The following is a 54,267-nucleotide window of genomic DNA, read 5'->3' as shown; positions in this document are numbered from 1 at the left end:
GACGTACCGTGAATATATGGGACACTGCGCTTTTGTCGCTTACAAGTAAAACGGCGATTGTCCTCCTGTTTTCGTCCAACCTTTTTACCGCACTCTATCATAAGCTGACATAGAAAGATAGGTTGGATAGGAGGAGAAAAGATGCAAAACTATTATCATCTTTGCCGGCAGCACCAGGGAAAAGTAGCAAGAATTACAGAACGAAACGGCAGAGTCCACGTCGGAAGAATCGTACGGGTGACTAACAGCAAAGTGTATATCGCCCCTGTCGGCGGCCGTCACAGAGGATACGGGTTCGGCTATTGGGGAGGCTGGGGAGGCTGGGGAGCAGCCTACGGTATCGGCCTTGGTTTGATTACCGGATTTGCGCTTGGAGGTTTACTCTTCTGGTAATAAAGAAAGCCCGCTTTCTATTTTTCAAGCGGGCTTCTTCTTATTACACTTTCTTTACTTCATTAAAATATTCTTCAAGCGTTAATTGATGGTCATGGATGGCTTTTGCCGCTTTTTTGCCTACATAGCGTAAATGCCATGGTTCATACTCATACTTTGTGACATTTTCTTTGCCTTTAGGATAGCGGATGATAAAGCCGTATTCATACGCATGGTCTTTCACCCATTTGCCGTCTGCCGTGTTTCCGAACGCTTCATTCAGCTCATATCCGTTGCTTTTGCTGGAAATGTCCATGGCCAGCCCCGTCTGGTGTTCGCTTTGCCCTGGATATGCGACGGCTTCTTTCGCCTTTTTTTCACCTTTCAGACTGACTTCATTATCGAAAATAACTTTCTGTCTGTCATAAGAGCGGTATCCTGAAACGGCAACCAGGTCATAACCTTCTTTTTTCCCGGCGCTGAATAGTTCCGCCAAAGCATCGGCGGCAGGTTTGCGGATATATCGTTTCTCGATTTTCTCAGTAAAAGAAAATTCGACTTTCGGGATCACGAGATCATTCGGTTTATAATCTCCCGGCAGCGTGTATGTCTTATTCACGAGCGCAAGTGTATTTGTCGGGTTTTGAATGGTCTCAAGCCCGTTCACTTCTTTAATATCATTAAAATATTTGCTCTCCAATACAAAATCGCTGTTTTCTGCCTTCGTTGTTTTTTTGCTTGATGTGTCATCTGATTGTTTTGTTTCAGCTGCTGTTTTTGTGTCCTTGTGGCTGTCGCCGCCTGAAATGCTGCAGCCGGTTCCCACGATTGCGGTTACGCTGAGAGCGGCAGCGAGCGAAAACCATTTAGTGGATTTCTTCATTTTACACTTACCTTTCTTTTTTTGAATCAGGGCGATGCATAAAGAAGAGGGCTGCTTTAATCAGCATAACCCTCATCTCAAGTTTACGATACAGTATGCAACGCCAGTTTAATCATATCATGAAAAGTCGTTTGACGCTCTTCTGCCGTTGTTTCTTCTCCCGTTAACACGTGATCGCTTACAGTCAGGATAGACAGCGCTTTTTTGCCGTATTTAGCGGCAAGCGTATATAAAGCAGTCGTTTCCATCTCTACGCCGAGAACGCCGTATCTGGCAAGCTTTTCGATTTGGGAGTCTTCATTGTAAAACTGATCGGCGGTGAATACGCTTCCGACCGCTACAGGAAGATTGTTTTTTTGCGCTTCCTGGTACGCTTTATGAAGCAGTTCGAAGTCTGCGCAAGGAGCATAATCTACACTGCCGAAGGCGACACGGTTCATCTGTGAATCCGTTGAAGACGTCATAGCCAAAATCACGTCACGCACCTTCACGTCATTACGGATGGCTCCGCATGAGCCGACTCTGATTAAGTTTTGAACATCATAGCTTTGAATCAGTTCATTCACATAAATAGAGATAGACGGAACACCCATGCCTGTGCCTTGGACTGATACTTTTTTGCCGTTATATGTACCCGTAAATCCGTACATTCCTCTGACTTCATTATAGCATTCCACATTTTCAAGATAAGTTTCCGCAATAAATTTCGCTCGGAGCGGGTCTCCCGGCAAAAGCACTGTATCCGCAATTTGGCCTTTTTCTGCGTTTATATGTACACTCATTTCCTTTTCCTCCTGCCTATTCAAACTCCCACCCATTGTACACTGAATAACGGTAAGAGACAATCATCAGCATGATCAGGGCGATCTTGGGCAGAATATGCGGGATGACAAGCCTAAAGAAAAAGGAGTGAACATAATGGGCAAAAAACAGCGCAACCGGGTGACCGGCCAGAAAAAGAACAATCACGTGCCCGTTTCAGACGTCATTGCAGCTGATGAAGCGCATGGAAAAGAGCATTCCGCCGCTAAACGGAAGCCTTAACACTGTCTTTCCCAGACAATACGGAAGCCGGCTGAAGATTCAGCCGGCCCCGTCTTACCTCGGCTGGACGAGCAGCCGGTTAATTTTGCTCCATCCCGCAGGGTTAAGCCTGTAATAGGTCTTCCCTTTTCTTCCTTCGTCTATGAGTATGACATCTCCGGTCGCTATGAATCTGGCTTGATAGTCGTTTGGGACCGTATCAGGCACATTAAAAACAGAAAATGCCCTTTCCAGTGCGTCTTGATGATTGTCAGCGGCCAGCTCTGTCCGATAGACGACCCTGTATCCCTTTTTCTCGCCGTAGCGGGGTGTTTGAAAAATCGTCACATCATAGGCACAAGTCTTTTTTTTAAACACGGGCAGCGATAACAGCATCAAGATCCCTCCCTCTTATTTCTTAATAGTATTAGCGTTTTTTCTCATTTCTCCTGTCTCTATTTTTGTCGAAACAGATGATACTTTTCGTCAAAGAGCGCAAAAAGCGAAACGAGGCAAAGTCCGGGACTGAATCCGGCAAGGACATCCGTCGGAAAATGCGCGCCCAAATAAATTCTGCTGAATCCGATCAGAATGACGAGAACTCCGGTAAAGACGGTGACGGTCCGCTTTCTTTTCGTGAAAAACGGAACATGCTTGATCAAAAAGTAAGCGATGACGGGATACACCACTGCCGAATTCATGGAGTGGCCGCTCGGAAAACTGTATGAGGTTTCATGGACGAGCGGTTCAAAAGCGGGTCTGGCTCTTTCAATCAATTCTTTTATTTTTATGTTTGCAATCCGTTCAATGAGAAAGAGAAGCGGCAAAAAAACAACATCCGGCGTTTTTTTGTACATATACAGAGCCGCGCCTGTCAAAAGAAGAAGCGGCAAAAGCACCGCGGTCGTGCCGAGCTCCGTTATCCATAACATCAATTCATTCAGCCAGGCAGCCCTGATCCTGACAGCCGCTTCTATCACACGCTCATCAAAAACCCGGACGGCTTCTATCCGGATCGCTGCTGCGAGCAGAATAAACAATGCGAAAAGACTTGCTGGCTTGTACAACGTTTTCCCCCCATGTTTCATTCTCCCGAGCTGATTGAAAAAACCGAAGCTTTTTCACTTCGGTTCCGCAGTTTCAGTCTTCATCAAGCTCTTCGTCTATCATACATTTTTCTAATAAATAATCAAAGGTGATGTCGGCTATTTCGAAGATTTCCTCTTCACTCGGTATGTACCCGCGCATAGCAAGCTGACTGTAAAAATAATCAGCTATTTCTTCTGTGTCAATCACAAGATCTATTTCTTTCATGCAAACACCGCCTCCTTTTTTATGTTTTATGAAAAAACCGTTCAAATTATACCCGAAAGTTCTAAACGTTTTGTCCGCTCATATACTTTTAAAAAACAAGCCCCGGAGGGAGAAAAGATGATGACGAAAATGATGGCTTTATTGGACGGAGATGGATTTGATATCGTATTGGAAAAAGTGCTGAAAGGAATGTCGTTTGTAATCTTTGCCGGCTGTCTGCCCTGGTTTTTATATGTCACCGTCCGTTTTTTTGCCGGCTAGCTGAAATGCTCCCGCAGGCTTTCCAGCACAAAATTCATCATATCTTTATATTCTTCGTCACCGAACAAATGATAAAGAATCTTATAATCGTTATAAATATCAAGCAGCTCATCTACAATCGATACCGCCAGCACATGCAGGGCATCGGGATCATCAGCATCGCCTTCAAACTGAAGAAGAGCAGACGCGACGGTATCCTCGCCGATCTCATGAGATGCTTCCCCAACATAGTGGACAAACAGCAGCTGATGCACAAACTGATCCATTTCATATTTTCTCAGAACCAGCGTGAGATCCTCTTCCTCCGTTTCAAGCCACTCTCCGTCTTTCAGCCGAGTCAGCTCATAAATAATATCCTCCCAGCCATCCTCTAAATATCTCCATATTTCAGTTCTGTGACCGATGACACGGAATAATTCCTTTCCGTAGTCCTTTACATATACGACGTCGCCGATCAGAAATTCATATTCAATATCCAATTTCTCCATATCGACGATCACGCCCTCATAATCTTTATAAAGCTGGATGGACGATTCAAAATAAAGCACTTCATTATGATTGACTTCGTAAAGATAATGTTTATCAATTTGATGAACCTTCGTAATGGTGCCGACGGTTCCGTACATCACGACGACCACGATGTCTCCCACTTGAAATTTCGGTTTATCTGGCTTCATGCTGTCTCCCCCTTGCCGCGGACTGTCATACGCTATCGTATGCCGGCCGCCATAATTTCGCATGGGCATGAAAACCACAGGAAATATCTATTTCTGCACCTGTTCAAAATGTCAAAAACCGCAATATGCTTGTGCGTTTTTTCACTTACCGTAACAGAAGCGTCCGATGACATTCCGCTCTCGATCGACTGAGCAGTAACAATGCTGAAACAAAAAGCTTCTATTTTTTATGAGTTTTTGTTTTTTCTCTATGACGCAAAGGAAAATACCCGGCCCGAAGGCATGTTGACAATATCACCGCCGTAATGTTCAAGATTTGCTTCGGCTTTCAATGAAGCCACAACTTCAATCCGCTTCAACCTTGTCACATAAAATCCCCTTTCCCGTCCAAACGTCAGTGCCTCATCAGTCTTACCTAATGGATCATTTGATTCCCCTCACTTCATTTAAAAGTTTGATTATTTCTCCGTGAAAAAGAGGATCCTTACACGGGGCCCCGCCGGCAGCAGGCCTGATCCGGTGAACTCTGCAGCTATACATTCTACTGCCTTATGATACGTGCCGTCAGGAAGATTTGTTTACGTGCTGATCAAAACGGACGCGTTGCGGAATTTGCTCATACGGCACCTCATAAGCGAGTGATTTCAACAGAAAAAAACCGCACAATGTGCGGTTTTTCGTCAGGCGTGATGCACCTCGGTCTCATATTTTTCCCAAGCTTCATCAAATGTCGCCATCGTTTCTAAATAGTCGGCGCTCAGTTCTAAATAAGAACTGAGCTCGTGATAATCGCTTGACGTTTTCGGAAAGCCGTGATCTTCGTATGCCTGATTCGCAAACTGGCTGATTGCGTCCTGCGGCTTGGGATGCCTGTATTTCATCAAATAGTGATAAAAGGATTTCATGGGTTTCCCCTCCTGATGACTGTCTTTTGTTGTACTATTATACAATTCAAGTGTGAAATTACAACAAAAGAAGACTAGGAGAAGTCAAAATAATTTCGTTTCAAGATCCGTTCTGTCTCCATCAGCTCTTGATATGTGAGTGTTTCCGGTAATTTTTTTGCATCGACTAAAAAAAGCTGATTTTCGATTTCCGCTATGACCGCTTCCTCCTGATAAGTCATGCCGCAGGAGGAACAGGCGAATGCGGGTGTTTCTGTAATTTCTATGGCCCTCGTACCGTCAGGAAGCTCCCAGTACACAGCCGCCTGACTAGCTGACGCCTTCTGATTGCCGCACCACTCGCATGGCTTCACGGCGACTCACCTCCGACTTCCGATCCTGCTTTTTGCTCTTTCTTTTGCTGTGCAATAAATTTCTTTTCTTTCAATTCATCTCTCTTTTCCCTGCGGTCTTTCAGCGTTTCATGATCAGGGTTTGATGTAAACGTTTTCCTCCTGTCGATCCTCGATACATTTTCCGGTGTGAACGAAACCTCTTTGTCCGCGAAAATGGCGCTCAGTCCGACCGGCTCGTGTTTGGCCATCGTTCCCGGAAAAACAGATTCAAAATAGTCGTCGGCTTGATTCGGGATATAGTTTTCCGGCTCGGGATAAGATGTAATCACCCCTTCGAAGTTTCTGATCACAACTTTCTCCGGACTTTGGGAGAGCAAGTAGTTCGGCTGCAGGGCGATTTTACCGCCTCCGCCCGGGGCGTCGACGACAAAGGTCGGCACGGCAAAGCCCGTTGTGTGGCCCCTCAGTCCTTCAATGATTTCCAGCCCTTTTGACACAGGCGCTCTGAAATGGCCGATTCCCTCTGACAAATCACATTGATAAATATAATACGGACGCACGCGGATTTTCACTAAATCATGCATGAGTTTTTTCATAATCGGCACCGAATCGTTAATGCCTGCTAAAATAACGGCTTGGTTACCGACCGGAACACCTGCGTTAACGAGCTTTTCACACGCCGCTACCGATTCTTCCGTCAGTTCGATGCTCGTATTAAAATGAGTGTTCAGCCAGACCGGATGATATTTTTTCAAAATCTCACAAAGATTATCCGTTATCCGCTGCGGAAATACGACGGGCGCTCTCGTTCCGATCCGGATAATTTCAAGGTGGGGAATGTCACGCAGGTTTTTCAAAATATATTCCAGAATCTGATCGTTAATTAAAAGCCCGTCTCCGCCGGAAATCAGGCAGTCACGGATTTCCGGCGTTTCCCGGATGTAAGCGATGGCCGCATCAAGCTGTTTTTTCGGCACCCCCATTCCGATCTGTCCGGAAAAACGCCTTCTGGTGCAATATCGGCAATACATCGAGCATTGATTTGTCACCAGAAAAAGAACGCGGTCGGGATAGCGGTGCGTAAGACCGGGAACCGGTGAATCTTCATCTTCAAACAGCGGATCTTCAAGGTCATATTTCGTTTTGTGCATTTCTTCTGACAGCGGCACGGACTGCATGCGGATCGGACATCTCGGGTTATCGGGATCCATTAAAGAAGCATAATAAGGCGTAATGTTCAGGGGAATGGTTTTTACAGACATCCTGACGCCTTCTTCTTCCTCTTCGGTCAAATGAATGACTTTTTTCAGGTCATCGACGGTTCTTACAGTATGGGTGAGCTGCCACAGCCAATCATTCCACTTGTCTTCCGGCACATCTTTCCACAATTCAATCTCCTTCCAATGACGCTTCGGCTGAAACCATTTGTTTGTCAAACGAATTCCTCCTTATGAATGGCCAAACGTAAAGTCTTACACCATATATTCATATTTTCGAGCCCTTCTGAAATGCGGCAGTTGTTCACAAGCCTGCCTCTGTAGCCGTATCCCGCATGGTACAAAACGGCATTCATCCCGTAAGACGCTGCACGGGCTAAGGAAAAAAGATGGATGATTCCCCGGCCAGCGAGTTCCTGCTCCAACGCTTTAAACAAGTGTGCCGTTACGGAGTTCCCCCTGTAATCTGACAGAACCGCGCAATCGGTCATTTCAGCGTGCCCCAATACCGGATTGATATCTGCGCTTGCCGCCCCAATGAGACGATCCTGATCGAATGCGGCATAATAGACGGTGTTTTCTCTCATTGTTTTTTTAATATAAAGGGGATTAAAGACAGGAGTCGGATAGGTAAGAAAAACATGTTTATATAAGTGCGTTAAACGGTCTGCATCATCTTCGTCCGCTTTTCTGAACATCAGCGTGCTTTCTGTCTGAGTCAGTCCCCGCCGCGGTGTCTCATATAAACGGTCAACAGTCGAATCTTCTGATACATATGAATCTGACCGTCTCCGTTCCTCTGCTAAATATCGCACCATCACAACAGCCTCATCCCCGTTGTAATACCCGTCTATGACACCCTCAACAATAAAAAGATGCTTGACAAATTCCGGCTCATCGCCGCGCTTGGCAAAGAAAATTACCTTTTGAGCTCCTTTTTGCTTTGCTTCTGCCAAAACGGCCGGAATAAGCGCCGTGATCTGTCCGTCATAACGAATGACTCTGAGCCGCTCATTGAAACGGTCTGCATCAATCTCGGCCGCTCCCTTTTCAGCCCTCAGTTCCTTTATCAGCTCCGTCACCCCCATCTGCCACCCCGCACCATTCCATGATAAAAAGAGAAATGATTTTGACGGCATCGATTAACGCCCGGATTTCAATGTATTCATTCGCCTGATGCGCCGCCTTGACTTCTCCAGGACCGAAGACGATGACCGGCGTCTGTCCCGCGTGCTGCAAAAGCCCTCCGTCCGTTCCCCACGGGGACGCTTCACGAACCGGTTTTGCCCCTTTCATTTTCTCAAAAGAAGATTCCAGAGCGGAAATCAGCGGATGCTCATCCGGGAGATCATTCGGAAGCCACTGAGCCCCAAACCATTCTATTTCCGCGGGGTGGTGTTTAAACCATTCATCCCGATACTCCAAATCTTTCAGCCAGCTTGCGAGCTCTTCTTTTACTGCTTCGGGCGTTTCATCCGGCGCTATTCCGCACCTGCCTTCTATCACCACACGGTCAGCTACCGATGATGGCCACGTTCCCCCTTGGACGATGCCAATATTAATGGGAACCGGAATCGGAACGTCCCGATAAAGCGGGTCTGTGATACGGGCGTTGCGGACGTGTTCAAGCTCTTTAAGGGCTGTGATGACATGCAGGCTTTTTTCAATGGCGCTCACCCCTTCATAGCGGGTGCCGCCGTGTGCGGACAATCCCCTTACCGTAATGCGGAACCACATAGACCCTTGCTGCTTAACAAACAGCTTTAAATTAGTCGGTTCGGGAATAAGCGCCCCGTCAGCCTTGTAGCCCCTCATAACAGCCGCCAGTGTTCCCGCGCCGCCGCACTCTTCATCTACGACACTTTGAAACAGAACATCTCCTTTTAACGTAATCCCGCAGGCTTCAAGCGCTTCTAACGCAAACAAGAGGGCTGTATTGCCGCCTTTCATATCCGTTGAACCGCGGCCGTAAACTTTGCCGTCCTTTTCAACAGCGTTAAACGGTTCATACGTCCATGCGGCGGGATTTCCTTCCGGGACAACATCAATATGTCCGTTCAGTATCAGTGATCTTCCGCCCCCGGCCCCTTTCTTTACGGCTGTGATATTCGGGCTTTCATGGAAGTCTTCGCGTTCCGATACAAAATAAGCATGCTCTTTCAAATGTTTGACACTCGGCTCCCACACATCAATATCCATGTCGAACTGTCTCAGTTTTTCTAAAACGACTGCCTGTGCGTTAAATTCATGGCCGAACGTGCTTTTTTCCCCGATCAGCCGTTTCAGCAGGCTTACCGCTTTTGCTGTGTTTTCTTCCGCCCACTCAGTGACTTTCTTTTCTAATTGATCCATGGACAGACCCCCTTTTAAGAAAACATTCTCCCAATCTGATTTCGGCATCCGTTGTTTGAATGACATCGTCTATGGTCGTGCCATTCAGCAGTTCCTCAAGAACAAAAGCCCCATCATCTATGCTGATGACGGCTTTCTCTGTAATGATGAGATCTGCACAGCCCGCTGCTGTAAGCGGCAATGAACAGCTTTCGACCAGCTTCGGCCGGCCTTTCTGATCGGTGTGGCTCATGACGACAACCACTTTTTTCGCGCCTTGGGCAAGCTCCATCGCCCCGCCCATTCCGGGCACTTTTTTCCCCGGCACGAGCCAATTGGCGAGATCACCTGTCCTGCTGACTTGGAGCGCGCCTAAAATGGTAATATCTATCAGCCCTTTTCTGATCATGGCAAAAGACAGAGCTGAATCAAAATAGGAAGCACCCTTAACTGTACTGACAGGAAACCCGGCCGCATTGCATAAAAGCTCATCCTCCTCTCCGCGCTCCGGACTGCCGCCGATCCCAAGGACGCCGTTTTCCGCCTGCAGCATTACCTCCATGCCGGCCGGCAGAAAGTTCGGCACTAAAGAAGGAATGCCGATCCCCAGGTTGACAATCATACCTGAGGTAATTTCACTGGCGGCCCGCCTCGCGATACTCTCTCTTTCCGCTATTCCCAAGCCCATCTCCACTTCACTCCTTCACTTTGCACGACACCCTCCACGAAAACGCCCGGCGTTACAATATGCTCGCTGTCAAGTTCGCCGGCAGGCACAATCTCTGCCGCCTCAGCAAATGTTCTTTCGGCCGCCGCAGCCATCAGAGGGTTCATGTTGCGCGCCGTTTTGTCAAACGTCAGATTCCCGAATTCATCAGCAGTATGTGCGGACACAAAAGCGAAATCAGCCGTCAGCGCTTTTTCAACTAAATAGGACTTTCCGTCAATCGTTACGGTTTCTTTGTTTTCACAAACGGTTGCGTTATCAATGCCGATATCAGTTAAAATACCGCCTAGCCCCGCTCCGCCTGCGCGAATCCGTTCAGCAAGCGTCCCTTGCGGCGAAAATTCCACCTCAAGCGCTCCGTCAGTCATTTGTCTGCCCGCGACAGGATTTGAGCCGATATGGGAAGCGATCAGCCTTTTTACCCGCTTATGAACGATAAGCGGCCCGATGCCGATTTCCGGAAATCCGGCATCATTGCAGATGACGGTCAGCTCTTTAACGCCGCTCTCCAAAATCGCTTCGATTAATGACGGAGGTGAACCCACTCCCCCAAAACCGCCGAACATAATGACAGATTCGTCCTTGACATCGGCAATTGCTTCATGAATATCGATTTTTTTATGAAAAATAGACATATCAGCTCAATCCTTCTTCATCATTTTTTCAACTTCTTCTGCGGCCTGGGAAAATAGATCTGACAGCTCATCCAGCTCGGCATATGAAATCGTGAACGGCGGGGCGATGATGACGGCGTCTCCTTCTCCGCTGTCAATGCCGGGCTTTGCAGGGTAGATAAGCAGGCCCCGTTTTTTTGCCGCTTTAATGATTTTTTCGGTGAAGGCCTGTTTTTTCGAAAAAACGTCCTTCGTCGTTTTATCCTTAACGAATTCAACTCCGATCAGGAGACCTTTACCGCGGACATCCCCGATCACCCCGCTGCGCTCTTTGATTTCTTCTAATTTCCGCTTCAGCATTACGCCTTTTTCCTCTGACTGCCGGAGCAGCTCGTGTTTCTTAACATAGCGAAGCACTTCAAGCGCCGCTCTTGCACAGTATGGGTTGGCACTGTACGTATGTCCGCTCATAATGACCCCGGAGCCCCGCTTGATCGTTTCAATGATGTCATCAGACGCAACGGCTGCCGCTATCGGAGCGTAACCGGCGCCTAACCCTTTTCCGAGCACCGCGATATCAGGTGCGATCCCCCAATGCTCAGAAGCAAGCATCCGCCCTGTTCTCCCGAGCCCCGTCATGACTTCATCCGCGATAAACAAAATACCGTGCCGGCGGCAGACCTCCTCAAGCGCTTCATAATAACCTGCCGGCGGAGTGATGGCTGCCCCGGCTGCTCCGACAATCGGTTCTGCGACAAATCCCGCGATAAATGAGGAACCGATCCGTTGAACAGCCGTTTCCAGTTCAGCCGCCGCAGCTTTCACAAATTCCTCTCCCTGCAGCTCAGAACGATACATATTAGGTGCTGAAACGGCCGGAAACCGTTCGAGCAGCTGGGTGAAGCGATATCTCCGTTCGTAGAACCCCGATAATGAAAGCGCTCCCAAAGTAATGCCGTGGTAACTGCCCCATCTTGATAGGAAGACGGATTTTTGGTATTGCCCTTTTTCCTGCCAATATTGAACGGCCATTTTCATCGCTGTTTCGACTGCCTCTGAGCCGCTGTTTACAAAAAATGACCAATTCAGCCCGCCCGGCAGATGATCGGCCAGAAATAAAGCCAGTTCTTCTGCCGGAGTACTGGTGAATTGCGAGCGGTACACAAACGAAACGGAGTCAAGCTGCTCTTTTAAAGCTTGTATAATATCCTCCGTGCCGTGGCCGATATTGCAAGTGACCGCCCCCGATGCTCCGTCAAGATACTTGTTCCCCTCCTGATCATACACATATGATCCCTTTCCATGACTGACTGACGGATAATTTGCGTCAAGCTCCGGTTTGATTAAATAGCTCCCCATATCTTTCCACCTCGAAAACCCATTTGCTTCATTGTATGAACAGATGAATAACCGCATTCTTATCCTTCAGAAAGTTTTTTGCAGAAAATACCTTTCTGTAAAACAGGCTGCCGGTGATGTTCCGACAGCCTGAAGAGCGTTCTGGAAATTCTATTCCTATTGTTGATTTTATTCTTTGCTCAGCTCATCATCACATCATTTTTGATCTGAATCAGTATAAGCAGAAGGCGGAAAATTCCCGTCTTCTTTACTGTATGGGAATCATTATTTCACACAAATGATGATTCACCTTTTGTAAAGTATACCTTTCGATAATGGGCTGTTCTCTGATTGATAAATTATTTTTTTCGATCTCAGAAAAAACAGTATTCCAAAATCCACTGACTGCCTCTTTTGTGTGGTCAAGCAAGAAGACAGCGTACTTCCCTCCGGAAAATGTACCGATCCGGGCTGGTTCAGGCACATGGTCTTGATTGATAACAAGACAAACATCATAGCGGCATTTCTCTTTAGGAGTACGATTCGGATGGTCTTGCGGAATTCCTAAAATGACAGAATGATCAAGCAGACCATTCAATTGCGCCCAGTTTTTAAATGACTCCATCAGTTCTTTGTTTTGCTTTCCGCCATACTCTCCGATGTTTCGGAAATAAGCAATTCTTGATTCAGGTAATTCTTCAATCGTTATGTTCACATTTTCGCCCCCTTCTCCAGAAAGGTAATATGTATTAAAATGTTTTTCAAGCTGATTTTTCAGCATGGAAATAACAAAAAGCCTGCAGAAAGTGATGTTCTCTGCAGGCTGATTTTCATTATAGGATTTTTTTCAGTCTAACAAATAAAAGCCGCACCGACGATGATTAATAAAATAAACAATACCACGATCAGCACAAAAGTGCTGGTTCCGCCTCCGCAGCCGCCGTGCCCGTAACCATAGCCAAAACTGCCGCAACCGTAGCCATATCCGTACATACGCAAATCATCCTTTCTTCTTACGATATACGGCATTGTATGCGGGCCAACTCCCAATTGGTTTATGCGAATGCCCAACTATGTAAGAAAATAATGAAAAATTGTATGCACGCGCCGAAATCTTTTGAAGCCGAGTTTTTCATAAAAGCGGTTTACACCGTCCATCCCGGACGTCACAAGGTATACGGTTTCCATGCCGTTCAGCTTTGCCGCCGCCATCAGCTCATTCATCAATATCGATCCGTAGCCTTTTCGTTGGAATTGATCCAGAATTGCGACTTCTTCTATTTTTGCGGTTTTATCTGCTTTGTTGATGAAAAGCTCTCCGCAGCCGATCGGAATCGTTTGTGAGGCATCGCTGTAGCACACGACAAGCATAACCGTTCCGTCCTTATACAAAGGATATTTCCGCTCAAGCTTTTGTTCGGCCGCCGCCTCGCCAATGTAAAGGGCATCATAGATGTTCATAATAGACGACCCGTCGGCGAGGCTTTTTTCCGTCCCCCAAGCAGTGAGCGGGTGCCCGGCCTGCAGGTCCCCATTTTCCAGTTTCCTTGCAAAAAACAGCTCATCTTCCACTACGCAGCCCTGTTTTACCAGAGTTTGTTTCAGAAGAAGCGGAAACGTGTGCTCCGGAGCCGCTTTCACATGAATATAATTGGCTTGAAGCATGCCCGGAACGGACGAAAAAAACGGCAGCAGTTTGTCTAACTGAAATGTACGGTGCAGCTGAACAAAGTTATGTGAAAAAATCTGCGGCAAAAAAGGGTCCGTATATACACTGAAATGCTCGAACCTCTGAATGCCGGAAGTAAGCTCTATATACTGCTTCTCGGTTTTATCAAATTGATCGGTCATAAAAGCTCTCCTTTTCCTTACACATCCAACTGCATCTCTCAACCTTTTGTTATATTGAGATTTCTCATAATTTCATCGTACACCGGATAGAACGGCATTCCAATTGGTAATTGTTTAATTTGCTGAAAGGAAATGGGTATCGCCTTCTGATTCGCAAAAAAGCGTTTCGCTACGTCATGACTGATCGGATGGAGAACCCCTCTCAAATAAACATAAAATTCCCGTTCAATGCGAAACAGCATTCTCCCGGGCAGATGTTGAATACAGCCCGATGTCCCCCTGCTGATCGGCGGACCGTCCGGAAGCGCTTGTATTTCGCCCCGTTCTAAAGCCGGGATGTCATGCCGTTTAAATCGGTAAAAGCGAAATGCGCTATGATCAACCAGCCTTTTCTCCCCGTCTTCTATAAAATAAACATGAAACTGATCCCTGACGAGCTGAAAATTCGGAATACTGACGGAGTTCTCTTCCTCATATTGAAATAAAAACGGATCCGGAATGACGACAGTTCGCCCTTCATATAACGTATGCCAGCGCTCGTTTACAGGCTTCCTTTTATTTCGGTCAAGCTGATATACTTTCTGGTCCGTCCCTTTTACAAAAGACCCATCGATCAGGACAGACGGAAGCGATTGATACGTGTTCTGAAATGAGTGAGGTGTTTTATAGGTCGTATCCAACACTTCTTTTATCGGCAGAAATGATGTAAATGTGTTGAGCCTGCTCCAAAAAACAGAGTCTCCGTGATTCCAATGTATAACATCTTCATCCCAAAAGCTGCCGAACTTCTCTTTCACACGCTCAAGCAATGATCTCCGGTGCATCACTGAACAGTGATCAACGAGAAAAGCGGCCTGATCAAGCACCTCTTCAGCAAAACGATAGAAGTGAAATTGTTCTGTTCCGCGCCCGTTTACATGTATCACCTTCTGGCTGGAATAGACGGCATCAAACCCGCTGCATTGATTAAGCGCTTCCGCCATGCGGCTGAGCCTATCCGGATGAAATACGGTGTCGTCTGTCAAATAAGTGATGTATTCGCCTTTAGCCCGTGAAAGCGCATCATTAATCAAAACGGCATACCGGGTCGACTTCAGCCGTTCGGCAGGATTGATAAAACTGTTGTCATAATATATGCGAGGATCTTTTATATACGTACTGATGGCAGCCGAGGTTTCTTCATTTGAATGATCATCCATCACAAACAGCTCCCAATTGCTGTAGGTCTGATGCAAAACACTTTCAATCGCCTGTTTCACAAGATCCGGTTTGTTGTAACTCGTTAAGATAATTGAGATCTTCTTTTCCATCCCGTCACCCCTTCTGTAAAACGTAAAAAACGGCTCCGAAAGAGACAGAGCCTGATATCCGTTATTAAAAAGCACCCCAGCTGACGATGCTTGAAATCGCGACGTTTGATCTCGTATTATTGAGCGGATTTTGAAAAACGGCCAAATCTGACAGCACTTCTTTGACAATTACGTTTTGCAGTGTGCTGCCGTTAATCAGATTGACGCGTGATACAGGAATTCCAAGCTCTTTTGCCATTACAAGCTGACGCCGCAAATCTGAATGATCTCCGGACGGCTGACGGGATAACAAAAGAAGAAGAAGCAGTACGAGCTGAAATTCCTCCTCAAAACCCCCGTGTTTTACAGTTTCTTCTGAATCCAAAGTATTCCTCTCCTTCATTTTTTAATCTATACAACGTATGTCATACTCTTACAATCCGCATAGGCAAACAAAGCCTGATTCGAAAATTCAGCTGTTTGATTAAATATTGAAAAAAACACAAGCAAAACGGCATTCGACTTATACCAATCTCTTCAATCAGGAATATGAATAAACGTGAGGTTGAAATTGTTAAAGGAGGTGTATGTCCGCATGAGCGAGGATCGTTTGGAGCTTAAAAAGAACTTATTGAAAACTCTTTTAGCCCCTGTATTTGACAACAGCGCTTTATCTGGCGGCACAGATGGAGGAGATAACGTGAAAAACAGCGTAAAAGAATTATTGGAATCGGCAATTGATGCAAAAGTAGATGAAGCAGCGGCGAAAGACAGTCTCAGCGCACAATCTGTATTGGGAAGCGGTATTTCATTAGCGGCGAGATGGATTTTTGCAAGAATCCAGCCCGGCACTGTCATCAGCATTGTGATGGATTCAGGAGACATGATCGGCCCGGTTCAATTTGTTGCCTTTGACGAAATTCACGGAATCGTTTTTGTTACGCAGGAAAATTCCGTTACACCGGCAGGCTCTGCTACAACATTGCTTGACGTCGACAAAGTTGAAAGTGTCACGTTCACTTCGTAACAGCATATGAACGTTTTATATATCCGTTCAGGATATAAAGGCATATACACGTATTTTGACCGCTGGATCGAGGAAGGCTTTTTACAGTCTTCCGTCCGCTTTTTTTCTGTTTCTGAGTTTGAGGAAGATACCATCCGCAGTATACGGGCATTCAAACCAGACATCAGTCTGATGATGACGGGAGACCGTATTCCGTCTGAATGGCTTCAATGGCTGAAGACAGAACAGATTCCCGTTTATCTATGGATGACGGAGGATCCTTTTTATTTCGATGTGAGCATGACAATCGCCCCTTTCGCCGATGCCGTTTTGACGATAGAACAAAACGCGCTTGATGCTTATCGGCAAATGGGCTTACAGCACGTATATTATGTACCGATCCCCGTTAATCAGCGGCTTTTTAAGAAACAACCTGCTGAAGCCTCTCTTCACACAAATCTGCTTCTGATCGGATACCCGTATCCGAACCGCGTTGAACTGGTGAAAGCAGCGGCAAAGCTTCCGTATACGCTTCGTATTATCGGGAAGGGATGGCGCAGACATCTGCCTAAAAAAATCGCCAGGCAGCAAAATGTGCTCGTAATGGATGAATGGATTGCACCCGAACGTGCCGCATTATATTACAACAGCGCAGACGTGGTCTTAAACCCTCACCGTTCTTATCGGTTTGCGCTCAATCAGAACGGACGCGGCATCGAAAATATCAGTTTAAATACAAGAAGCTTAGACATTGCGGCTTGTCAGGCCTTTCAGCTGACAGACCTTTCTCCCGCGCCCCCGTTTTCATCATTTGTTTCTTACAGCGGGTTTGCAGATTTTGCGGATAAGATCCAATTTTATATGACAAACCCGGGTGAACGTAAACAAATCGCGGCGCTTAATTACCAAGAGACAGTACCGGCGTACACGTATGACCGGCTGCCGGCTGTGCTTTCGGCTATCCGTTCCAAGACTTTCTCATGAAACGCTCTTCACATCAAAAAGCAGCTTGGATAAGCTGCTTTTTTTATGTTTATTTTCCGCTTCTGTCAGTCAGTTTTCTCGGGTCAACCTGTTTATTGACCTGCGGGCGAAAGCTGATTTTATCAGCGATTCTTTCCCATGGCACCATTTTAAAATTTTGATTGGCCTTTTGGCCGTGATCTATATTTTCTCCGTCCTGTGCGACAAAAAGGCCGAACGGATATTCAGGCCCCAGCCCGAAACCCAGAACGTCAATTCCGTCTGTATCGCTTGTGCCGTCTGTTTCAGGCCCGTCTGTTATCTGAAAGTCCGCAACATATTTGTTCTGTCCCTGTCTTTCATAAATCGCGTAGCTGCTGTTACCCTGGCTTGATGCAAGCAGATAACCTTTCCCGTCAGCAGCGTAGTAAATCGTCAGTCCTTCAATATCAGGGGTTAAATGCCTGCCGTCGGCACGATCGATCACCGTTCCGTTACTGCCGCCGTCCGGCTCAGCGCTGAACTTCCAGATGGCCTCATCTTCTTCTGCGATATAAAGACTGCCGTATTCATCGTCTGCTGCCATCCCTTCTGTCTGAGAATTCATTTTAAACGCCCTTACCTTTTTGCCGGATATGTATCCATTTTTATCCGCATTTAATTCGTATTGTTCAAATTCGCCTTCTTTTCCTGTCACCATCGCGTAATATTTTCCTGTTTTTTGACTGTGGTACAAGCTGAAACCGTATACTTCATCAATTGCTGACGCAATCGGGCGGTCTGGGTCCGTAATGCTTTGTAATGTGCCGTTTTTCCCGTCAATGGCGTAAATCTCAATGGTATTCTTTCCTTCAGACCGATTGGATGCCGCCGCAATATCGACTTTTTTTCCGTTCAACGGAAAATCATAGCGGATATCAACATTGTTCAGTTTCCCGGTATGATAGGAATGAAGCATCTTTCCCTCTAGGCTGTACACGACTAAGCCTGATTTTTTATTGGTTGTGATCAATTTGCTGTTCTGAGGATTCTTGGAGTCCAGCCAAATCGCAGGATCATCAGCTGCATCACCGGCTGTATCAACCGGCTCTGTTTCCGCCGTCGCATTCACTGTAAAATGATAAGGATCAGACAGCTTATGCTTGGCCTGGGAAGAAACCGCACCGCATGTGAGCATCAATCCGGCTGCCGCGGTTAACAAAAGTGTTTTTGAATGATTCATTTTCCATCCTCCTTTTATGAACGTGCACTCTAATTGTAAAATACATACAGGAAGTTCAGTGTTAAGTTTTTGTGAAGATTGTCAAAATGTGAGAATTTATGAAGAGAAAAAATTGACGTGAGCAAATATTCTTTATGAATATTTAGTACATTGTTTTATTTGTAAGTTCTATTCTATTAATCGGGTAAAGCGATATGAAAGCGCATCAGATTAATGTTTTTCTCTAATTTTTGATTTATTGGTTTCTTTCATTAACTCGCTGAAATTGTTCAACATATGATGCATGGTAGAGAAACGAGAGTTGGAGGATAAGCCATGCCTAAACAGCAAGCAGTAGAGCTACAACCGTTTTTTCACGATAAAACTGTTCTCGTCACAGGCGGAACAGGATCAATCGGAAGCCAAATAGTAAAACGCCTTTTGCTCTTAACCCCTAAAAAAGTCATTGTGTTCAGCAAAGATGACAGCAAACAATATGTGATGAAACAAAAATACGCGGATGAACAAAGACTGTCGTTTGTGCTCGGCGATGTTCGTGACTACAGAAGAGTCAACCAAGTGATGAAAGGTGTTGATATTGTCTTTCACACAGCTGCGCTGAAGCAGGTTCCGACATGTGAGGATAATCCCTTTGAAGCCATTCAAACCAACCTTATCGGCGGACAAAATGTCGCAGAAGCCGCTTTGCTGCAAGAAGTAACGCATGTGATTAACATCAGTACCGATAAAGCCGTTTATTAAGATACTTACCACAAATAAATCAAAAAAAGAAGCTTACTCTGCACTCCTTTCCAAAGCAGCCTCCAATAAATGCTGAGCAAATTGTTTATAAAATTCATCTAAGTCATTACTCGCTTCATCCTGATCTATATAGCGGATACTGTAATTATCTTTATGGACAACCTTTATTGTTTTCTTCTTCAATTCCTCATAACGTTGGTAAGGTTCCAAAACTACACCCCCGCTTTCACAGGAGTATTATATGTATGTAATGGTTCGTCTCTTGACTGTTCTTTCTTTATCAAAGCCTCGCAAGCTTGTTCAAATGTATGGTTACTTTTTTCTTTATCCAGCGTTCAGTACCGATCTCTTCGCATATAAATATGGGAATGCTGGCTTTATTCAAGGTGCCCAGTAATTCAAAATGTGTTCTTGACATATGCCTTCTCTGCACCTGAGTCAACAATCGTCAAATAAATCTCGGGGCAGGAATAAGCCACCGCGAATGAAGAATGAGATGAGGTTTGAAGACATTATTTCTGTTTAAAATGCCGCTTCAGTTTTGCAGCGGTATTCCTAGGAAACAATACCACTTACTGAATAATTTTAAATTTTGATATATTTGTTTTTGGAGGTGAAGATTCATTTAATTTTTTATACCAAATACGAATTTTTTGTCCTTTGCTCAAGTCATCTTTATTGTTAAGTTGACTAAGTCCCAGTAAAACTATATCCGATCTATACTTTTCAATAATCTCTTTTTCACTAAGATTTTCATAGTCTTTAACATCAGCTTTTTCATTAGGTATGAGAATTGCTTGATTCTCTCTTTTTAAAATGACATAGCCGACCATAGTTTGCTCAGCCTCCATAAAATGTTTGCTATGTTGGTTTTGACACCCTAATGTTATACATAACAAAATTAATAGCATTATAAACACTCTATACACGTTCAAACCGCCCTTCTTGCATATTTGTAACAAGAATAAAACACTATTTTAGGAAATGACAGACTAAAACGCCTCATGTTTATGAATTTAAACAAATTCCCCCTAGACAAATGGAACACGGCGAGGTCTTCACCACTATAGAACCGCATAATTGCATCATGAAATATTCAATGGCTGATCAACCACATCGCCTTCTTTAAGCGATCTAATGTTTATATAAGGTTCTATAAGTCTATACAGCCTTTCCGCTTAATCATTTTGCTTATCTATAAGCAGTTTACATTAACTAAGGATATGTACAGTTTTTCAGACATGTTCAGCTTGTCCTTGAAATGCCGGATTGCTTTATCTTGTTCTTGACTTAAAATGTTTATCATTTAATCATGCTGACTTAATATAATGTTTAAGTGTTTTTATATGGCGGAATATGTGTAAGGAGGCGGTTTATTTGAAAAACGATCAGAAAATAACACTTGACTCTTCTTTTGCGTTATCCACTCTTATTGTCTTACTTATTGCATTGTACCCATCCTATTCTTCTTGGTTTGTCACAATATTCTTTTTAGGATTTGCACTAATATACACATTTGAAAAAAAGAGCAAATCTTCAAAACTAATTGCTGTTATCTCTTATCCATTATTTATTGTTGCGTTTGTTTACAGCATAATAAACAGCATGTCATGATCCACTCTAAATTTGTTCTTAAAATTACGATTTTAAGTTAAGTTTTAACTGCATTATGTTGAGAATATCACCTTTAATTGGTAAGCTGACATCTAAGGTCATACTTATACAAAGCAGGTGATATATTGAACAAAATAATCGGAATGACCGGATTAATTATCTCCTTACTTGTGCAAGGTTTCTCAGCAAGTGATTCATTGACTCATAAGATCGCTATGGCTTGTCTATTTTTGTTCTTATTGGTTTATAATTTCAACCATACTAAGGAGTTCTCTAAAAAGTCTCTGGCGATTATAGGCGCTTCCTTTATTGTGCTAATGCTTGGAATTTATCAATTGCTCTTTTTTACCGATGATTACTTTGAAAGTCGCGGTTTAAATTTTGGATTTATCCTCTTACTTGAAATTGTTTTAGTTATTGGATTAGTGACTGCTGCGCTGAATTTAATTAAGCATATTGCAGACCGCTTAAGGAAAACACCTGATGGTAAAGAGCGTTGACTCTTTGCCTTTTTAGCTAACCATTTCTTTTTATGCCGTCTTTCTATGTACAAAATCAAACGCAATATCGACTTTTACCGGCTCTCTTCTGTCAAATGATGAATTGACTCCAGACATTCCATCTTAATGGACTCTTCTTCATTTTTCACCAGAATTTCTCGATCAATTACCTTTTTGACAATTTACAAAAGATCCAGTCGCATTGCTCTCTTTGATAAGAGCTCTACATTTCTAATAGCAAGATTGAATATTGTTTGTTAATACACTCGGTCCCAACTTTTGTGTCTTAGAATTTGAAAGGCGCACTTGCACTTTAACATTTGTCATTTCAGCTGATATGGAATCAATCCTTCCAGCCCAATTAGGACTCTCTCCCTCGGGAGTCGGATATAGTTTAAATCGCCAACTGATTTCCCCTGTTTTGGCGGCAAACCTTCATAACCGTCGTAGCTTCCATAAGAAGATGGCTGAGGAAGGTGGACAGCAAGAATACTCATATTCGTTCTTGCAGCACTTGGCGGGTATAACTGCACTTTATAGATTAGTGCCGCACCCTTCGCATTTTTCAGTTTTTGATTTACCGGTTCGAGTACTGCACTACAAGGCATTGGACTTGCTTTCATTTGAGTTGGAGAGGCAATAACAGCAGCCAATAAAGGTATAACCAAGATAAATCGTTTCATCTACATTCCCTCACATTTTTTTGTTAATTTCCCTTACTTCCGCCTTGAATATTCATCACTTTTGAATGGTTAGCTTCATTAAAAGGTGAAAAAGGCAGTACTGGAGCTAAAGGAGCTACTGGTGCTGCCGGTAAAGATGGAAAATCAGCATATGAATTAGCCGTTCAACAAGGTTTCTCAGGAACATTAGATGAATGGCTTGCCTTACTAAAAGCAACAGCAAACTGAACACGTATCCTTCTCTAACGAGGAGGGGTTCTATCGCATGTCACACCGAATTGAGAAATTAAGAAAAAACACCCTTCCCAGCATATTACATTATGATAAAATATTACATAATCAGACGAAATACTAGGAGGGTGATTTTTTTGGAGCAATTGATCTCTTCTTCAAAAGTTGGCTTAAAAATCAATGAATGGTACAAATACATAAGGTTATTCAGTGTTGCAGATGCAGAAATCTTGAAGGAAGAAGTGAAGCAAGAAATAGAGCTTATGGAAGAAGATCAAGATTTATTGTTGTACTATTCGCTCATGTGTTTTCGACATCAATTAATGCTTGATTATCTTGAACCAAAAACCATGAATGAAGAACGACCTGAAATTTCAGACTTATCAGAAGAGATCGAAAGTAAACAAAGCGATCTAAAAGGAATTCTTGAATATTATTTTAACTTTTTTCATGGGATGTATGAATTTGAACAGTACGAATATCTTAAAGCAATAAGTTTTTACAACCGAGCTGAAAAGAAGATATCTATTGTCCCCGATGAAATAGAGCGAGCTGAATTTCACTATAAAGTTGCTGAAGTGTACTATCACATGAAGCAAACCCACATGTCTATGCATCATATCGTTCAAGCAATAGAAACCTACAAAGCACACGAAACGTACTCAATAAGAGTAATCCAATGTTCATTCGTCATCGGTCTGAATTATTTAGACATGGAGTATCCAGAAAAAGCAATACCGCATTTCATGAATGCATTAAAACAAGCACAAGAAATTGATATGCCACGGTTAATAGGTTCTTCTTTGTACAATCTCGGTTTATGCTCATTTACAACAGGACATATGGAGAAGGCATTGGAGTATTTTAAAGAAGGCGTCTCAATTTATCAAACTAATTCTCTTCACAATTCTAGCCGACTGCTTGACATACTTTTAATGCTGGCAAAAACGCACTTTAAGTTGTCCAACACAGTTGATGGAAAACAAGTTTGTGAACAAGGTCTTATGCTGTCAAAGGATTTGAACGATGACGTATTAGAGAAAATGTTTGATTTTCTTATGGGTTTATTCGTTGAGAATGACAAAGAACGACTTTTTAAAATCTTAGATTACTTAGAATCAAAAGCTATGCTTTCAGATGTGGAAGACCTAGCGACTGATGCAGCAATGTATTATAATGTAAATGAAGACCATAAAGTAGCTACAGCCTTTTATGAGAAAGTGCTTTATGCCCGAAAACAAATTCAGAGAGGGGATTGTCTTTATGAAATTTAAATTTGCATCGGCTTTTATCTTTTTAGTTATCTTACTTGGGCTTGTTGGACATTATCTTCTTGACGGCCACAAAGTTTTTAAAGAAGCCCGAAGAGGCCATACAGCCAGTATCCACATCGCGCTTGATCACCATAATGACTTCTCAGCGGAACGCCGAGGGCAAACCGCATAAATGTTTTGGCACTCCCGCATAGGGGGTGTTTTTTTATGATCTGTGTTCACCTGTAAAACTTTATGAAATGCTGTCCTTGGTAGTAAAGCTGCAACCAAAAAAGCACAAATAAATAGTATTGCTCTAAACTTGTGTGGCAATCATACAAAAATACAAAAGGAACAGACCTAAACAAGTAATGGAGAAGCACTTGTCACATCTGGATATTGACCGCTCATCAAAAACTGTCTGCTCCTAATCATTTAATTTACTTGCAGATTTATTCTGCAAGTGTCTTTTTATTTTATATAAAAGATAAGGAGCGTTATATGAAAAAGTCTTATGTTTTATATGGGATTTCAGGAGTTCTAATTGGTGCAATAGTTATATTGTTGATCAATGCATTCTTTATAAATAAAGGTGAACACTCTGTAAGTACTTCTAAAATTAATCCAACCGAGGATAAAATCTTTTTTATCTATTCAAATCCACTCATCAAGAAAAGCGTACTCATATCCACATCCCAAGGAGAAAAATTCAATAAACGATACTTTAAGGTACCGGATATACCATATATCCAGAAAAAAACCCCCTCTTCAGACGATATCGTCTTGTTAGCTGAACATGAACCATATTATTACACATTAAAAAACAACACCATTAAGGAACATCAATTGTCCAATCCATTTGCTTTTTGGTATCAAGGAGAGGATATTTCCGTAAAAGCCTATAATGTCGACACAAATGGAAATGAACTGAAAGTAAATGATAAAAAGTTCAATAAAAAATATAGCCTGACTTTGCCCTCCCTAGTAACCATGGGAGAAAGCGATGATAAGTATATTTACGTCATTCAAGAAATGTCTTTGTACGTCATTGATAGAAAAACAGAAGAGATTATTAAAACGATTGGATTAGCTTCCTATGGAGATGTATTTGATCACTCTGAAAAATATGTTGTGGCTAGCTCAGAACATGAACTAACTGTAATCGAAAAAGGATCATGGAAATCAAAATTCATAAAATATCCTGATGATCTCGAACAAGCGGACGCTGTGTATTACGACAAAAAAAGCGGTAAATTTTACGTTACATATATTAATAAATCCGGATACGCCTGCTTACTTGAGTACGATAAAGATTTTTCTTTTGAAAAATTCGATTTAAAATTTCCGTATATGAATGCAAAGTTTAAAAATCAAAAACTTTATGTGATTTCACAAGAGGAAAATAAAAAAGGCATTGGTGGCTATATGGGGATTTTTGATATTCGTACTAAAAAGAAACTTAATGAATTTGATTTGCCTGAAGAAGAAACAAAAGTGCAGGACTTTATGGTTTTAGATTAAACATAAAGAATAAGTTGCAAAGCAAAAGCCCCTTTTTCAGGAAGGGGCTTTAATTTTAAATTAAATAGATGTTTTATACGCGTTAATGGCTTGATTTCTCAAAAGCATATTATCTTTCGTCACCATTCCAAGATTGTATGCTTGTTTGATGATATCCAGCACTTGATTATCTGTTTCAGTTACAGCTCGTCCACCCGTTATTCTAGATTTCCAGTAATCGAACTGGTGATTTAATTCTGAAGTGCTTTTAAGGTTTTGATTATCAACCACTTTTCCGTTCTCGAGCGCATCTTTAAATTCATCAAAATTAATTGAACATTGGTGATTCGAATTACTTCCTGCGCCTTCTGTCGCTAAACTGCAAAATGCTAAAAACTTAGGGTCTTTCGTAATGTTGTAAGAGTTATTAAGGCCTTCCATAACATTCACCCTCTCTCAAATTTTACAACGTTGCTGTAAATGATTTTCATGTTTTTCCCAAGTCCTTCAACTTGAATCTCATTTGAAGGAAGTTCGTTCATTGGAATTTCAATATATTTGTCCCATCCTATCACTATCCTGTTTTGCCCAAGTATAGCATCATAATTTGTATATGTTTGCTTCACCTTTGTATAACAAATTTCTTCCGTTTAGTATTATTTCACATGTTATTTATTGGTAATTCCAGCGAGGTATTTAACTTAAATACAAAAAAAGAACCTGATTCTAACATGGTTCTTTTCATTTTAGTAACTGAATGGGTTTTTAACCACATATAAATGATTCCTGTACATTAAGTATGCTCACTTAAGGGAGTCTTGCTCACTCCCTATAGAAAGGGGGGTGATGCTTATGTCACCATTTCAGGCATTAATGTTAATGCTTGCATTCGGGTCGTTTATAACCGCCCTGTTGACATATATAAATAAAAAATAGACCTCCCTTAAGCCTCAAAACCTGAAGGGATAGGTCTACTAAGAAACCGCATCGAGTAAGCCTTTTGACGGGGTGTGATCAACACCATACTCTTTTTATTTTATGCATTTCTTATTAAAGAAATACACTATAACCAGTTTATATTTTACAGTTTGATTATAACAGATTAAACGAAACCATTGGAGTTATTTACAAAAAAATTATTTATTGGATAAAACCATTTTTTATAGATCACACAAGTGTAATACTTTTGCTTAAGCGTCCCAGTCTTCATCCTCAATCCAGTCGTCTTTCGCTTCTTCTAGTTCCTCTATTAAAAACTCTAGGAATGTGCTACTAACTTGTTTACCATATCCCTCTTGGTTATCCCAAAGAATGACGGGGCATTCACCATTTTTCATCTTGTTAGTATCAAGACAATAAGAAAATTCATCTACATATTCGATAACTACGAGACCATCAGAAAGGTTATAATACTTTTTATATTCATTGGTCTGTTCGACAACTTCAGCACCGTGAGAGTCATAACCGAGTATCATAGTCCCGTATGCTCCCCCTGAACCATACTCAGTCAAAAACCATTTATAGCTGCCTGGAAGGGTTACATTGAGATCCTCTTCTATTTCTTTAATCTGATCTTCAGTAACACCTCCTGTGAGAATTGAATTTTCTTTATTTTCATCAAAGAAAGTTTTTACTTTTGAATAATCCATTAAACCTTCACCTCATTATTCTTGGTTCTCAAATTGCTGAGCTCTCCATCTCCAATACCTTCTTCTGAAACTTTTATATTGTTTATCAAGTACTGGGTCATTTCTAAAACTCTGTCCATTCCCTTTCAAACCATGTAAAACATCACTGTACTTATTATGCCAGCTTTCAGGTATCTCGAGCATATTTCCAGGTTCTTCTTGAATCAAGTGATGCAAATTAATTTGGGTCCCATCTTTTGCAAACGGAGCGTTACCATTTTTCATCAGTTGAAGATTCGTAAGGCCTTTACGATTTTTTTGATTAAGATCAATATCTTTCATTGTATATACCCTACGGCTTACATCTCTAATTTTCCCTTTTGTTTTTACTTTGCCATCTATTTCATAGGCCTCATACTTCTCTTTATTTAACCAAGGGACATTTACTTTCTGACCAGTAAATGGCTTTCTCGTTCCATCCGGGATTTTCTTTGCATTGGTCAAAAGTTCATTTTTAAGGTTTTGGCTGTCAACCACATTGTATGGTACGTCACCCGCCAGAGCAAGATCATATTTAGAGTTATAAGGAAGTAGTTCTGGAAGTTTAACGTCTTTAATTTTCTTCCCTGCCTGCCCTGCCTTGTTTATGACCTTCCCCGCCGCATCAGCTTTGTTAACGGCTCCTGCACCTTTCGTTCCGACGACAGCCACAGCTGCTGAACCAATTGCATATGTCACCCATCTTGATCGGGAATACGCATCTCCATTTACCATATCTTTTTGATACGATTCCTTGATTGCTGCTGAAACAGCATCATATGTTTTAACAGGATGAAGTACTGCATTCCCCAGTGCTGACAGCGTTTCCCCCGGATCGGTTATGAAGTCCCATAAACCGGTTACCGTGTCTTTCCCGACATCATAAAGGCCAACGCCGGCTCCTTTTAAAATATCCCAAGTCACTTCTCCGGCTTCTTCCATCTGTTTTGCTTGTTCAAGCTTAATCACATATTGCTGCTGGGAAGGTTCAAGGTTCTCGTAACCGATCTTCTTCGCAATCTCCAAGTATTCATCAGGATCAGTTACTCCATCAGCGAGCTTTTTCTTCAGATCCTTAATTTCCCGCTCTTTCGCTTCTTCCTTCTTAATCGTCAAATAGGCGTCTGAGTGTCTTGTAATCTCGCCTTTTTTCTTATGGATGTCACTTTCTCTGTACGCCTCGGCATTATAGTGAAGCGGAGTGGCGTTTTCCCCCTTACCCGTGGCATTTTGAAGCTGCTGAAAATCTGCCTGAATGAAATGTTCATTTGCCTCGGTTTCTGCGTATTCTTTCGTTAGATCGTGATCAAGCTTTCCGAGTTTATGTATGGTATCGTTCCTTTTTTTATCTGCTGACTCAAGCTTTTGATCGACATCTTCTGTAGAGAAAACATCAAGATGAATAATATCGCTGATTTCATCAAGGATACCTTTCATTTCATTGCGCTGCTCCTGCATGATAGCTTGTGATTTATTCTTCGCATGGATCAGCTCGTGTTCTAAAAAGGACTCTTCCACAAACGAATCGGCCAATCTGGCATCAGCTACTTTTCCTGAAATACTGTTAAGAAACGCAATCTTCATATCGATCAGATTAAGCCAGCTGTCTGTAACACCAGCGTGATCTTGGAAGAATGCTTTAATGTTGTCTGCGCCTTTGCCTGAAAACTCACTGTCGTCTAAGTCAGCCATTCCCTGAAACGCTTTTCTGAGATTGATAAATTGTTCTCTAATTTGATCGTATTGTTTTACCCGCTTTTCCGCGGCTGAAATAAACGAGGCTGCTTCAAATACTTTCATTTACGTCTCCTTTCCACTTGATCTTATCTAAACTTTTTATTCTGAAACATATTTATAATACTCTTGAATTTCCGGCTTCACTTCCCAGTATTTAGTTCCGTTTGATGACACCAACATGTCAAACCATATCTCAAAGTTAGAGTCTAAATATACCGCATCTTCAATATTATCAATTGAATCCAAATGCAACATATACCCCAACCCTTTATTTGATTTATTTACATCAATAACATACCTGCCATCATAATGGTACCCAATTAGGACATATCCCTTAGGGAAGTCTTGAACTTCATTAAATTCAATTATCCCTTCTGTACTAAGAAGCTCAATACCATTAAACATTTCCATTCCATTGTGATTAAAAAGGAACTCTTTATAATCATTGGGCAAAGTTACCCCTAACATCTTTTCTAAACTACTAATTTCTTGAGGACTGGCTGGGTCTCTGAATTGAAAAGCAGCATCTTCCATGACATGCCCTCCATGTTGGAGCATAGGAAAAGTTCCGTATTTAGAAACAGCTTCCTTTATCCCATCAAGAGTCATGCGAATTAACTTTCCTTCTTCCATTTAAATTTCCCTCCTCTAAGGTGTTTAGGCCACTAAATTTTACCACACAACTGTATTTTAGTGTCCTAAAATGCCAAAACAGAATTTACAATCTTTGGTTTTATATTTATAATAAGGAAGGTTTGTCCGATATAGAGACAGAACAAACAAATTGGGGGAATTACATTGAAGAAATGGCTGTTAGGTATTGGCGCACTATCTCTAAGCTTTTCTTTGGCTGCGTGTGGATCTGATTCTGCTTCTACAGATAAAACAGATTCAGATAAAGCTAAAACAACGCAGCAAGAAGAAAAGGATGCAAAAGAGACAAAGGCAGACACCCAATCAAATGACAACAATGAAAAAGCCGAAAATGCTTCAAAGAAGGATTCGTCGGATAAAAAGGCGTCTGACAAAAAGAAAAAGCTGGTCGATGTAACACTTAACAGAACAGTTGATGGGAATACGATTAAAGTTAACTATAAAGGCGGCGTCAAAACTGTTCGTTATTTACTTGTTGACACGCCTAAAACTAAGAGCCCAAACTCTTGCGTACAACCATATGGTGAGGATGCTTCAGCAAGAAACAAACAGCTGGTTAACAAGGGAAAACTTCAACTGGAGTTTGATAAAGGAGATCGTACAGACAAGTATGGGAGAATGCTGGCTTACGTTTATGCAGATGGCAAATCAGTACAAGAAACACTGCTTAAAGAAGGATTAGCACGAGTAGCTTATGTATATGAGCCAAACACGAAGTATTTAGACACGTATAAGAAAGATGAGCAAGCTGCGAAAGATAAAGACTTGAAGATTTGGAGTAAGAATGGATATGCGACTGATAAAGGATTTAATGGCTGCGAAACGAAACCGAAGAAATCAGTAAGTGTATCTAAGCCGGCTCAAAAGTCAGTTACAACACGCCAATCCGAGACACATAAATCGAACTCAAGCAGTTCAGCATCAAGCAGCTCTTCTAACTCTGCACAAGCCTCCCCTTCTGCTGGAGGAACAGAACACTTTGCAAACTGCACAGAGCTGAGAAAGAAATATCCGCATGGTGTACCAAGCACTCACCCTGCTTATACATCTAAAATGGATCGGGATAATGACAACTTTGCATGTGAGAAGAATTAATTATTTTGAAGTCCTCTGGGGCTTCTTTTTTTATTTGTATATTTTCTTAGGCTAAACAAAAAAACATAAAGCGTATGAGCGAGCTCTGCGGCCCCCGTTTCACTATTTAATATCAGGACATTCAGATGAAACTGATTTGAAGAATTGTCGCACATTCTTATCTGCCACTAATGAATTGCGTTGACATTTCAAGAAATGAACAAAATAAAAACCCTGTTAATTACAGTCGGCGTTTAATTAAAAAATGAATCCGATTAGAATAGATCAATATTCAAACAATACAATCCTTACAATATATTAGGTTGTTTTCGTATTCAATGTCAGACAGAATATTGTACGAATACTTCTGTTTTTACAGTAAATACAATAAAGAGGAGGTGCTGATTTTTTGGAGTTAAAAAACATCGTTCATTCTTACAACATTACAAATATTTTAGGTTATCTCAGACGCTCTCGTCAGGATATGGAGCGAGAAAAAAGAACAGGCGAAGATACGCTAACAGAACAAAATGAACTCATGAATAAAATACTGAAGTCGATTGAAATCGCCTATGAATTAAAAATGGAAATCGGGTCAGGAGAAAGCATTGAGGGCCGCCCTGTTTTTAAAGAATGTCTTAAAGACCTCGAGGAAGGCAAGTACCAGGCAATTGCTGTTAAAGAAATAACAAGACTCAGCCGCGGGAGCTACAGTGATGCGGGACAAATTGTTAACCTTCTTCAAAGCAAGCGATTGATTATCATTACACCATATAAAGTTTATGACCCTCGAAATCCTGCAGACATGCGTCAGATTCGTTTTGAATTGTTTATGGCCAGAGAAGAATTTGAAATGACCAGAGAGCGTATGACAGGCGCTAAATACACATATGCGGCACAAGGGAAATGGATTTCCGGACTAGCGCCTTATGGATACCGGTTAAACAAAAAAACATCCAAACTAGTCCCAGTCGAAGAAAAAGCAAAAGTCGTTCAATTCATCTTTAACCTCTTTTTAAATGGGTTGAATGGAAAAGATTATAGTTATACAGCGATTGCTTCTCACTTAACAAAATTACAAATACCGACTCCATCAGGAAAAAAGCGCTGGAATCAATACACAATTAAAGCAATTCTGCAAAACGAAGCGTATATCGGAACTGTTAAATATAAGGTTAGAGAAAAAACAAAAGACGGTAAACGAATAATTAGACCTGAAAAGGAACAAATTGTAGTATCGGATGCACATGCCCCTATAATAGATCAAGAACAATTTCAACAATCACAAGAGAAAATTGCAAACAAAGTCCCCCTGCTGCCTAATAAAAACGCATTGGAATTAAGTGAATTGGCAGGCGTATGCACTTGTTCTAAGTGCGGTGAACCATTATCTAAATACGAAACTAGGCGAACGCGAGAAAACAAAAACGGCACGGAAAGTGTATATCACGTTAAATCACTCACTTGCAAAAAGAATAAATGCACTTATGTGAGATATAACGATGTTGAAAATGCCATTCTGGATTACCTCTCTTCTTTAAGCAACTTAGATAATAAGATTTTAACAAAACATATCATTTCAATGATTTCTAAATACGAAGACGTAAATAGTAATGTGAAAACAAAAAAGCAAATGTCTGAACATCTCTCACAAAAAGAACAAGAGTTAAAAAACAAAGAGAATTTTATCTTCGAGAAATATGAGAGCGGCATTTACACTGATGAACTTTTTTTGAAGAGAAAAGCTGTTTTAGATGAAGAATTTAAAGAACTCCAGATTGCCAAGCATGAGCTCAATGGAACCCAAGAAGCGCAATCAGAAATAGACAGTAATACAGTCAGAAACAACATAAATAAGATAATTGATCAATATCACATTGAATCAAGCACAGAAAAAAAGAACTCGCTACTAAGAATGGTCTTCAAAGAAGTTATCGTTACTATGACACAAAAAAGAAAAGGGCCAATTCCGGCTCAGTTTGAAATCACCCCTATCCTGAGGTTTAATTTTTCGTTTTCGACCTCACCGTCACTGATAGTCCCTCAAAATGCAGTAAATATCTTAAAAAACCGATAAAGCCGTTTCCCCGGTAAACACAATGGGAGCTACGAAGCTGTTGTCCGAGAAGCTGTTTCATCAGGCGAATCATCATGTTCAAAACCGCGGTACGGTATTTTGTTCGGTCCGCTTCGGCAATGTGCTAGGTTCACGCGGTTCCGTTATTCCTATTTTATTTGAGCAGTTGATGGCAGGCGGTCCGCTCACCATTACAGATAAAAACATGACGAGGTTTTTTATGTCGATTGATGATGCCGCAACGCTCACCCTGCAATCTGCGGCGATTACAAAGGGCGGAGAAACGTTTATTTTTAAAATGGAGTCCCTGAGGCTCGAAGAACTGCTTCACGGGTTTGAGGAATATGCGTCCCGGCACGGGCTGCCGCGCCCCGCCGCTGTTGAAGTGGGAAAACGTCCCGGTGAGAAGCTTCATGAAGAACTGACCTCTCCTCATGAGACGGAATCTTTATATGAATGGGGCAATCTTTACGCGATATTGCCCGACCCCGCCAAACATCCGGAATTTCGGAAGGTCAATCTCCCCAGATATCAATCCGATCAAGCGCCGCTCATCACAAAAGACACAATCGTAAAGATTATTGAACGATTACATGAAGAAAAAAAAACATAGAAAAAAGGCCTGTCTGATAGGCAGGCCTCATTGCTGAGCTCTATTTTTCAAATAAATGCAGGCAGGCTTCATAGCCCTCTTCCTTCAGCTTGTCTTTCGGAATAAACCGGAGTGCCGCAGAGTTAATGCAATAACGGAGACCGCTTGGCCCCGGGCCGTCATTAAATACGTGGCCTAAGTGGGAATCCGCTGTTTTGCTTCTCACTTCCGTCCGGATCATCCCGTGGCTTGTGTCCAGTTTTTCGTCAACCTCTTCTTCCTCAATCGGTTTTGTAAAACTGGGCCAGCCGCAATGAGAATCGAATTTATCCAGAGAAGTAAACAAGGGCTTTCCCGATACGATATCAACATACAGCCCCTCTTCTTTGTGATCCCAGAATTCATTTTGAAACGGCGGCTCCGTTCCGTTATTTTGTGTGACTTCATATTGCATACGGTTTAATGATTTGATTTTTTCTTCTTTATTAAAAGCCATCTTATCTGTCCCTCCAATGCTCATCCAGAAAGCCTTGACGTCCGGAACCTACACGGTAGCGCCCGTAGTGATCAGGATTTTTCTTATAAAAGTGCTGATGATAGCCTTCCGCTTCATAAAAAGGCTCAGCCTTTAAAATGTCTGTCACGATCGGCTTTTTAAATATGCCGCTTTCTTCAAGCTGTTTTTTTGAGGCTTCAGCGATTTGTTTTTGTTCATCATTATGGTAATATATCGCCGCCCGATATGAACTTCCGCGGTCTGCAAACTGGCCGCCTGCATCAGTCGGGTCGATCTGCTGCCAAAACAGCTCGACAAGCTTTTCATACGGATAAATGTCAGGTTGAAATGTGATTTGAACGGCTTCTCTGTGTCCGGTCGTTTCACTGCACACTTCTTCGTAAGTCGGATTCTCAGTATGACCTCCTGTATAGCCGGACACCACCTTTTCAATTCCGGCCTGTTCGTCAAACGGCTTCACCATGCACCAAAAACAGCCGCCTGCAAATGTGGCGATTTCTTTTTTTTCTGACATACGGGTGCCCTCCTTTGTTCATACGTGGTATTATTATATTATAGCATGTATAAACAGAATAAAAATAATTCTGCTTTCAGGGGAAGCTAAACGAATGCCACGCTGACTACATATTGGAGGTTCATGATTTGAAAGTAAGGACACAAATGATGTATGATATGGAAGCTTTGCTTCGAAAAGTGTTTAAACAAATCAGAAATGAAGTTAATGAAATTCTAGATAAAGAGCTGTCCAGGAACGAATTCACCATTTTGCGGATTCTCAGTGAACAAGGGCCTAAAAAAGTAACGGAATTCGCCCCTATTCTTGAGGTCTCCGCAAGCCACATTACCGCAGTGACCGACGCTTTAGTAGAAAAGGAATGGATCACCCGCATCCGTTCTAAAGAGGACAGGCGAATTATCAGAATCCATATTACGGAAGCCGGGGAGAAAATTGTCGATCATTTCAACCAGAAAAAAACAGAATACTTTTTTAAACGGTTTGACTGCTACTCTGATGAAGAGCTTGCAACGTTAATCAAACTGTTCAGCAAGCTAGACAAAAAACGCTGACGCGAAAAAACACAAATCCCTGAAAGGATCTGTGTTTTTTTATGAAGACTTATTGTTTCGGATGATAATAGGAAAATTCAATTTCATCCGTGTCGAGATTGATTTTATCCGCTTTTACATACATGCCGTTGTCTAAAGGCATTTCTGACAGACGGATCTCGATGCTTTTATCCCCGGAATGAACGTGCACAAATGACGGGAGTTCATAAAAGCTGTCCATATAATTCAGCACAAAGCTGATCGGCAGGCTTAATTCGCCTAATGAAAACTTCGTCACTTTCAAAACCACATCTCCGTTCTCCTGTACGGACGGTTCAAATGTGACGACCGCATTAATGGAGGTTGAGAATGCTTTGATTTTACCTGCCACGTGCACATCGTTATTGATGTCCACTTTGTAGTCAAGCTGATTCGATGCCTTCTCTTTTAAGTACGCATTCACAAACCTGGCAAGAGATTCTTTGGAGCTTGTGATATGAAAGCCGTACTCACTTTTTGTCTGATCTTGTATTTTCGCCTGCTCTCCCGGCATAACCAATAATGTCACAATTACCGCGGCGGCAATCACATTGAGTGCGAGAAGAACAAAAAACAGCGATTTCCACTTTTTCATCATTTCACCCTATTCTGCTGGTAACCCTTGTTTTTCAATGATGCCGTATAATCGATCGGCGATGAGTGCATATCCTTTTGCGTTCGGATGAAAATCATCATCCTTTGAAATCCGTCTGCTGCCGCTTTTTTGACTGAACAAGTCTTCAACATTCACCGCGGCGGCGTGAGGATCTTTTTCCAGCTCTTTTGCGGCGATCTTGTTCCAATCCGTTACAACCCCATTAATTTCTTTTAATTCAGGCAGCGTAAACGTGAATGGATTATACATGCTGACATACACCAGCTCTGCGTTTTCATTATATTTGCGGATTTTTGAAACGATCGCTTTGAACCGTTTTTCAAAAGGTTTCTCTTCCTTTTGGAACGGCTGAACCGTCAGCTGCATCATATTCTGGCGGAGCACCTTCATTAAGTCATTGCCGCCGATGGTAAAAAAGATATAGTCGGCGCTCTTTAATGATTTCTGAACTTTTTTATTATCAAGCTTTTCCAGCAGGTCCGACGTTTTGTCGCCCTGCACCGCATAATTTTTAATATCTACCGTTTTCACATGTCCCTTTTTCTTAAGAGATTCCGCTGCCCTGCCGACGTATCCTGAACCGTCAGGATCTCCTACTCCTTCAGTCAATGAATCACCGACCGCAGCTATGACAATATGATCTTTCGTTTTCGGTTCTGCAGCGTCAGAACCGGTGCGCTGGACAGAACATGCTGATAAAAGCAAAGCCAGTCCGGCGATCAATGAAAACATTCGCAGCTTCAATCTGGTTGCTCCTTCCCCGTCTACTAGTGGAAAGTGTAACATGTTTTTTCAGTTTTGAAAATGTCTAATCTGCCAGTTTACTTGAGCTCCTCAGCCGCTTTGACATCTGAGAGGATATCATCATACGGAACCTTCTGCACACCGTCATAATCTTTAAGCACCTTGCCGTCAGGTCCGACTAAATAAAAAGAAGTTTTATGTATCACCTGGTCCTCTCCCTCCGGCTTTTTGACGATTGCTTTAAAGCTGTTCAGCGCAAAATCTTCAATGTCCTTTTGGCTGTAACCGGTCAGAAAATCCCAGTTGCGAAGCGAAAGCGGATATTTGGAAGCAAATGCTTTCAGCTGTTTCGGCTTATCATTTTCAGGATCTACACTGAACGACACAATCCGCACGTCCAGGTTCTCAGCCTTCAGTTTTTTTTGCAGTTCGGTCATATGGGCTGTCATCGGCGGGCAGACTGTATTACAATTTGTAAACATAAAGTCGGCAATCCAGACATGCCCCTTCAGGCTTTTCAGTGACACTGTTTTTCCGTCTTGGTTCTGATATGAAAACGGTTCAATCTGATAGTTCAGCGGGTCTTTTATCGTTTTCCCCCCGCAGGCGCACAAGAGCAGCAAACAAAAGACGGCAGCGAAGATTTTCATTTTTTTCATTTCCATTCCCCCCCATGGATAAAACGCTTACAGCATTCATCATAAAAAAATTCCCGCACCCTCCCCTATCAAAAGGAAGGCGCTAAGGAATATGCACCGTTATGCGTTATGTTTTAAAATCTCTTGGTTGAAAACGGCCTCGTAATCTTTCCACTTCATACGGCGCTTGACATATTGTCGGAATGAATACACTGTTCTCACACTTTGTGAAGCAAAAACCTCTCTCAAATAAAGCTCAAGGTGCTGATGAATTTGAAAAAAATAATGTTCACCTTCCGTGACAACCGGTATTTCTGTCACTTTTACCTGAATCCCGTCCTGTCGTTTGAACTCTAGGCTTTTGAGTAACAAGATATCAATCCTTCTTTTTCGATTGTTTTCTTTTTATTATATACAATCTGAGAAAGCGTGTCTGTCATTTTGCGCGGCCGTTCTAAAAAAAGTCAAATTAACAGGTGAAACAGATCCTGATCTTTATTCACCTCTACGTAATGAAATCCTTTTTGATTCATCCGGGCAATGAGCGCGCCGTAATCTTCCCGATGCTTGAGCTCAATGCCGACCAATGCGGGGCCGCTGCTTTTGTTATTTTTTTTCGTGTATTCAAACCGGGTGATGTCATCATCAGGCCCGAGCACTTCATCAAGGTATTCGCGAAGCGCTCCCGCCCTTTGCGGGAAATTAACGATAAAATAATGCTGCAGCCCCTCGTAAATCATGGAGCGTTCCTTCATCTCCTGCATTCTGCCGATGTCGTTATTCCCTCCGCTGACCACGCAGATGACGTTTTTCCCTTTAATCTCTTCCTTGTACAGATCAAGTGCTGACACGGACAATGCACCCGCCGGCTCCGCTACGATGGCGCATTGATTATATAATTCGAGAATCGTGCTGCACACTTTTCCTTCCGGGACAAGCACAACGTCATCGACGACGGTTTCGAGCGTTTGAAAGGTTTCCACGCCGATTTTTTTTACGGCCGCCCCATCGACAAATTTATCGATTTTCTCAAGTTCAACCACTTGTCCGGCTTTTTTCGATTCAAAATAGGAGGCTGCGCCCTTCGGCTCTACCGCTATGATTTTTGTATCCGGCGAGATGTTTTTCATGTACGTGCCGAGCCCGGACAGGAGTCCTCCTCCCCCTACGCTTGCAAAAAGAAAATGCGGTTCAACGTCAATGTCATTTAAAATTTCGATGGCAGCCGTTCCCTGTCCGGCCATGACATCGGGATCGTCAAACGGATGAATAAACGTGCGGTTTTCTTTTTCACAGCATTCCGCAGAACTCTTATACGCATCATCGAAAGTGTCACCCGTCAATATGATTTCAACAAATTCTTTTCCGAACAGTTCCACTTGGGATACTTTCTGTCTCGGTGTGGTTGACGGCATAAAAATCTTGCCGTGAATGCCGAGGTGTTTGCATGAAAACGCAACCCCCTGCGCATGGTTTCCCGCACTTGCGCATACAATTCCGTTTTCAGTCTGCTCTTTTGAGAGCTGCCTCATTTTATTATAAGCCCCTCTGAGCTTAAATGATCTGACCACCTGCAGGTCTTCCCTTTTCAAATAGATATTGCAGCCATACCTCTCAGAAAGTCTGTCATTCCTCTGCAAAGGCGTATGTATCACAACGTCCTTTACATTTTGGTGCGCTTTTAAAATGTCTTTTACCTGGATGAGAGAGTCTTCTTTAAGCAACGGTTTCATTTACAGAGTCCTTTCTTATTTAAATCCCTATTTAATATGCCATTATAACATGAATATTCAAACAATAAGATAATTATTTTAATTTTGTAAATAAAAATAAATGAACCGATACAAGAGAAAAAGATATTTTCGATTGCACAAACGTGTTATACTTAAACCAATTAGAACCAAAAGGAGCCAATTCATGAGTGTAATTGAACAAACTGATCCTTTTTATCAGCTGGCCGGCGAACATCAAACCTTTTTAGAAGCGAAACGATTGGCCTCGCAATTTGCCTTATCTGATTTGCCGGTCTTCATAACAGGTGAAGTCGGAACCGGAAAAAAACAAATGGCCAGAGCGATCCATCATAAATCCCGCAGAAACAGCGAACTATTTATTACCGTTCACTGCAGCCAAAACGAAGAGCGGCTCGAATATGAACTGTTCAGCGCTGAAGGTGCATTAAACAGGGCCCGCCGCGGAACATTATTCTTATATGAAATCGGAGACATGCCGCTCTCGGTACAGACCCGCCTTCTTTCCGAGCTGGACGCCGGAATTTCCGCCCGCATCATTGCAAGCAGCACGGCGGATCTTGGCGATACCGGCGCAGAAAATACGTTCAGCCAAGATTTATTTTACAGGCTTCACGTGTTATGCCTTCCGCTCCCTGCTTTATCTGAACGAAAAAGCGATATACCGCTTCTTTTGCAGCATATGCTGACAGCCACCGGGCAGCATGTTCATATCGATCCGTCCGTTTATCCGCTGTTTGAGCGGCACACCTTTAACGGCAACATCAGAGAACTTCAAAATGCGGCGTACTATATGGCCGCGGCAGCATCCGGCAGCACGATTTATCCCGATGATGTCCCGCTGTATATCAAAAACAGCCAGAAAGCGAAAACAGCTAAGAAAAAAGAAAAACGGCTGACATTGATGGAGAAAGAAGAGTTTTTGTTTATTTTGGAATCAATTAAAGACTTAAATACAAAAGGCGAACCCGCCAGCAGACGGAGCATATCCGAATTAAGCGAAAACAGCACAATGACATTATCGCCCCAGCAGGTCAGAAACAGGCTTGATTACTTAGAAAAGATGCACTATGTGACAAAAGGCCGAGGACGCGCAGGAACAAAAATTACATTAGAAGGGTTGAGCTTTTTGCAGTCACTGCAAAAACAAATCCTTTAAAAAGGAGGACATTTGATTGTTCACAATAAAAGAAGAAATCGCAAATGCCGTCACACACGGAATCGGTGTATTGCTGTCGATTCCGGCGCTTATTTTTCTCATTATCTTCGCGGTGAAATACGGATCGCCGACAGACATCGTCAGCTTTTCAATCTTTGGCGCTTCAATGCTGCTGCTGTATCTCAGCTCGACTCTTTTGCACAGCATTCAGCATAAAAAAACGAAAGACATTCTTGAAATTGTGGATCATTCCGCGATATACGTATTAATAGCCGGAACATATACGCCATTTTTATTAGGACCCCTTAAAGGGGCGCTCGGTCTGACCCTTTTAATTATTGTTTGGTCGCTTGCCATCGGAGGCATCGTGTTTAAAATCTTTTTCGTGAAGCGGTTTATCATTTTTTCAACGCTTGTCTATTTATTGATGGGCTGGCTGATCATCGTCGCCATTAAACCGCTGTACGCTTCGCTGTCAGGCCCCGGTTTCGGCCTTCTTCTTTTCGGCGGCTTATTGTATTCCGCCGGCACAATATTTTATATTTGGAGAAAGGTTCCGTATCATCACGCCATTTGGCACAGTTTTGTTTTAGGCGGCAGCGCCTCGATGTTTTTCTGTATTTTGTTTTATTGCGTCAAAGTTCCCTTTATCTGAAATAAAAAAGCACAGCCTCTCTATAGAGACTGTGCTTTTTTTATGCACGGAGCCGTTTCTGACCGGCCGGATAATAAGCGGGCTTTATATGTAATTCAATGTCAGCCGGTTTCAGCCGTTTCAGTAATCTGCCCCGCAGCAGCCGGTCTGTTCCCGAAGTGCTGACGGGCACAATCGGGAGATCGAAACGAAGTGCCATTTCCTCCGGATTGATTTTGCCGTCTTCAGACAGAATCAGACTTTGCCCTTTTTGCAGACGGACTTCCGCCTCCTGAAACACGGCGTCCCGGCTGTCTCCGTCACAAATGATACCCATCAGCCGCAGCCATTTCCCGAGAAACGGCATCCGGAAAGCTTTCTCGCCAGCGATAAAACCAGCCGGCTCTTCAAGATGTCCCGCAAGCAGCAGAAGATCAGCCGGGTGCAATCTGGGATGCACATACAAAACGGGGCCGTCCGGTATCGGCTGATCATGATGAATGCCGATTGCCGATCCCGACACGTCAATGCAGCCTCTCATAAAGGCTTTCGGCCTCTCATACACCAGCCTCATCTGTTTTTGAAAAGAAAGCCGCGGGTCAAGCTCTTTTTGATTGATATATTCCTGAATATTTTTCATGAACATAAATACAACGTACATCACAAGGCAGCCGTAACGAATCAATTCTTGTCCCCCTGCTTAAATCAATTCTTTTTCTCGTATACAAGGTACTCATAATCATAAGGGTTTTTGTCATCTTTTACTCCCTGTTTGCGGGATGTCAATTCCCATTCAGCTTCATTAAATTCCGGAAAAAAACGGTCTCCTTCAAAGACATGGTGAATTTTTGTCATGTAGAGTCTGTCCGCATAAGGAAAGAGCGCACTGTACAGCTGGGCGCCGCCGATCACAAAGCATTCTTCATCCGCCGGGATCAGCTTGAGCACTTCCTCAGCCGAGTCGGCAGTAATACAGCCCGGGAATAAAGATTCGTCCCGTGAGGTTACAACGATGTTACGCCGGTTCGGAAGCGGGCGTCCGATTGATTCAAACGTTTTCCGCCCCATTACAATGGTGTGACCCGTCGTCACTTTTTTGAAATATGCGAGATCATCGGGAAGGTGCCAAGGCAGATCGTTATCTTTTCCGATCAGCCGGTTTTCATCCATCGCAAAAATAAACGAAATCATACGCTGACAGCTCCTTTTATGTGCGGATGCGGGTCATAATCCTCAATGATAAAGTCTTCAAACGTAAAATCAAAAATAGAATCAACATTTCGCGCAAACCGCAGTTTCGGCAGCGGACGGACATCCCTTGTAAGCTGCAAATTCACCTGCTCCACATGGTTTTGGTAAATGTGGACGTCTCCGAATGTATGAACAAACTCACCCGGTTCAAGCCCCGTCACATGCGCGATCATCATTGTTAAAAGCGCATAAGACGCAATATTAAACGGCACGCCGAGAAAGACATCCGCTGAGCGCTGATAAAGCTGACACGACAGTTTTCCGTCCGCGACATAAAACTGAAACAGGCAGTGGCAAGGCGGAAGCGCCATATGATCAATTTCGCCGACATTCCAGGCGCTGACGATTAAACGTCTAGAATTCGGGTTTGTCTTGATGTCGTGAATCAGCCGGGAGATTTGATCAATGGTCTCGCCGTCCGCTCCGCGCCATGAACGCCATTGAGAACCGTAAACCGGTCCGAGTTCTCCGTTTTCATCCGCCCATTCGTTCCAGATGCGGACTCCGTTTTCCTGAAGGTAGCGGACATTCGTATCTCCTTTTAAAAACCAAAGCAGCTCATGCGCGATGGACTTAAAATGGAGCTTTTTCGTCGTAAGCATCGGGAAACCTTCCTGAAGGTTAAACCGCATTTGGTAGCCGAACGTGCTGATCGTACCCGTTCCCGTACGGTCTCCTTTTTTTTCTCCGTTTTCTAACACATGACGGCACAAATCTTTATATTGTTTCATTTTTTTCATCCTTTTAAAGTAGTCTTTTAGTAGTGTAACACAATAAAAAATCATTTCTGCAAAATTTCTCAGAAATGATTTTTTTATTTCTTCTCGCTATTACACGCTCATCCAGTCAGGCGGCGTATTGCGGTCCCAGTAAATGCTGCCAAGCTCATGATGTGATTGAAATCCGTCTTCAGCAGTATGGTAATGAAAATTAAACCAGTAGCCGTCTTGCGGAGGATGATCCCGGCGGACGTGGAACCTTAAAAGATCTTCACCCGTCAGCCTGTTATACACATGAAAAATTTTTTCAGTTTTTCCGGCCGACGGTTTGCTGGAAATAACCACATCCTGATACGCTTCATCATCTTGAAACTTGGCCAAATGTCCTGTGATCACATCTTCGATTTTCGGCAGAATTTCACTTCTGTAATCATCTTCAATGACCGGAGAGATTTTGCTGCCGAATTTTAAAAATGATTGATTTTCAGCATCACCGAGAAGCTGCTGCTGATACGATTGAAACAGTAATTCAGGCTCCCGCCCTGCCTTCTCTTCTCCCGGCAGGGCGTGTTCATCATAAAAAGCGGTGTAATCATTCTGCTCAAGACTGCTCGACTGTCCTGAAGGCTTGTCTGTCATCAAAGCAGCCGGAGGAGACACGAGTCCGAACGTTACAATGGTAAACAGAACCACAAGGGTCTTTTTCATCCACAATTTCATGACAGATTGTTCCCCTCTGTTTTATTGTCCTCTTTTCCTTTATTTTAGCATAGATGAAAGCGCGGCGTCATGTCCGGCAGCGTATTATCATGCAATATGGGAAATTGGTAACTGTGACCGAGCGGATAAACCGCTTACAATAAGAAGGAGAAAAAGGAGGGGATGAGATGATTAACGCTTTATTTGCGACTGTATCACTTCTCACGCTGCTTTATTTTGTCGTTATGGAAATCACTGATTAACGAAAAAGAAGCCCATGATATCATGAGCTCACATGGATGACACCAAAGTGGAAAAGCGCCGTCTTTCTTTTCAGCACCTTGAAGCCGTATCGTTCAAACCGCGGGCTTTTCCAATGGTCTTTAAGCACTACGCATTTTTTCGCCGCCCGGACGGCTTGCGTGATGCACTCTTCGTTAAAACCCTCTTCTGCCAGCGCGCGGAGCGGTGCAATGCCGTCTGACGTTTCTACAGGTTCGTGAAACATCGGGTCAAAATAAATGACATCTACCGATGAATCAGGAAGCTCCCGCAAATAATCGGCGCAGTCGGCATGTTTGACCTGAATGCGTTTCATGGCGGTTTGGAGCTGCTGCATTCCGGTTTCCCACGTTTGAAGTCCTGTTTCTACAAGCAATGAGACAAGCTTGTTTTTCTCCAGGCCGATGACTTGTCCGCTTTTTCCGACTGCCAGGCTTGCCAAAATCGCATCGGATGCCAGGCCGAGCGTACAATCTAAAAAGGAATCCCCTTCGCGTAATCCGGCTGCTTTTAACAACGGCTCAGCTTCCCCTCTCAAAAACCGCTTTGCGCGGAACATCGCTGTATTCGGGTGAAAAAAGAACTTCTCCCCTTGCTTCGTGTAAAGTTCGAACCGTTCCTTTCCGATGACTAAAAGATCGCCAGCCGCTCGTTCCAGCATTTTTTCAATGGGCTGTTTATTGCGGCTGCAGTAAGTGTCACCCAGCTTGACACTGAGTGACTGCGCTGTGTGTATCGTATATTCGCTTGGTCTGTAACTCGTTGTGATCATTTTTTTCTCCAAAAAGAAAATGCCCGGAATTCGGGCATTTCAGCAGTGCGCATCGAAGGCATCCGTCAGATTTTTCATAATTTCCTCCATGTCATGCCCTTCGATTTCGTGGCGGGGAATAAAATGAACGACCTCTTTCCCTTTTAACAGCGCCATTGATGGCGAGGAAGGTTCCTGCCCCGTAAAATATTCACGCATTTTTGCAGTTGCGTCTTTATCTTGACCGGCAAATACGGTAACCGTATGGTCAGGCGCTTTTTCATGCTGTAAAACAGCCTGAGTCGCAGCCGGACGGGCAAGACCGGCTGCACAGCCGCACACGGAGTTGACAACGACCAATGTCGTGCCCTCTGCCTGTTCCATAAAACTTTCTACTTCTTCAGCAGTCGTTAATTCCTGAAAACCCGCACCCGTCAGCTCACGGCGCATCGGCACGACCAGCTGGCGCATATATTCTTCATAAGCCATTGACATAAAAAAGCCCCCTCTAAAATCCTTATATGAAGTCAAGGATACTATAGAGGGGGCCGGAATTCAATTGTTCAGGCCTCTGTTTTATATTTTCATGATTCCGCCTGTATTGGCGCTTGTTACGAGTTTGGAATACCGGGCCAGATATCCTGTTTTTACTTTCGGCTCGAAGCCTTTCCATTCGGCCTTGCGTTTTTCCCATTCTTCTTCAGGCACTTGTACGTCCAAAATCCGTTTTTCTATGTCAACGATGACATGGTCGCCGTTTTCTACGAATGCGAGCGGGCCGCCTTCAGCCGCTTCAGGCGATACGTGCCCGATTGAAAGGCCCCGGGACGCTCCTGAAAAACGGCCGTCTGTAATAAGCGCCACTTTCGGGCCAAGCCCCATTCCGACAATCTGAGACGTCGGAGCAAGCATCTCCGGCATGCCCGGGCCGCCCTTTGGCCCTTCATAACGGATAATGACAACATCTCCTTCTTTTACTTTGCGGTTTATAATGCCTTCAAGCGCGGCATCCTGGGAATCAAAGACGACAGCGGGACCTTCATGTCTTGTAATCCCGTCCTGTACACCGCCTGTTTTGATAATGGCGCCGTCCGGAGCCAGATTCCCAAACAGGACGGCCAAACCGCCTTTTTCGGTAAACGGATTGTCAAGCGGATGAATCACGTCATAATCCTTTACTTCATGACCCGTAATTGTTTCTCCGAGTGTGCGGCCTGTTACAGTCAGCGCGTCAAGATGAAGCGCCCCTTCTTTTTTCGCCAATTCATTAAGGGCCGCCGAGACTCCGCCCGCTTCGTGCAGATCTTCAATGAAGACGTCCGAGGCCGGCGCCAATTTCGATAAGTGAGGCACTCGTTCAGCCACTTCGTTAATGCGTTCTAAAGAGTACTCAACCCCAGCTTCATTGGCAAGCGCAAGCGTATGAAGCACCGTGTTGGTTGAGCCGCCGAGAGCCATGTCTAACGCAAACGCGTTGTCAATCGCTTTTTCGGTGACGATATCGCGCGGCTTAATGTCTTTTTTGATGGTCTCCATCAATTGGGCCGCTGATTTTCTCACAAACTCTCTTCTCTCCGGTGAAGTTGCTAGAATTGTTCCGTTGCCCGGAAGCGCCAGACCGAGCGCTTCAGACAGACAGTTCATGGAGTTTGCCGTAAACATGCCCGAACAAGATCCGCACGTCGGGCAGCCGAACTGTTCCAGCTCCTGCAGGTCGCTTTCACCGATTTTCCCGGCTTGATATGCGCCGACGCCTTCAAATACTGAAGAAAGCGAAATTTTGCGGCCGTCGCTTGTACGGCCGGCTGCCATCGGCCCCCCGCTGACAAAAATGGTCGGAATATTAATCCGCATAGCCGCCATCAGCATTCCCGGCGTAATTTTGTCGCAGTTCGGAATGCAGACCATTCCGTCAAACCAGTGCGCCGAGACGACCGTTTCAACTGAATCGGCAATGATTTCGCGGCTCGGCAGCGAATATCTCATGCCGATATGCCCCATCGCGATTCCGTCATCTACTCCGATCGTGTTAAATTCAAAAGGCACACCGCCCGCTTCCCTGATTGCTTCTTTTACGATTTTTCCAAATTCCTGCAGGTGAACATGCCCGGGAACGATATCGATGTATGAATTACAGACCGCGATAAACGGCTTGCCGAAGTCTTCTTCTTTTACGCCGGCAGCGCGAAGAAGGCTTCGGTGCGGCGCTCTGTCAATTCCCTGTGTGATCATGTTGCTGCGTAATTCTGCCATGGTGATCCCCCTACTGTTTTTAGACTGTGCATTATTTTTAAAATTTTCAGTTTATTCTAGGGCGCGTTCTGCAAATTTTACAGTATCTTTGCCCTGTCTCGCTTTTCTATTCTTTCTGTATTTCGATAAAAACCCTCCAACAATTAATATTGTACTTACTATATAGAGTTTTGAATCATTTTTCAACAATATTCTAAATAATTTTTATAAAAAGTGAATTCAAATAAAAAAGGTGCATGGCGCACCTTTTTGTTATAACTGTTCTTTTTTTCTGCTTTCAGTCATCTGTTTCCAGACTGAACCTTTCGCCTCTTCTCCGTGCTCAATCCGTTCAATCGCCATTTTGACTTGCAGGCTGACTTCGAATTCCGGATCGTCTTCCGCCGCTTTTAATGCTTCCAGCGCGCTTTCATCGCCGACTTCATATAAAAACATGGCCGCGCGCCAGCGCACAAGCTTGCTTGAGTCACTGAGCGATTTCATCATGGCCGGGATGGCGCTCGCATCGCCGAGATCCGACAGACAGTCACCCGCCGTCCTTCTGACCGTCACCGTTTTGTCTTCAAGCGCTTTGTATAACAGCGGAAGCACAGACGGCTTTTCGATCATTCCCAAATAAACGACGGCTTGTCTTCTGATCGAAGTCTTCGGATCATGCAGCGCCTTTTCCAATACTGGTAAATCGTCTTCATCCGGATCCATTTGCTCAAGATGGGCATAGCGCTGTTTCCAGTCTTCATCATCGAGCATCTCCAATGTCACTTTATAAGCTTTCCGCTGCACTGCCGGTTTGGCCTCACCCTTTTGCTGTGCGGCTGCTTCTGTCAGACGTTTGAGCCGTTCATCACTGTAGGCGGCCTGAAGCTCTTCTGTGACATCATGTCCGATTTCGGTAAAATCTCCGAAGCGCACGCCTTGTTCTTTCCAAGCCCGCTCAAATACGACATTTGAAGCTTCGGAACGCAGCTTTAAAATGGCTTCTTGGAAACGTTCCGGAAGGCCGAAGCGTTCTTCACGTTCGCCGTCCGTCAATTTGACCTGCATCGGGATTCCGCTGAACATTTGTACGAAAACCTTCACTTCACCGAACGATTCCTGTTCAGAACGGCTCTCAGACTGCTCCGTATGTTCCATTCCGAAAGCGGAACGGACCTGAGGCAGAATTTCCTTCCAGTCAAAACGGGCGTTTCTCTCCACAGCCAGGAAATCGGCAACGTGATAAACGCCCTTTACTCCTTCAATGTTTAAAATATCACGTACGACAGCCGGAGCATCATCTGCCTGATCGGGTTTGTAATTGTTGCTTTTCCCTGCCGGAAGCTCTTCAGTCAAAATCACTTTCATCGTGTTCGGACTCGGCGTCGGTTCTATTGATTTAATCTTCATATTGGTCCTCCTATGCGCAATCTGACACTTATTCTAACATAGTCGGCACAAGCGTTCTATTGCGCCGCTTAGCTTTTGCAAATGCCGGCCTCTTTTTGGATACGGGCGGCGAACTGCAAAAGAAATTGATGCCGCTCCTCTGCTAAACCGGCCCCCGCTTTTGTATTCATTAAGCCTTTAAGCTTGATTAATTTATCCTCTATATGGGCCAGCACACTTGTTTGAGTTCCGTACATCGGTTGACCCTTCGCGCCGGCAAACATAAAAGCCCTGCCGATGCCCGCTGCGCCGATCGCATCAAGCATGTCTGCATCCTGAACAACTTTCCCCTCCAATGAAAGCGGCCGCTTTTTCAGCAGTTCCCTGTGTCTGAATGACATTCTCGTGATAATATCCGCGATCTCCTGAATGGAGCCAGCCGCGATGTTGAAAGCAGCCAGCCGTTCTGTCACTTCGCCTGCCGTCAGCCTTTCGCTTTTTTCGAGCTTGGCGTCAATCAGATCATGAACCAGCGCGGCCGTCTCAGTGATAAATAAGTCGGCGCCTTCTTCTTTTGCCATATAAACAGAAAGTGTTGCGACCCGGGAAATATGAAGCCAGTCATGGCCCGTCCGTTCATTAATAAGCTTTTCTCTGACCCAATTCCTGACGCTTTCCAGCTGCTCTTTTTCGTTCACCGTATCACCTCTTATTGGGCCAAAAGCCTCTGCACCGTATCTTCAAGCTCTTTTGGGTTGACGTTCGGTGAAAAACGCCCGGTGACTTCACCGTTTCGGTCCACGATAAACTTAGTGAAATTCCATTTGACCGCTTTTGTGCCGAGCATCCCCTTTGCCTGTTCCGTCAGATATGTGAAGAGAGGATGAGCGTCTGCTCCATTGACATCGACTTTTGCAAACATCGGGAATGTGACTCCGTAGTTTTTCACACAGAACTCTTGAATTTCCGCTTCGTTTCCAGGTTCTTGGTTCATGAATTGGTTGCAGGGAAATCCCAATATTTCAAGACCTTCCTCCCGATATGTATCATAGAGCTCCTGAAGCTGCTTGAGCTGGGATGTGAACCCGCATTTGCTTGCTGTATTCACAATGATCATCACCTTGCCTCTGTAAGTCGATAGCATCATGTCTTCGCCTGTTATGGTCCGTACGTTTATATCGTAAATTGTCATCTGCGGCCCTCCTATTTACATTCTTCATTTATTTTACCTGTTTTACACTGCAAAACAAACGGAAACCGCTTTTTCCTTCCACTTAACGGAAAACGTTTTTTTCGAGGAACCAAACGGCTCTTTACCCGTCATAATAAAGAGCCGCTCCGAATTTATGCCCATTTGCCGCTTTTATCCCTGTCATTATGCGTTAAATGCGGTTTATTACGCCGGGATGGATTGAAAAATGGCTTAAAAATTTCTATAATGAAGAAAATTAACGGGGAATAACGGAGGTGGCATGTTGCCTATTAATATACCAAATCACCTGCCCGCTAAGCAGGTGCTTGAAAGTGAACACATCTTTGTAATGGATGAAAGCCGGGCTTTTCATCAGGATATCCGGCCGCAGAAGATCGTGATTTTAAATCTGATGCCGAAAAAAATCCAAACGGAAACCCAGCTCCTCAGGATGCTTGGGAATTCACCTTTACAAGTTCACTTTACGTTCTTAATTCCGAGCACACATACTCCAAAAAATACGGCAAGGCAGCATCTGGATGAATTTTATACGGATTTTTCCAGCATCCGCCACAAACGGTTTGACGGAATGATTATTACCGGAGCTCCGATTGAGCACCTGCCGTTTGAAGATGTTTCTTACTGGGAAGAATTGAAGGAAATCATGGAATGGAGCAAAACGAATGTCACTTCAACCCTCCATATCTGCTGGGGCGCTCAAGCCGGTTTATACTATCATTACGGCATTGAGAAAGTGGAGCTGCCGAAAAAAATCTTCGGTGTGTTTGAGCATACCGTTCTTAAAAAACATGAGAGATTGGTAAGAGGATTTGACGAGCTATACTATGTGCCCCACTCACGGCATACAGATATTAATACGGAGCAGCTGCAATCGGCTTCGGATCTGGATGTGCTCAGCGTTTCAGAGGAAGCGGGGGTCTGTTTAATCGTTTCAAAAGACGAAAAACAGATTTTCTTAACGGGTCATCCGGAATATGATACCGATACGCTACTTCAGGAGTATGAGAGAGACATAGAGAGAAATCTTTCAAACGTAGAAGCTCCTAAGCACTATTTTGCACCCGGCGGGAAAGAACCTGTTAACCGCTGGAAAGCTCATGCAACGTTATTGTTTATGAATTGGCTGAATTATTACGTATATCAGGAAACCCCGTATGAATGGGATTAATTTTTGTTTTGAGTGATACGGTGACAAAAATATGATAAAATACTCTTGATTCAGTATGCGTATAACAAAACTTTAAAATAATGGAACATATCAATTAAATTTAGTTTAAATATGTTGCCGCGCTTATTATAAAATGATGCACTTGTGTTATGTTTATCTATAGACAATAACTCCTTACGATGCATGAAGCTTGCTTGTTGTTGATTACATTGAGGTGAATTTACTTGAATACCAATAAAAAAGTATTAATTTTGACTGCAAATTACGGAAACGGGCATGTTCAAGTGGCCAAAACGCTCTACGAACAGTGTCTGCGTCTCGGCTTAGATGTGACGGTTTCCAATTTGTATCAAGAGTCAAATCCGATTGTTTCAGAGGTTACTCAATACCTTTATTTAAAAAGCTTCTCAATCGGGAAACAGTTTTATCGTTTGTTTTATTACGGAGTTGACAAAATCTATAATAAACGCAAATTCAATATTTATTTTAAAATGGGAAATAAACGTTTAGGCCAGCTCGTCGAAGAGCATAAGCCGGACATTATTATCAATACATTTCCGATGATTGTCGTACCGGAATACAGACGGAGAACCGGAAAAGTGATCCCGACGTTCAACGTTATGACCGATTTCTGCCTTCACAAAATCTGGGTTCATGAAAATGTTGATAAATATTATGTCGCCACAGATTACGTGAAGGAAAAACTGATTGAAATCGGCACTCACCCGAACAACGTAAAGATCACGGGCATTCCCATCAGGCCTCAATTCGAGGAATCGATGCCGAAAGAGCCGATTTATAAAAAATACAATCTCTCTCCCGACAAAAAAGTTCTTCTTATTATGGCGGGAGCGCATGGTGTGCTGAAAAACGTAAAAGAACTGTGCGAAAATCTCGTTCATGACGATCAGGTGCAGGTTGTGGTGGTATGCGGCAAAAACAGCTCGCTGAAAGAATCCCTCAGCAGCTTGGAAGGTGACAATGCCGACCGGCTGAAAGTGCTGGGCTATGTAGAAAGAATTGACGAGCTGTTCCGTATTACGGACTGCATGATCACGAAACCGGGCGGCATCACACTGACGGAAGCGACGGCGATCGGAGTACCCGTTATTTTGTACAAACCGGTTCCCGGACAGGAAAAGGAAAACGCCATTTTCTTTGAAGATCGCGGTGCGGCTGTCGTGGTCAACCGCCACGAAGAAATTTTAGAGTCTGTCACCTCCCTTCTCGCGGATGAGGAGAAGCTGAACCGGATGAAGGACAATATTAAAAGCCTTCACCTCCCTAACTCCTCTGAAGTCATTTTGCAGGACATTATAAAAGAATCTGAACTGATGGCCGAAAAGGCGGATATGGCATTATCGTAAGAGAAAAGCACACGGACGATTCGTGTGCTTTTTGTTTTTTTCCGGATAAGCTTTGTCACTGGAAAAATAAAGATGAAAAATAGAGAGCGGCCGCTTGACGCCCGCTCCCATATGGTGTATAGTTGAACCATCATTTAACAACGTAAACATACGTACGGTTGAATGATGACAAAATTTTTTTTAGCACGAAGGTGCTACAGTACTAGGAGGAATTAAGCAATATGCAAAACGGTAAAGTAAAATGGTTCAATAACGAAAAAGGATTCGGCTTCATCGAAGTTGAAGGCGGAGACGACGTATTTGTTCACTTCACTGCTATCGAAGGAGACGGATACAAATCATTAGAAGAAGGACAAGAAGTTTCTTTTGAAATTGTCGAAGGTAATCGTGGACCTCAAGCTTCTAATGTTGTAAAACTCTAAACTCAATACATGTTGATCAGATGACACAAATAGAGGAGAGGCGTATGCCTCTCCTATTTGATTGCCGTCTGAATCTCAATTGCGACAAGATTCTGCTTGCAGCGCTGCTCGATTTCTTCAATTTGTTTCTCCATTGACGGCATTCCTTTTTTCGCCATTTCCGCTAAATTTCCCAAATCACCGTATATTTCTTTAAATGTCTGCTGAAGGATTGTTTTTAAATCATTATCATTCACGGCTGGTTTTTCCCTTCTCTCCCAAGATACCCTGAATAATAGTAATTAAGCCCTAATTAATCAGGTTCAATAGTTATATCGGCTCATTTTATATATTTTTTCTATTTTCCGTACATATTTCTAAAAAAAAATCTCCAAACTATTTGCGGAGGTGTTTTTTAATGGACTCTGAATTTTTTCCAAACGGACTGACGGATAAACGCCAGCTTGAATTAGCGGTAGAAACGGCCCAGAAAACAACGGGAGCGGCTACCCGGGGCCAAAATTCAACTTTGGCGGAATCTGCTTACCAGGCGATTCAGGATGCCAGAACGATGTCACAATCCAGTGAACTGCAAGCTCTCGACCAGGATTTTCTGCAAAAGCAGCGAATGCTTCTCGACGATTGCCAGCATCAGCTCGATGAATTCGAAAAATAAAACCGCAGAAACTACTGCGGTTTTATTTTTTATTGATTTGTCAGCACCTTGCCGTAGGCTTTCAGCTTCTCCCCCACCGTACATTGGTTGATGCAGAAAGAATGAGCGTGCGTTTTTCCAAACTCTTTGCGAAAATGCTTTTTTACGAAACAGTCTTTGCAATATTCATCCTGAAGCTCAGTCAATTCTTTATAAATGCTTTTTTTATCCAATATCAGTCATCTCCGTTACCTTCTAATGTTATGCGGCTTTCAATCTGCCGGTCCGAGAGAATTTTTCTGGCAAGGTCATCCGCTTCTTGATTTTCCTTTCGGTTTACGGCTTCATATGTCGGTGTCAGCTTTAAGGATTCGAGCAGCGCTTCAATTTTATCCAGCCATTCGTTTTGCGTTTCATCATAGCACGGCCAGCTGCCGTCAAGCTGATGCAAAACGACGAGGGAATCCCCTCTTATCGTGATTGAATTTCTGCTTGCGCCAAGTTCCTGCACTTCCTTAAGGGCTTCGTACAAAGCGGCATATTCCGCCTCATTGTTCGTCTGAAGCGTTAAGCTTTTGTTTTTCCGTATGCGGTGCCGCTTGCCGCCGAGAGAATAATACACGACAATTCCCAGTCCGGCGCGTCCGCTTGTTTTGTCAAAGCCGCCGTCGAAATACACTGTAATGTCGTCAGGTTCGTGCGCAAGCTCTTCAGTAAGCTTTTCTAATTCTTTAAGCGTCCAGCTCGCGCCTTTTTCATCCTCAAAATAAATGTCTTTTATATAAGGAAAGCGGCTGACTTCTCTTGCAAGCATGCGCGCTTTCGGAACGGTCAGCCAATCTTCGGAAAAAAACGCGACAGGGCCTGTTCCTTTTGCTTCTATTTCGATATACGGCTTAAGATTCATTGAAATCACCTTACCATTCATTAGTTGACGGGCGTGTGCTATAATCAAACCATTCTCAAATTGAAAGGAAGTCAGCAGGTTTTGTTTAACGATGTGTTATGGATCTTATTTGCGGTCATTCATTTTATCATTGTTCTTCTGTTTTATAAAGGATTTGGCAAAACGGGCCTATTCGTATGGATCGGTTTCGCCACGGTGTGCGCCAACTTGCAGGTTGTCAAAACAGTCGAGCTGTTCGGGCTTACGGCGACACTGGGAAATATCATGTACGGCACCGTTTTCTTCGCAACGGATGTGCTGAATGAAAAATACGGTCCCAGAGAAGCGCGCAAAGCCGTCTGGCTCGGGTTTTCCACTCTGCTCGCTTTGACATGCGCCATGCAGGGGGCTCTTTTATATAAACCGGCTGCTTCAGATATCGCACAGCCGGCCCTTGAGACGATTTTCGGTTTTCTGCCGCGTGTTGCGCTCGGAAGCCTCTTGGCTTTTATTTTCAGCCAAACGATAGATGTTTATGTATATTCAGCCATTCGGAGAATCTTTCCTTCAGACAGGCTTCTCTGGCTCAGAAACAGCGGAAGCACGGCGCTCAGCCAGCTGCTGGATACATTTATCTTCACTGCCGTGGCCTTTATCGGCGTTTATTCCGCGGGCGTATGGTTCAGCATCTTCATTTCAACTTACCTGATTAAATTTGCGGTATCACTCATTTCTGTCCCTTATGCGTATGCGGCAAAACGAATGACACCGAATGGAGAGTGACGGATGATGCCCGCTGAAATTTATGTAGACGGTGCAAGCGCCGGAAACCCGGGCCCGTCCGGTATCGGTATTTTTATTAAACATGACGGGAAAACAGAATCTTTCTCAATTCCGATCGGCGACCATTCAAATCAGGAAGCTGAATTTCTCGCTTTAATTGAAGGAATGAAGCTGTGTGCCGCCCGCGGATTTGAGTCCGTGTCATTCCGGACGGATTCGGATATCGTGGAGCGGGCCGCAGATCTTGAAGCGGTTAAAAACAAGGCTTTCCAGCCGTTTGTGGACGAAATCATCCAGTTAAAGGCCGGATTTCCATTGTTTTTCATTAAGTGGATTCCCGGCAGACAAAACCAAACAGCCGATCAGCTCGCAAAAAAAGCGATTCGGCTGAATAAATAACCGGAATGAAATTGCGTCTCACTGTTCATCCTACAAATGAGGTGAACAGCTATGAGAAAAGAAAATAAAGGCCGGCTGACCGGGGGCGTGAATCCTCAGGGAAATATGGAAGGAAATGCGCACAAAGACCCGAAATCAGCCCTTGAAAACAACGCAAAAAAAAGCAATACAAAACGCTAGAGGGATCAGCTGATCTCTCTGGCGTTCAGCTTTTCGAGCATCCTTTCAATTCCTTTTATCTGATGGCGTCTGAGCATTAATGCCGCCTCTTCCATCTTC

General features: G+C 43.5%; 71 protein-coding genes and 5 pseudogenes (2 of these 76 only partly in view). 27 read left to right on the top strand and 49 right to left on the bottom strand.

Features of this window, described 5'->3' with window-relative positions; genetic code table 11:
• Window positions 1–49 carry the 3' end of a class I SAM-dependent methyltransferase gene (locus ACWHAR_RS04520; protein ID WP_032873377.1) on the top strand. Its footprint begins 653 nt before the window's first position, so the window shows 49 of its 702 coding nt (coding positions 654–702); its start codon lies beyond the left edge, outside the window; it ends in the stop codon at window positions 47–49.
• 92 nt (window positions 50–141) lie between these two features.
• Window positions 142–393 (top strand): hypothetical protein, encoded by a 252-nt coding sequence (locus ACWHAR_RS04515; protein ID WP_007612011.1) that lies wholly within the window; start codon window positions 142–144, stop codon window positions 391–393.
• Between the two features lie 43 nt (window positions 394–436).
• On the opposite strand, the gene ACWHAR_RS04510 is transcribed toward ACWHAR_RS04515, so the two are convergent.
• Both ACWHAR_RS04510 and deoD read right to left on the bottom strand, forming a co-directional pair.
• On the bottom strand, window positions 437–1,255 hold the full coding sequence (locus ACWHAR_RS04510; RefSeq protein ID WP_007407945.1) for a M15 family metallopeptidase: 819 nt from the start codon (window positions 1,253–1,255) through the stop codon (window positions 437–439).
• A gap of 83 nt (window positions 1,256–1,338) precedes the next feature.
• Complete coding sequence (deoD, locus tag ACWHAR_RS04505) at window positions 1,339–2,037, bottom strand: purine-nucleoside phosphorylase (protein ID WP_003153702.1); 699 nt, start codon at window positions 2,035–2,037, stop codon at window positions 1,339–1,341.
• 136 nt (window positions 2,038–2,173) lie between these two features.
• Here deoD and ACWHAR_RS04500 point away from each other — a divergent pair, with 136 nt between their 5' ends.
• The gene (locus ACWHAR_RS04500; protein ID WP_003153701.1) at window positions 2,174–2,299 is read left to right on the top strand and encodes a hypothetical protein; all 126 of its coding nucleotides are present in this window, start codon (window positions 2,174–2,176) and stop codon (window positions 2,297–2,299) included.
• 54 nt (window positions 2,300–2,353) lie between these two features.
• On the opposite strand, the gene ACWHAR_RS04495 is transcribed toward ACWHAR_RS04500, so the two are convergent.
• From ACWHAR_RS04495 to ACWHAR_RS04485, 3 genes are all read right to left on the bottom strand, one after another.
• A complete protein-coding gene (locus tag ACWHAR_RS04495; RefSeq protein ID WP_003153700.1) occupies window positions 2,354–2,674 on the bottom strand; it encodes a YodL domain-containing protein in 321 nt (106 codons plus the stop codon).
• A gap of 59 nt (window positions 2,675–2,733) precedes the next feature.
• Window positions 2,734–3,345: a phosphatase PAP2 family protein gene (locus tag ACWHAR_RS04490; protein ID WP_032873374.1), complete on the bottom strand. Its 612-nt coding sequence runs from the start codon at window positions 3,343–3,345 to the stop codon at window positions 2,734–2,736.
• Window positions 3,346–3,418: 73 nt separating this feature from the next.
• A complete protein-coding gene (locus tag ACWHAR_RS04485) occupies window positions 3,419–3,592 on the bottom strand; it encodes a YozD family protein (protein ID WP_003153696.1) in 174 nt (57 codons plus the stop codon).
• Between the two features lie 117 nt (window positions 3,593–3,709).
• On the opposite strand from ACWHAR_RS04485, the gene ACWHAR_RS04480 reads away from it, so the two are divergent.
• Window positions 3,710–3,853, top strand: coding sequence for a hypothetical protein (locus ACWHAR_RS04480; RefSeq protein ID WP_012117771.1), 144 nt, complete (start codon window positions 3,710–3,712; stop codon window positions 3,851–3,853).
• Here ACWHAR_RS04480 and ACWHAR_RS04475 read toward each other — a convergent pair.
• From ACWHAR_RS04475 to cgeC, 14 genes are all read right to left on the bottom strand, one after another.
• Window positions 3,850–4,530: a hypothetical protein gene (locus ACWHAR_RS04475; protein WP_003153690.1), complete on the bottom strand. Its 681-nt coding sequence runs from the start codon at window positions 4,528–4,530 to the stop codon at window positions 3,850–3,852. The genes ACWHAR_RS04480 and ACWHAR_RS04475 overlap by 4 nt on opposite strands.
• 680 nt (window positions 4,531–5,210) lie before the next feature.
• Window positions 5,211–5,435 (bottom strand): YozE family protein, encoded by a 225-nt coding sequence (locus ACWHAR_RS04470; protein ID WP_007407941.1) that lies wholly within the window; start codon window positions 5,433–5,435, stop codon window positions 5,211–5,213.
• A 74-nt stretch (window positions 5,436–5,509) separates the two neighbouring features.
• Window positions 5,510–5,788, bottom strand: a complete 279-nt coding sequence (locus ACWHAR_RS04465; RefSeq protein ID WP_029326147.1) for a YokU family protein — start codon at window positions 5,786–5,788, stop codon at window positions 5,510–5,512.
• Window positions 5,785–7,206 (bottom strand): lysine 2,3-aminomutase, encoded by a 1,422-nt coding sequence (gene kamA / locus ACWHAR_RS04460; RefSeq protein ID WP_007612018.1) that lies wholly within the window; start codon window positions 7,204–7,206, stop codon window positions 5,785–5,787. Before kamA ends, ACWHAR_RS04465 begins: the two co-directional genes overlap by 4 nt.
• Window positions 7,203–8,075 carry a putative beta-lysine N-acetyltransferase gene (gene ablB / locus ACWHAR_RS04455; protein WP_032873373.1) on the bottom strand — a complete coding sequence of 291 codons (873 nt, stop codon included), beginning with the start codon at window positions 8,073–8,075 and terminating at the stop codon, window positions 7,203–7,205. The genes kamA and ablB overlap by 4 nt, the downstream gene beginning before the upstream one ends.
• Window positions 8,038–9,345, bottom strand: a complete 1,308-nt coding sequence (locus ACWHAR_RS04450; protein ID WP_087920798.1) for a peptidase — start codon at window positions 9,343–9,345, stop codon at window positions 8,038–8,040. The genes ablB and ACWHAR_RS04450 overlap by 38 nt, the downstream gene beginning before the upstream one ends.
• The gene (locus tag ACWHAR_RS04445) at window positions 9,311–10,006 is read right to left on the bottom strand and encodes a 3-oxoacid CoA-transferase subunit B (RefSeq protein WP_007612023.1); all 696 of its coding nucleotides are present in this window, start codon (window positions 10,004–10,006) and stop codon (window positions 9,311–9,313) included. The genes ACWHAR_RS04450 and ACWHAR_RS04445 overlap by 35 nt, the downstream gene beginning before the upstream one ends.
• The gene (locus ACWHAR_RS04440) at window positions 9,991–10,680 is read right to left on the bottom strand and encodes a CoA transferase subunit A (RefSeq protein ID WP_012117777.1); all 690 of its coding nucleotides are present in this window, start codon (window positions 10,678–10,680) and stop codon (window positions 9,991–9,993) included. The genes ACWHAR_RS04445 and ACWHAR_RS04440 overlap by 16 nt, the downstream gene beginning before the upstream one ends.
• Before the next feature lie 6 nt (window positions 10,681–10,686).
• Entirely contained in the window at window positions 10,687–12,018 is a 1,332-nt protein-coding gene (locus tag ACWHAR_RS04435; RefSeq protein ID WP_032873369.1) for an aspartate aminotransferase family protein, read from the bottom strand.
• 247 nt (window positions 12,019–12,265) lie between these two features.
• The gene (locus ACWHAR_RS04430; protein ID WP_032873515.1) at window positions 12,266–12,712 is read right to left on the bottom strand and encodes an AraC family transcriptional regulator; all 447 of its coding nucleotides are present in this window, start codon (window positions 12,710–12,712) and stop codon (window positions 12,266–12,268) included.
• A gap of 137 nt (window positions 12,713–12,849) precedes the next feature.
• Entirely contained in the window at window positions 12,850–12,990 is a 141-nt protein-coding gene (locus ACWHAR_RS04425; RefSeq protein WP_007612029.1) for a YjcZ family sporulation protein, read from the bottom strand.
• Window positions 12,991–13,068: 78 nt separating this feature from the next.
• Window positions 13,069–13,848 carry a GNAT family N-acetyltransferase gene (locus ACWHAR_RS04420; RefSeq protein WP_032873367.1) on the bottom strand — a complete coding sequence of 260 codons (780 nt, stop codon included), beginning with the start codon at window positions 13,846–13,848 and terminating at the stop codon, window positions 13,069–13,071.
• Window positions 13,849–13,886: 38 nt separating this feature from the next.
• Window positions 13,887–15,158 carry a glycosyltransferase family 2 protein gene (locus ACWHAR_RS04415; RefSeq protein ID WP_032873365.1) on the bottom strand — a complete coding sequence of 424 codons (1,272 nt, stop codon included), beginning with the start codon at window positions 15,156–15,158 and terminating at the stop codon, window positions 13,887–13,889.
• A 64-nt stretch (window positions 15,159–15,222) separates the two neighbouring features.
• A complete protein-coding gene (gene cgeC, locus ACWHAR_RS04410; protein WP_032873363.1) occupies window positions 15,223–15,522 on the bottom strand; it encodes a spore maturation protein CgeC in 300 nt (99 codons plus the stop codon).
• Between the two features lie 210 nt (window positions 15,523–15,732).
• Here cgeC and ACWHAR_RS04405 point away from each other — a divergent pair, with 210 nt between their 5' ends.
• Complete coding sequence (locus ACWHAR_RS04405; protein WP_029326144.1) at window positions 15,733–16,164, top strand: hypothetical protein; 432 nt, start codon at window positions 15,733–15,735, stop codon at window positions 16,162–16,164.
• A 6-nt stretch (window positions 16,165–16,170) separates the two neighbouring features.
• Window positions 16,171–17,127 carry a CgeB family protein gene (locus ACWHAR_RS04400; protein WP_032873360.1) on the top strand — a complete coding sequence of 319 codons (957 nt, stop codon included), beginning with the start codon at window positions 16,171–16,173 and terminating at the stop codon, window positions 17,125–17,127.
• A gap of 49 nt (window positions 17,128–17,176) precedes the next feature.
• On the opposite strand, the gene phyC is transcribed toward ACWHAR_RS04400, so the two are convergent.
• On the bottom strand, window positions 17,177–18,328 hold the full coding sequence (phyC, locus tag ACWHAR_RS04395) for a 3-phytase (RefSeq protein WP_032873358.1): 1,152 nt from the start codon (window positions 18,326–18,328) through the stop codon (window positions 17,177–17,179).
• A gap of 315 nt (window positions 18,329–18,643) precedes the next feature.
• Between phyC and ACWHAR_RS04390 the strand changes: the two genes are divergently transcribed.
• Window positions 18,644–19,069 (top strand): SDR family NAD(P)-dependent oxidoreductase, encoded by a 426-nt coding sequence (locus ACWHAR_RS04390; protein WP_032873355.1) that lies wholly within the window; start codon window positions 18,644–18,646, stop codon window positions 19,067–19,069.
• A 33-nt stretch (window positions 19,070–19,102) separates the two neighbouring features.
• On the opposite strand, the gene sprB is transcribed toward ACWHAR_RS04390, so the two are convergent.
• From sprB to ACWHAR_RS04375, 3 genes and pseudogenes are all read right to left on the bottom strand, one after another.
• A complete protein-coding gene (gene sprB / locus ACWHAR_RS04385) occupies window positions 19,103–19,279 on the bottom strand; it encodes a recombination directionality factor SprB (protein WP_007612049.1) in 177 nt (58 codons plus the stop codon).
• 2 nt (window positions 19,280–19,281) lie between these two features.
• Window positions 19,282–19,454 (bottom strand): annotated as a pseudogene (locus ACWHAR_RS04380) (hypothetical protein); the annotation flags it as partial.
• 187 nt (window positions 19,455–19,641) lie between these two features.
• Window positions 19,642–19,998 carry a DUF3221 domain-containing protein gene (locus ACWHAR_RS04375; protein WP_032873513.1) on the bottom strand — a complete coding sequence of 119 codons (357 nt, stop codon included), beginning with the start codon at window positions 19,996–19,998 and terminating at the stop codon, window positions 19,642–19,644.
• Window positions 19,999–20,446: 448 nt separating this feature from the next.
• Between ACWHAR_RS04375 and ACWHAR_RS04370 the strand changes: the two genes are divergently transcribed.
• Window positions 20,447–20,683: a hypothetical protein gene (locus ACWHAR_RS04370; protein ID WP_007407922.1), complete on the top strand. Its 237-nt coding sequence runs from the start codon at window positions 20,447–20,449 to the stop codon at window positions 20,681–20,683.
• 125 nt (window positions 20,684–20,808) lie between these two features.
• Window positions 20,809–21,183 carry a YoqO family protein gene (locus ACWHAR_RS04365; RefSeq protein ID WP_007407921.1) on the top strand — a complete coding sequence of 125 codons (375 nt, stop codon included), beginning with the start codon at window positions 20,809–20,811 and terminating at the stop codon, window positions 21,181–21,183.
• Window positions 21,184–21,414: 231 nt separating this feature from the next.
• Here the strand turns inward: ACWHAR_RS04365 and ACWHAR_RS04360 are convergent.
• Window positions 21,415–21,866: pseudogene (locus tag ACWHAR_RS04360) on the bottom strand (hypothetical protein).
• A gap of 368 nt (window positions 21,867–22,234) precedes the next feature.
• Here ACWHAR_RS04360 and ACWHAR_RS04355 point away from each other — a divergent pair.
• The 3 genes from ACWHAR_RS04355 to ACWHAR_RS04345 all read left to right on the top strand — a co-directional run bounded on the left by ACWHAR_RS04355 (window position 22,235) and on the right by ACWHAR_RS04345 (window position 24,871).
• Entirely contained in the window at window positions 22,235–23,371 is a 1,137-nt protein-coding gene (locus ACWHAR_RS04355; RefSeq protein WP_032873352.1) for a Rap family tetratricopeptide repeat protein, read from the top strand.
• Complete coding sequence (locus tag ACWHAR_RS04350) at window positions 23,361–23,543, top strand: hypothetical protein (protein ID WP_003153655.1); 183 nt, start codon at window positions 23,361–23,363, stop codon at window positions 23,541–23,543. Before ACWHAR_RS04355 ends, ACWHAR_RS04350 begins: the two co-directional genes overlap by 11 nt.
• A gap of 308 nt (window positions 23,544–23,851) precedes the next feature.
• Window positions 23,852–24,871: a YncE family protein gene (locus ACWHAR_RS04345; RefSeq protein WP_032873350.1), complete on the top strand. Its 1,020-nt coding sequence runs from the start codon at window positions 23,852–23,854 to the stop codon at window positions 24,869–24,871.
• Between the two features lie 60 nt (window positions 24,872–24,931).
• Here ACWHAR_RS04345 and ACWHAR_RS04340 read toward each other — a convergent pair whose 3' ends face one another.
• Complete coding sequence (locus ACWHAR_RS04340) at window positions 24,932–25,291, bottom strand: hypothetical protein (RefSeq protein WP_032873347.1); 360 nt, start codon at window positions 25,289–25,291, stop codon at window positions 24,932–24,934.
• 405 nt (window positions 25,292–25,696) lie between these two features.
• On the opposite strand from ACWHAR_RS04340, the gene ACWHAR_RS04335 reads away from it, so the two are divergent.
• The gene (locus ACWHAR_RS04335) at window positions 25,697–25,786 is read left to right on the top strand and encodes a putative holin-like toxin (RefSeq protein WP_108017291.1); all 90 of its coding nucleotides are present in this window, start codon (window positions 25,697–25,699) and stop codon (window positions 25,784–25,786) included.
• A 254-nt stretch (window positions 25,787–26,040) separates the two neighbouring features.
• On the opposite strand, the gene ACWHAR_RS04330 is transcribed toward ACWHAR_RS04335, so the two are convergent.
• The 3 genes from ACWHAR_RS04330 to ACWHAR_RS04320 are packed head-to-tail and all read right to left on the bottom strand — an operon-like array spanning window position 26,041 to window position 28,788.
• A complete protein-coding gene (locus ACWHAR_RS04330; RefSeq protein WP_032873346.1) occupies window positions 26,041–26,499 on the bottom strand; it encodes an SMI1/KNR4 family protein in 459 nt (152 codons plus the stop codon).
• A gap of 15 nt (window positions 26,500–26,514) precedes the next feature.
• Window positions 26,515–28,317 carry a T7SS effector LXG polymorphic toxin gene (locus tag ACWHAR_RS04325; RefSeq protein ID WP_032873344.1) on the bottom strand — a complete coding sequence of 601 codons (1,803 nt, stop codon included), beginning with the start codon at window positions 28,315–28,317 and terminating at the stop codon, window positions 26,515–26,517.
• Window positions 28,318–28,353: 36 nt separating this feature from the next.
• The gene (locus ACWHAR_RS04320) at window positions 28,354–28,788 is read right to left on the bottom strand and encodes an SMI1/KNR4 family protein (RefSeq protein WP_087920799.1); all 435 of its coding nucleotides are present in this window, start codon (window positions 28,786–28,788) and stop codon (window positions 28,354–28,356) included.
• A 264-nt stretch (window positions 28,789–29,052) separates the two neighbouring features.
• On the opposite strand from ACWHAR_RS04320, the gene ACWHAR_RS04315 reads away from it, so the two are divergent.
• From ACWHAR_RS04315 to ACWHAR_RS04305, 3 genes and pseudogenes are all read left to right on the top strand, one after another.
• Complete coding sequence (locus ACWHAR_RS04315) at window positions 29,053–30,003, top strand: thermonuclease family protein (protein WP_032873340.1); 951 nt, start codon at window positions 29,053–29,055, stop codon at window positions 30,001–30,003.
• Window positions 30,004–30,391: 388 nt separating this feature from the next.
• A pseudogene (locus ACWHAR_RS04310) lies at window positions 30,392–32,076 on the top strand (recombinase family protein).
• Window positions 32,052–32,672: pseudogene (locus ACWHAR_RS04305) on the top strand (polysaccharide biosynthesis protein); the annotation flags it as partial. The pseudogenes ACWHAR_RS04310 and ACWHAR_RS04305, both read left to right, overlap by 25 nt.
• Before the next feature lie 40 nt (window positions 32,673–32,712).
• On the opposite strand, the gene msrB reads toward ACWHAR_RS04305, so the two are convergent.
• Together msrB and msrA are read right to left on the bottom strand one after the other, a co-directional pair.
• Window positions 32,713–33,147, bottom strand: a complete 435-nt coding sequence (gene msrB, locus ACWHAR_RS04300; protein ID WP_007409536.1) for a peptide-methionine (R)-S-oxide reductase MsrB — start codon at window positions 33,145–33,147, stop codon at window positions 32,713–32,715.
• A 1-nt stretch (window position 33,148) separates the two neighbouring features.
• Window positions 33,149–33,682 carry a peptide-methionine (S)-S-oxide reductase MsrA gene (gene msrA / locus ACWHAR_RS04295; protein WP_032873334.1) on the bottom strand — a complete coding sequence of 178 codons (534 nt, stop codon included), beginning with the start codon at window positions 33,680–33,682 and terminating at the stop codon, window positions 33,149–33,151.
• A gap of 128 nt (window positions 33,683–33,810) precedes the next feature.
• Here msrA and ACWHAR_RS04290 point away from each other — a divergent pair, with 128 nt between their 5' ends.
• Window positions 33,811–34,236: a MarR family transcriptional regulator gene (locus ACWHAR_RS04290; protein WP_003153639.1), complete on the top strand. Its 426-nt coding sequence runs from the start codon at window positions 33,811–33,813 to the stop codon at window positions 34,234–34,236.
• 49 nt (window positions 34,237–34,285) lie between these two features.
• On the opposite strand, the gene ACWHAR_RS04285 is transcribed toward ACWHAR_RS04290, so the two are convergent.
• The 5 genes from ACWHAR_RS04285 to ilvA all read right to left on the bottom strand — a co-directional run bounded on the left by ACWHAR_RS04285 (window position 34,286) and on the right by ilvA (window position 37,985).
• Window positions 34,286–34,849 (bottom strand): YpmS family protein, encoded by a 564-nt coding sequence (locus ACWHAR_RS04285; RefSeq protein WP_029326139.1) that lies wholly within the window; start codon window positions 34,847–34,849, stop codon window positions 34,286–34,288.
• Window positions 34,850–34,858: 9 nt separating this feature from the next.
• Window positions 34,859–35,614, bottom strand: coding sequence for an SGNH/GDSL hydrolase family protein (locus ACWHAR_RS04280; RefSeq protein ID WP_032873332.1), 756 nt, complete (start codon window positions 35,612–35,614; stop codon window positions 34,859–34,861).
• A gap of 77 nt (window positions 35,615–35,691) precedes the next feature.
• Window positions 35,692–36,273, bottom strand: coding sequence for an SCO family protein (locus tag ACWHAR_RS04275; protein WP_032873330.1), 582 nt, complete (start codon window positions 36,271–36,273; stop codon window positions 35,692–35,694).
• A gap of 99 nt (window positions 36,274–36,372) precedes the next feature.
• Entirely contained in the window at window positions 36,373–36,624 is a 252-nt protein-coding gene (locus ACWHAR_RS04270; protein ID WP_007409532.1) for a DUF2535 family protein, read from the bottom strand.
• A gap of 92 nt (window positions 36,625–36,716) precedes the next feature.
• Window positions 36,717–37,985 carry a threonine ammonia-lyase IlvA gene (ilvA, locus tag ACWHAR_RS04265; protein ID WP_032873327.1) on the bottom strand — a complete coding sequence of 423 codons (1,269 nt, stop codon included), beginning with the start codon at window positions 37,983–37,985 and terminating at the stop codon, window positions 36,717–36,719.
• Between the two features lie 184 nt (window positions 37,986–38,169).
• Between ilvA and ACWHAR_RS04260 the strand changes: the two genes are divergently transcribed.
• Together ACWHAR_RS04260 and trhA are read left to right on the top strand one after the other, a co-directional pair.
• Entirely contained in the window at window positions 38,170–39,162 is a 993-nt protein-coding gene (locus ACWHAR_RS04260; protein WP_032873325.1) for a sigma-54-dependent transcriptional regulator, read from the top strand.
• 16 nt (window positions 39,163–39,178) lie between these two features.
• The gene (trhA, locus tag ACWHAR_RS04255) at window positions 39,179–39,817 is read left to right on the top strand and encodes a PAQR family membrane homeostasis protein TrhA (RefSeq protein ID WP_007612091.1); all 639 of its coding nucleotides are present in this window, start codon (window positions 39,179–39,181) and stop codon (window positions 39,815–39,817) included.
• A 40-nt stretch (window positions 39,818–39,857) separates the two neighbouring features.
• Here the strand turns inward: trhA and ACWHAR_RS04250 are convergent, their stop codons facing one another.
• From ACWHAR_RS04250 to ACWHAR_RS04205, 10 genes are all read right to left on the bottom strand, one after another.
• The gene (locus ACWHAR_RS04250) at window positions 39,858–40,481 is read right to left on the bottom strand and encodes a lysophospholipid acyltransferase family protein (RefSeq protein WP_032873322.1); all 624 of its coding nucleotides are present in this window, start codon (window positions 40,479–40,481) and stop codon (window positions 39,858–39,860) included.
• Between the two features lie 20 nt (window positions 40,482–40,501).
• Entirely contained in the window at window positions 40,502–40,987 is a 486-nt protein-coding gene (locus ACWHAR_RS04245) for a dihydrofolate reductase (protein WP_032873320.1), read from the bottom strand.
• Window positions 40,984–41,778, bottom strand: a complete 795-nt coding sequence (locus ACWHAR_RS04240; RefSeq protein WP_003153622.1) for a thymidylate synthase — start codon at window positions 41,776–41,778, stop codon at window positions 40,984–40,986. The genes ACWHAR_RS04245 and ACWHAR_RS04240 overlap by 4 nt, the downstream gene beginning before the upstream one ends.
• A gap of 99 nt (window positions 41,779–41,877) precedes the next feature.
• The gene (locus ACWHAR_RS04235) at window positions 41,878–42,486 is read right to left on the bottom strand and encodes a YpjP family protein (RefSeq protein WP_007409526.1); all 609 of its coding nucleotides are present in this window, start codon (window positions 42,484–42,486) and stop codon (window positions 41,878–41,880) included.
• Window positions 42,487–42,748: 262 nt separating this feature from the next.
• Window positions 42,749–43,519, bottom strand: coding sequence for a class I SAM-dependent methyltransferase (locus ACWHAR_RS04230; RefSeq protein WP_032873318.1), 771 nt, complete (start codon window positions 43,517–43,519; stop codon window positions 42,749–42,751).
• A 39-nt stretch (window positions 43,520–43,558) separates the two neighbouring features.
• The gene (locus ACWHAR_RS04225; protein ID WP_003153619.1) at window positions 43,559–43,993 is read right to left on the bottom strand and encodes a BrxA/BrxB family bacilliredoxin; all 435 of its coding nucleotides are present in this window, start codon (window positions 43,991–43,993) and stop codon (window positions 43,559–43,561) included.
• 81 nt (window positions 43,994–44,074) lie between these two features.
• Window positions 44,075–45,751 (bottom strand): dihydroxy-acid dehydratase, encoded by a 1,677-nt coding sequence (ilvD, locus tag ACWHAR_RS04220; RefSeq protein ID WP_032873315.1) that lies wholly within the window; start codon window positions 45,749–45,751, stop codon window positions 44,075–44,077.
• A gap of 252 nt (window positions 45,752–46,003) precedes the next feature.
• The gene (locus tag ACWHAR_RS04215; protein ID WP_032873313.1) at window positions 46,004–47,137 is read right to left on the bottom strand and encodes a conserved virulence factor C family protein; all 1,134 of its coding nucleotides are present in this window, start codon (window positions 47,135–47,137) and stop codon (window positions 46,004–46,006) included.
• A 68-nt stretch (window positions 47,138–47,205) separates the two neighbouring features.
• A complete protein-coding gene (locus tag ACWHAR_RS04210) occupies window positions 47,206–47,814 on the bottom strand; it encodes an HD domain-containing protein (RefSeq protein ID WP_032873311.1) in 609 nt (202 codons plus the stop codon).
• Window positions 47,815–47,825: 11 nt separating this feature from the next.
• A complete protein-coding gene (locus ACWHAR_RS04205) occupies window positions 47,826–48,308 on the bottom strand; it encodes a glutathione peroxidase (RefSeq protein WP_032873309.1) in 483 nt (160 codons plus the stop codon).
• Between the two features lie 283 nt (window positions 48,309–48,591).
• On the opposite strand from ACWHAR_RS04205, the gene metA reads away from it, so the two are divergent.
• The 4 genes and pseudogenes from metA to cspD all read left to right on the top strand — a co-directional run bounded on the left by metA (window position 48,592) and on the right by cspD (window position 51,286).
• Window positions 48,592–49,497: a homoserine O-acetyltransferase MetA gene (gene metA / locus ACWHAR_RS04200; protein ID WP_003153608.1), complete on the top strand. Its 906-nt coding sequence runs from the start codon at window positions 48,592–48,594 to the stop codon at window positions 49,495–49,497.
• Between the two features lie 224 nt (window positions 49,498–49,721).
• Window positions 49,722–50,864, top strand: a complete 1,143-nt coding sequence (locus ACWHAR_RS04195) for a diglucosyl diacylglycerol synthase (RefSeq protein WP_032873307.1) — start codon at window positions 49,722–49,724, stop codon at window positions 50,862–50,864.
• A gap of 94 nt (window positions 50,865–50,958) precedes the next feature.
• Window positions 50,959–51,070, top strand: a pseudogene (locus ACWHAR_RS04190) (hypothetical protein); the annotation flags it as partial.
• Between the two features lie 15 nt (window positions 51,071–51,085).
• Complete coding sequence (gene cspD / locus ACWHAR_RS04185) at window positions 51,086–51,286, top strand: cold-shock protein CspD (protein WP_003230776.1); 201 nt, start codon at window positions 51,086–51,088, stop codon at window positions 51,284–51,286.
• A 53-nt stretch (window positions 51,287–51,339) separates the two neighbouring features.
• On the opposite strand, the gene ACWHAR_RS04180 is transcribed toward cspD, so the two are convergent.
• Window positions 51,340–51,522, bottom strand: coding sequence for a hypothetical protein (locus ACWHAR_RS04180; RefSeq protein WP_032873305.1), 183 nt, complete (start codon window positions 51,520–51,522; stop codon window positions 51,340–51,342).
• A 161-nt stretch (window positions 51,523–51,683) separates the two neighbouring features.
• Between ACWHAR_RS04180 and ACWHAR_RS04175 the strand changes: the two genes are divergently transcribed.
• Window positions 51,684–51,941 (top strand): DUF2564 family protein, encoded by a 258-nt coding sequence (locus tag ACWHAR_RS04175; protein WP_032873303.1) that lies wholly within the window; start codon window positions 51,684–51,686, stop codon window positions 51,939–51,941.
• Window positions 51,942–51,970: 29 nt separating this feature from the next.
• On the opposite strand, the gene ACWHAR_RS04170 is transcribed toward ACWHAR_RS04175, so the two are convergent.
• A complete protein-coding gene (locus ACWHAR_RS04170; RefSeq protein WP_003153581.1) occupies window positions 51,971–52,153 on the bottom strand; it encodes a zinc-finger domain-containing protein in 183 nt (60 codons plus the stop codon).
• A 2-nt stretch (window positions 52,154–52,155) separates the two neighbouring features.
• Window positions 52,156–52,827 (bottom strand): ribonuclease H family protein, encoded by a 672-nt coding sequence (locus ACWHAR_RS04165; protein WP_014418166.1) that lies wholly within the window; start codon window positions 52,825–52,827, stop codon window positions 52,156–52,158.
• A gap of 81 nt (window positions 52,828–52,908) precedes the next feature.
• Between ACWHAR_RS04165 and ACWHAR_RS04160 the strand changes: the two genes are divergently transcribed.
• The 3 genes from ACWHAR_RS04160 to sspL are packed head-to-tail and all read left to right on the top strand — an operon-like array spanning window position 52,909 to window position 54,168.
• Window positions 52,909–53,589, top strand: coding sequence for a queuosine precursor transporter (locus ACWHAR_RS04160; protein WP_012117815.1), 681 nt, complete (start codon window positions 52,909–52,911; stop codon window positions 53,587–53,589).
• A gap of 6 nt (window positions 53,590–53,595) precedes the next feature.
• Window positions 53,596–53,988 carry a reverse transcriptase-like protein gene (locus tag ACWHAR_RS04155; protein WP_032873511.1) on the top strand — a complete coding sequence of 131 codons (393 nt, stop codon included), beginning with the start codon at window positions 53,596–53,598 and terminating at the stop codon, window positions 53,986–53,988.
• 51 nt (window positions 53,989–54,039) lie between these two features.
• Window positions 54,040–54,168, top strand: a complete 129-nt coding sequence (sspL, locus tag ACWHAR_RS04150) for a small, acid-soluble spore protein L (protein ID WP_003153575.1) — start codon at window positions 54,040–54,042, stop codon at window positions 54,166–54,168.
• 5 nt (window positions 54,169–54,173) lie between these two features.
• Here sspL and ACWHAR_RS04145 read toward each other — a convergent pair whose 3' ends face one another.
• Window positions 54,174–54,267, bottom strand: the final stretch of a protein-coding gene (locus ACWHAR_RS04145; protein WP_014418167.1) for a 5'-3' exonuclease. The gene runs 794 nt beyond the window's last position; only the last 94 of its 888 coding nucleotides appear in the window; its start codon lies off the right edge, out of view; the stop codon is at window positions 54,174–54,176.

The organism is Bacillus sp. LR--39, assembly GCF_053613335.1.
The sequence above is the reverse complement of the archived record's forward strand: the minus strand, read 5'-3'. Positions and strand labels throughout refer to the sequence as shown.

Excerpts from the sequence above, each read along its gene's own strand:
- ACWHAR_RS04285 (WP_029326139.1), bottom strand. The coding sequence starts at position 34,849 with ATGAAAAAGTGGAAATCGCTGTTTTTTGTTCTTCTCGCACTCAATGTG.
- ACWHAR_RS04485 (WP_003153696.1), bottom strand. The coding sequence starts at position 3,592 with ATGAAAGAAATAGATCTTGTGATTGACACAGAAGAAATAGCTGATTAT.
- ACWHAR_RS04470 (WP_007407941.1), bottom strand. The coding sequence starts at position 5,435 with ATGAAATCCTTTTATCACTATTTGATGAAATACAGGCATCCCAAGCCG.
- ilvD (WP_032873315.1), bottom strand. The coding sequence starts at position 45,751 with ATGGCAGAATTACGCAGCAACATGATCACACAGGGAATTGACAGAGCG.
- ACWHAR_RS04445 (WP_007612023.1), bottom strand. The coding sequence starts at position 10,006 with ATGGGCTTGGGAATAGCGGAAAGAGAGAGTATCGCGAGGCGGGCCGCC.
- ACWHAR_RS04235 (WP_007409526.1), bottom strand. The coding sequence starts at position 42,486 with ATGAAATTGTGGATGAAAAAGACCCTTGTGGTTCTGTTTACCATTGTA.
- deoD (WP_003153702.1), bottom strand. The coding sequence starts at position 2,037 with ATGAGTGTACATATAAACGCAGAAAAAGGCCAAATTGCGGATACAGTG.
- ACWHAR_RS04420 (WP_032873367.1), bottom strand. The coding sequence starts at position 13,848 with ATGACCGATCAATTTGATAAAACCGAGAAGCAGTATATAGAGCTTACT.
- ACWHAR_RS04440 (WP_012117777.1), bottom strand. The coding sequence starts at position 10,680 with ATGTCTATTTTTCATAAAAAAATCGATATTCATGAAGCAATTGCCGAT.
- ACWHAR_RS04425 (WP_007612029.1), bottom strand. The coding sequence starts at position 12,990 with ATGTACGGATATGGCTACGGTTGCGGCAGTTTTGGCTATGGTTACGGG.
- ACWHAR_RS04205 (WP_032873309.1), bottom strand. The coding sequence starts at position 48,308 with ATGACAATTTACGATATAAACGTACGGACCATAACAGGCGAAGACATG.
- ACWHAR_RS04415 (WP_032873365.1), bottom strand. The coding sequence starts at position 15,158 with ATGGAAAAGAAGATCTCAATTATCTTAACGAGTTACAACAAACCGGAT.
- ACWHAR_RS04335 (WP_108017291.1), top strand. The coding sequence starts at position 25,697 with ATGCTTATGTCACCATTTCAGGCATTAATGTTAATGCTTGCATTCGGG.
- cspD (WP_003230776.1), top strand. The coding sequence starts at position 51,086 with ATGCAAAACGGTAAAGTAAAATGGTTCAATAACGAAAAAGGATTCGGC.
- ACWHAR_RS04230 (WP_032873318.1), bottom strand. The coding sequence starts at position 43,519 with ATGATCACAACGAGTTACAGACCAAGCGAATATACGATACACACAGCG.
- ACWHAR_RS04225 (WP_003153619.1), bottom strand. The coding sequence starts at position 43,993 with ATGTCAATGGCTTATGAAGAATATATGCGCCAGCTGGTCGTGCCGATG.
- ACWHAR_RS04405 (WP_029326144.1), top strand. The coding sequence starts at position 15,733 with ATGAGCGAGGATCGTTTGGAGCTTAAAAAGAACTTATTGAAAACTCTT.
- ACWHAR_RS04390 (WP_032873355.1), top strand. The coding sequence starts at position 18,644 with ATGCCTAAACAGCAAGCAGTAGAGCTACAACCGTTTTTTCACGATAAA.
- ACWHAR_RS04340 (WP_032873347.1), bottom strand. The coding sequence starts at position 25,291 with ATGGAAGGCCTTAATAACTCTTACAACATTACGAAAGACCCTAAGTTT.
- ACWHAR_RS04400 (WP_032873360.1), top strand. The coding sequence starts at position 16,171 with ATGAACGTTTTATATATCCGTTCAGGATATAAAGGCATATACACGTAT.
- ACWHAR_RS04510 (WP_007407945.1), bottom strand. The coding sequence starts at position 1,255 with ATGAAGAAATCCACTAAATGGTTTTCGCTCGCTGCCGCTCTCAGCGTA.
- ilvA (WP_032873327.1), bottom strand. The coding sequence starts at position 37,985 with ATGAAACCGTTGCTTAAAGAAGACTCTCTCATCCAGGTAAAAGACATT.
- ablB (WP_032873373.1), bottom strand. The coding sequence starts at position 8,075 with ATGGGGGTGACGGAGCTGATAAAGGAACTGAGGGCTGAAAAGGGAGCG.
- ACWHAR_RS04155 (WP_032873511.1), top strand. The coding sequence starts at position 53,596 with ATGCCCGCTGAAATTTATGTAGACGGTGCAAGCGCCGGAAACCCGGGC.
- ACWHAR_RS04165 (WP_014418166.1), bottom strand. The coding sequence starts at position 52,827 with ATGAATCTTAAGCCGTATATCGAAATAGAAGCAAAAGGAACAGGCCCT.
- ACWHAR_RS04345 (WP_032873350.1), top strand. The coding sequence starts at position 23,852 with ATGAAAAAGTCTTATGTTTTATATGGGATTTCAGGAGTTCTAATTGGT.
- ACWHAR_RS04275 (WP_032873330.1), bottom strand. The coding sequence starts at position 36,273 with ATGAAAAAAATGAAAATCTTCGCTGCCGTCTTTTGTTTGCTGCTCTTG.
- msrA (WP_032873334.1), bottom strand. The coding sequence starts at position 33,682 with ATGTCAGAAAAAAAAGAAATCGCCACATTTGCAGGCGGCTGTTTTTGG.
- ACWHAR_RS04320 (WP_087920799.1), bottom strand. The coding sequence starts at position 28,788 with ATGGAAGATGCTGCTTTTCAATTCAGAGACCCAGCCAGTCCTCAAGAA.
- ACWHAR_RS04260 (WP_032873325.1), top strand. The coding sequence starts at position 38,170 with ATGAGTGTAATTGAACAAACTGATCCTTTTTATCAGCTGGCCGGCGAA.
- ACWHAR_RS04330 (WP_032873346.1), bottom strand. The coding sequence starts at position 26,499 with ATGGATTATTCAAAAGTAAAAACTTTCTTTGATGAAAATAAAGAAAAT.
- ACWHAR_RS04435 (WP_032873369.1), bottom strand. The coding sequence starts at position 12,018 with ATGGGGAGCTATTTAATCAAACCGGAGCTTGACGCAAATTATCCGTCA.
- ACWHAR_RS04500 (WP_003153701.1), top strand. The coding sequence starts at position 2,174 with ATGGGCAAAAAACAGCGCAACCGGGTGACCGGCCAGAAAAAGAACAAT.
- ACWHAR_RS04240 (WP_003153622.1), bottom strand. The coding sequence starts at position 41,778 with ATGAAACAATATAAAGATTTGTGCCGTCATGTGTTAGAAAACGGAGAA.
- msrB (WP_007409536.1), bottom strand. The coding sequence starts at position 33,147 with ATGGCTTTTAATAAAGAAGAAAAAATCAAATCATTAAACCGTATGCAA.
- sspL (WP_003153575.1), top strand. The coding sequence starts at position 54,040 with ATGAGAAAAGAAAATAAAGGCCGGCTGACCGGGGGCGTGAATCCTCAG.
- ACWHAR_RS04475 (WP_003153690.1), bottom strand. The coding sequence starts at position 4,530 with ATGAAGCCAGATAAACCGAAATTTCAAGTGGGAGACATCGTGGTCGTC.
- ACWHAR_RS04245 (WP_032873320.1), bottom strand. The coding sequence starts at position 40,987 with ATGATTTCGTTTATTTTTGCGATGGATGAAAACCGGCTGATCGGAAAA.
- ACWHAR_RS04480 (WP_012117771.1), top strand. The coding sequence starts at position 3,710 with ATGATGACGAAAATGATGGCTTTATTGGACGGAGATGGATTTGATATC.
- ACWHAR_RS04495 (WP_003153700.1), bottom strand. The coding sequence starts at position 2,674 with ATGCTGTTATCGCTGCCCGTGTTTAAAAAAAAGACTTGTGCCTATGAT.
- ACWHAR_RS04175 (WP_032873303.1), top strand. The coding sequence starts at position 51,684 with ATGGACTCTGAATTTTTTCCAAACGGACTGACGGATAAACGCCAGCTT.
- ACWHAR_RS04350 (WP_003153655.1), top strand. The coding sequence starts at position 23,361 with ATGAAATTTAAATTTGCATCGGCTTTTATCTTTTTAGTTATCTTACTT.
- ACWHAR_RS04215 (WP_032873313.1), bottom strand. The coding sequence starts at position 47,137 with ATGAAGATTAAATCAATAGAACCGACGCCGAGTCCGAACACGATGAAA.
- ACWHAR_RS04515 (WP_007612011.1), top strand. The coding sequence starts at position 142 with ATGCAAAACTATTATCATCTTTGCCGGCAGCACCAGGGAAAAGTAGCA.
- phyC (WP_032873358.1), bottom strand. The coding sequence starts at position 18,328 with ATGAATCATTCAAAAACACTTTTGTTAACCGCGGCAGCCGGATTGATG.
- ACWHAR_RS04325 (WP_032873344.1), bottom strand. The coding sequence starts at position 28,317 with ATGAAAGTATTTGAAGCAGCCTCGTTTATTTCAGCCGCGGAAAAGCGG.